Origin of the sequence: Chitinophaga sp., from assembly GCF_035761305.1 — a bacterium.
Classification (GTDB): domain Bacteria; phylum Bacteroidota; class Bacteroidia; order Chitinophagales; family Chitinophagaceae; genus Chitinophaga.
The window spans coordinates 1-57,671 of record NZ_DASTRI010000006.1 but is presented as its reverse complement, the minus strand read 5'-3'; the positions used below and the strand labels follow the sequence as shown (position 1 = coordinate 57,671).

General features: G+C 50.0%; 42 protein-coding genes (1 of these 42 running past the window's edge). 15 read left to right on the top strand and 27 right to left on the bottom strand.

Going from position 1 to position 57,671, the window contains the following annotated elements; all coding sequences use genetic code 11:
- From alaS to VFS25_RS01290, 4 genes are all read left to right on the top strand, one after another.
- Positions 1 to 2,231, top strand: partial view of an alanine--tRNA ligase gene (alaS, locus tag VFS25_RS01305; RefSeq protein WP_326460303.1) — the 3' portion only. Its footprint begins 385 nt before the window's first position; only the last 2,231 of its 2,616 coding nucleotides appear in the window; its start codon lies off the left edge, out of view; its stop codon occupies positions 2,229 to 2,231.
- A 104-nt stretch (positions 2,232 to 2,335) separates the two neighbouring features.
- Complete coding sequence (locus VFS25_RS01300) at positions 2,336 to 2,587, top strand: hypothetical protein (protein ID WP_326460302.1); 252 nt, start codon at positions 2,336 to 2,338, stop codon at positions 2,585 to 2,587.
- On the top strand, positions 2,584 to 2,814 hold the full coding sequence (locus VFS25_RS01295; RefSeq protein WP_326460301.1) for a type II toxin-antitoxin system RelE/ParE family toxin: 231 nt from the start codon (positions 2,584 to 2,586) through the stop codon (positions 2,812 to 2,814). Before VFS25_RS01300 ends, VFS25_RS01295 begins: the two co-directional genes overlap by 4 nt.
- Before the next feature lie 127 nt (positions 2,815 to 2,941).
- Positions 2,942 to 3,958, top strand: coding sequence for a PDZ domain-containing protein (locus VFS25_RS01290; protein WP_326460300.1), 1,017 nt, complete (start codon positions 2,942 to 2,944; stop codon positions 3,956 to 3,958).
- Between the two features lie 120 nt (positions 3,959 to 4,078).
- Here the strand turns inward: VFS25_RS01290 and VFS25_RS01285 are convergent, their stop codons facing one another.
- On the bottom strand, positions 4,079 to 5,449 hold the full coding sequence (locus tag VFS25_RS01285; RefSeq protein ID WP_326460299.1) for an aldehyde dehydrogenase: 1,371 nt from the start codon (positions 5,447 to 5,449) through the stop codon (positions 4,079 to 4,081).
- Between the two features lie 112 nt (positions 5,450 to 5,561).
- On the opposite strand from VFS25_RS01285, the gene gatB reads away from it, so the two are divergent.
- Entirely contained in the window at positions 5,562 to 7,016 is a 1,455-nt protein-coding gene (gene gatB / locus VFS25_RS01280) for an Asp-tRNA(Asn)/Glu-tRNA(Gln) amidotransferase subunit GatB (RefSeq protein WP_326460298.1), read from the top strand.
- 254 nt (positions 7,017 to 7,270) lie between these two features.
- Positions 7,271 to 8,422: a TlpA disulfide reductase family protein gene (locus VFS25_RS01275; protein ID WP_326460297.1), complete on the top strand. Its 1,152-nt coding sequence runs from the start codon at positions 7,271 to 7,273 to the stop codon at positions 8,420 to 8,422.
- Positions 8,423 to 8,507: 85 nt separating this feature from the next.
- On the opposite strand, the gene VFS25_RS01270 is transcribed toward VFS25_RS01275, so the two are convergent.
- The 7 genes from VFS25_RS01270 to VFS25_RS01240 all read right to left on the bottom strand — a co-directional run bounded on the left by VFS25_RS01270 (position 8,508) and on the right by VFS25_RS01240 (position 23,380).
- Entirely contained in the window at positions 8,508 to 9,365 is an 858-nt protein-coding gene (locus tag VFS25_RS01270; protein ID WP_326460296.1) for a hypothetical protein, read from the bottom strand.
- Positions 9,366 to 9,389: 24 nt separating this feature from the next.
- Complete coding sequence (locus tag VFS25_RS01265; protein ID WP_326460295.1) at positions 9,390 to 11,117, bottom strand: SusD/RagB family nutrient-binding outer membrane lipoprotein; 1,728 nt, start codon at positions 11,115 to 11,117, stop codon at positions 9,390 to 9,392.
- Between the two features lie 30 nt (positions 11,118 to 11,147).
- Positions 11,148 to 14,306 carry a SusC/RagA family TonB-linked outer membrane protein gene (locus VFS25_RS01260; RefSeq protein WP_326460294.1) on the bottom strand — a complete coding sequence of 1,053 codons (3,159 nt, stop codon included), beginning with the start codon at positions 14,304 to 14,306 and terminating at the stop codon, positions 11,148 to 11,150.
- Positions 14,307 to 14,656: 350 nt separating this feature from the next.
- Positions 14,657 to 16,120 carry a SusD/RagB family nutrient-binding outer membrane lipoprotein gene (locus tag VFS25_RS01255; RefSeq protein WP_326460293.1) on the bottom strand — a complete coding sequence of 488 codons (1,464 nt, stop codon included), beginning with the start codon at positions 16,118 to 16,120 and terminating at the stop codon, positions 14,657 to 14,659.
- 23 nt (positions 16,121 to 16,143) lie between these two features.
- On the bottom strand, positions 16,144 to 19,377 hold the full coding sequence (locus VFS25_RS01250; protein ID WP_326460292.1) for a SusC/RagA family TonB-linked outer membrane protein: 3,234 nt from the start codon (positions 19,375 to 19,377) through the stop codon (positions 16,144 to 16,146).
- A 644-nt stretch (positions 19,378 to 20,021) separates the two neighbouring features.
- Complete coding sequence (locus VFS25_RS01245; RefSeq protein WP_326460291.1) at positions 20,022 to 20,705, bottom strand: IS1595 family transposase; 684 nt, start codon at positions 20,703 to 20,705, stop codon at positions 20,022 to 20,024.
- A gap of 269 nt (positions 20,706 to 20,974) precedes the next feature.
- Positions 20,975 to 23,380 carry an efflux RND transporter permease subunit gene (locus VFS25_RS01240; protein WP_326460290.1) on the bottom strand — a complete coding sequence of 802 codons (2,406 nt, stop codon included), beginning with the start codon at positions 23,378 to 23,380 and terminating at the stop codon, positions 20,975 to 20,977.
- A gap of 120 nt (positions 23,381 to 23,500) precedes the next feature.
- Between VFS25_RS01240 and VFS25_RS01235 the strand changes: the two genes are divergently transcribed.
- Together VFS25_RS01235 and recO are read left to right on the top strand one after the other, a co-directional pair.
- Positions 23,501 to 25,780: a ligand-binding sensor domain-containing protein gene (locus VFS25_RS01235; protein ID WP_326460289.1), complete on the top strand. Its 2,280-nt coding sequence runs from the start codon at positions 23,501 to 23,503 to the stop codon at positions 25,778 to 25,780.
- Between the two features lie 150 nt (positions 25,781 to 25,930).
- Positions 25,931 to 26,668, top strand: coding sequence for a DNA repair protein RecO (gene recO, locus VFS25_RS01230; RefSeq protein WP_326460288.1), 738 nt, complete (start codon positions 25,931 to 25,933; stop codon positions 26,666 to 26,668).
- An 8-nt stretch (positions 26,669 to 26,676) separates the two neighbouring features.
- Here the strand turns inward: recO and VFS25_RS01225 are convergent, their stop codons facing one another.
- The 5 genes from VFS25_RS01225 to rsfS all read right to left on the bottom strand — a co-directional run bounded on the left by VFS25_RS01225 (position 26,677) and on the right by rsfS (position 31,404).
- On the bottom strand, positions 26,677 to 27,444 hold the full coding sequence (locus VFS25_RS01225; RefSeq protein ID WP_326460287.1) for a UDP-2,3-diacylglucosamine diphosphatase: 768 nt from the start codon (positions 27,442 to 27,444) through the stop codon (positions 26,677 to 26,679).
- A 282-nt stretch (positions 27,445 to 27,726) separates the two neighbouring features.
- Positions 27,727 to 28,173, bottom strand: a complete 447-nt coding sequence (locus VFS25_RS01220) for a hypothetical protein (RefSeq protein ID WP_326460286.1) — start codon at positions 28,171 to 28,173, stop codon at positions 27,727 to 27,729.
- Between the two features lie 82 nt (positions 28,174 to 28,255).
- Positions 28,256 to 28,891 (bottom strand): lactate utilization protein, encoded by a 636-nt coding sequence (locus VFS25_RS01215; protein WP_326460285.1) that lies wholly within the window; start codon positions 28,889 to 28,891, stop codon positions 28,256 to 28,258.
- Between the two features lie 6 nt (positions 28,892 to 28,897).
- Positions 28,898 to 30,901 (bottom strand): ATP-dependent zinc metalloprotease FtsH, encoded by a 2,004-nt coding sequence (gene ftsH, locus VFS25_RS01210; RefSeq protein ID WP_326460284.1) that lies wholly within the window; start codon positions 30,899 to 30,901, stop codon positions 28,898 to 28,900.
- A gap of 149 nt (positions 30,902 to 31,050) precedes the next feature.
- Entirely contained in the window at positions 31,051 to 31,404 is a 354-nt protein-coding gene (rsfS, locus tag VFS25_RS01205) for a ribosome silencing factor (protein ID WP_326460283.1), read from the bottom strand.
- 288 nt (positions 31,405 to 31,692) lie between these two features.
- On the opposite strand from rsfS, the gene VFS25_RS01200 reads away from it, so the two are divergent.
- Positions 31,693 to 32,460 carry a biotin--[acetyl-CoA-carboxylase] ligase gene (locus VFS25_RS01200; RefSeq protein WP_326460282.1) on the top strand — a complete coding sequence of 256 codons (768 nt, stop codon included), beginning with the start codon at positions 31,693 to 31,695 and terminating at the stop codon, positions 32,458 to 32,460.
- A 282-nt stretch (positions 32,461 to 32,742) separates the two neighbouring features.
- On the opposite strand, the gene VFS25_RS01195 is transcribed toward VFS25_RS01200, so the two are convergent.
- Positions 32,743 to 34,290 (bottom strand): glycosyltransferase family 39 protein, encoded by a 1,548-nt coding sequence (locus VFS25_RS01195; protein ID WP_326460281.1) that lies wholly within the window; start codon positions 34,288 to 34,290, stop codon positions 32,743 to 32,745.
- 682 nt (positions 34,291 to 34,972) lie between these two features.
- On the opposite strand from VFS25_RS01195, the gene VFS25_RS01190 reads away from it, so the two are divergent.
- Positions 34,973 to 35,962, top strand: a complete 990-nt coding sequence (locus VFS25_RS01190; protein WP_326460280.1) for an aldo/keto reductase — start codon at positions 34,973 to 34,975, stop codon at positions 35,960 to 35,962.
- A 17-nt stretch (positions 35,963 to 35,979) separates the two neighbouring features.
- Here the strand turns inward: VFS25_RS01190 and VFS25_RS01185 are convergent, their stop codons facing one another.
- The 4 genes from VFS25_RS01185 to VFS25_RS01170 form a co-directional block, all read right to left on the bottom strand.
- Positions 35,980 to 36,312 (bottom strand): translation initiation factor, encoded by a 333-nt coding sequence (locus VFS25_RS01185; RefSeq protein WP_326460279.1) that lies wholly within the window; start codon positions 36,310 to 36,312, stop codon positions 35,980 to 35,982.
- Positions 36,313 to 36,322: 10 nt separating this feature from the next.
- Complete coding sequence (locus VFS25_RS01180; protein ID WP_326460278.1) at positions 36,323 to 37,204, bottom strand: diacylglycerol kinase family protein; 882 nt, start codon at positions 37,202 to 37,204, stop codon at positions 36,323 to 36,325.
- Positions 37,205 to 37,277: 73 nt separating this feature from the next.
- The gene (nadC, locus tag VFS25_RS01175) at positions 37,278 to 38,126 is read right to left on the bottom strand and encodes a carboxylating nicotinate-nucleotide diphosphorylase (RefSeq protein ID WP_326460277.1); all 849 of its coding nucleotides are present in this window, start codon (positions 38,124 to 38,126) and stop codon (positions 37,278 to 37,280) included.
- 141 nt (positions 38,127 to 38,267) lie between these two features.
- Entirely contained in the window at positions 38,268 to 38,801 is a 534-nt protein-coding gene (locus tag VFS25_RS01170; RefSeq protein ID WP_326460276.1) for a DUF4783 domain-containing protein, read from the bottom strand.
- Between the two features lie 328 nt (positions 38,802 to 39,129).
- On the opposite strand from VFS25_RS01170, the gene gpmI reads away from it, so the two are divergent.
- From gpmI to uvrC, 4 genes are all read left to right on the top strand, one after another.
- Positions 39,130 to 40,653 carry a 2,3-bisphosphoglycerate-independent phosphoglycerate mutase gene (gpmI, locus tag VFS25_RS01165; protein ID WP_326460275.1) on the top strand — a complete coding sequence of 508 codons (1,524 nt, stop codon included), beginning with the start codon at positions 39,130 to 39,132 and terminating at the stop codon, positions 40,651 to 40,653.
- Positions 40,654 to 40,864: 211 nt separating this feature from the next.
- Positions 40,865 to 42,151, top strand: coding sequence for a hypothetical protein (locus tag VFS25_RS01160; RefSeq protein WP_326460274.1), 1,287 nt, complete (start codon positions 40,865 to 40,867; stop codon positions 42,149 to 42,151).
- A 241-nt stretch (positions 42,152 to 42,392) separates the two neighbouring features.
- Positions 42,393 to 42,968 (top strand): hypothetical protein, encoded by a 576-nt coding sequence (locus VFS25_RS01155; RefSeq protein WP_326460273.1) that lies wholly within the window; start codon positions 42,393 to 42,395, stop codon positions 42,966 to 42,968.
- An 8-nt stretch (positions 42,969 to 42,976) separates the two neighbouring features.
- The gene (uvrC, locus tag VFS25_RS01150; RefSeq protein ID WP_326460272.1) at positions 42,977 to 44,791 is read left to right on the top strand and encodes an excinuclease ABC subunit UvrC; all 1,815 of its coding nucleotides are present in this window, start codon (positions 42,977 to 42,979) and stop codon (positions 44,789 to 44,791) included.
- A gap of 76 nt (positions 44,792 to 44,867) precedes the next feature.
- Here the strand turns inward: uvrC and VFS25_RS01145 are convergent, their stop codons facing one another.
- The 8 genes from VFS25_RS01145 to VFS25_RS01110 form a co-directional block, all read right to left on the bottom strand.
- Positions 44,868 to 45,455 carry a DinB family protein gene (locus tag VFS25_RS01145; RefSeq protein ID WP_326460271.1) on the bottom strand — a complete coding sequence of 196 codons (588 nt, stop codon included), beginning with the start codon at positions 45,453 to 45,455 and terminating at the stop codon, positions 44,868 to 44,870.
- Positions 45,456 to 45,579: 124 nt separating this feature from the next.
- Positions 45,580 to 46,626, bottom strand: coding sequence for a gliding motility protein GldN (gene gldN, locus VFS25_RS01140; RefSeq protein WP_326460270.1), 1,047 nt, complete (start codon positions 46,624 to 46,626; stop codon positions 45,580 to 45,582).
- A 112-nt stretch (positions 46,627 to 46,738) separates the two neighbouring features.
- On the bottom strand, positions 46,739 to 48,277 hold the full coding sequence (gldM, locus tag VFS25_RS01135; RefSeq protein ID WP_326460269.1) for a gliding motility protein GldM: 1,539 nt from the start codon (positions 48,275 to 48,277) through the stop codon (positions 46,739 to 46,741).
- Positions 48,278 to 48,341: 64 nt separating this feature from the next.
- Positions 48,342 to 49,079: a gliding motility protein GldL gene (gene gldL / locus VFS25_RS01130; protein ID WP_326460268.1), complete on the bottom strand. Its 738-nt coding sequence runs from the start codon at positions 49,077 to 49,079 to the stop codon at positions 48,342 to 48,344.
- Positions 49,080 to 49,217: 138 nt separating this feature from the next.
- Positions 49,218 to 50,453 carry an SUMF1/EgtB/PvdO family nonheme iron enzyme gene (locus tag VFS25_RS01125; RefSeq protein WP_326460307.1) on the bottom strand — a complete coding sequence of 412 codons (1,236 nt, stop codon included), beginning with the start codon at positions 50,451 to 50,453 and terminating at the stop codon, positions 49,218 to 49,220.
- 431 nt (positions 50,454 to 50,884) lie between these two features.
- Complete coding sequence (locus VFS25_RS01120; RefSeq protein ID WP_326460267.1) at positions 50,885 to 52,954, bottom strand: thioredoxin domain-containing protein; 2,070 nt, start codon at positions 52,952 to 52,954, stop codon at positions 50,885 to 50,887.
- Between the two features lie 189 nt (positions 52,955 to 53,143).
- The gene (locus VFS25_RS01115) at positions 53,144 to 53,911 is read right to left on the bottom strand and encodes a uroporphyrinogen-III synthase (protein ID WP_326460266.1); all 768 of its coding nucleotides are present in this window, start codon (positions 53,909 to 53,911) and stop codon (positions 53,144 to 53,146) included.
- 74 nt (positions 53,912 to 53,985) lie between these two features.
- Positions 53,986 to 55,209, bottom strand: a complete 1,224-nt coding sequence (locus tag VFS25_RS01110) for a DUF4271 domain-containing protein (protein ID WP_326460265.1) — start codon at positions 55,207 to 55,209, stop codon at positions 53,986 to 53,988.
- Between the two features lie 76 nt (positions 55,210 to 55,285).
- On the opposite strand from VFS25_RS01110, the gene hemW reads away from it, so the two are divergent.
- On the top strand, positions 55,286 to 56,410 hold the full coding sequence (hemW, locus tag VFS25_RS01105; RefSeq protein ID WP_326460264.1) for a radical SAM family heme chaperone HemW: 1,125 nt from the start codon (positions 55,286 to 55,288) through the stop codon (positions 56,408 to 56,410).
- A gap of 247 nt (positions 56,411 to 56,657) precedes the next feature.
- Here the strand turns inward: hemW and VFS25_RS01100 are convergent, their stop codons facing one another.
- The gene (locus tag VFS25_RS01100; RefSeq protein ID WP_326460263.1) at positions 56,658 to 57,545 is read right to left on the bottom strand and encodes an oxidoreductase; all 888 of its coding nucleotides are present in this window, start codon (positions 57,543 to 57,545) and stop codon (positions 56,658 to 56,660) included.
- Positions 57,546 to 57,671: the final 126 nt, after the last annotated feature.

Sequence of the window (57,671 nt, the reverse complement as noted above, 5' to 3'; positions counted from 1 at the left end):
TTGAAGGCGACAGCAAAGAGCATTTGCCTAAAGACGAAGAAGCCTATAGTTGCTGGAAAAGGCATATTGCCGAAGACCGCATACTGCTGGGTAATAAAAAAGATAATTTCTGGGAGATGGGCGATACCGGCCCTTGCGGCCCCTGCTCCGAAATTCATGTGGACTGCCGCCCCGATGCCGAAAGGCAGCAGGTAGATGGTAAAACCCTGGTAAATGCCGACCATCCGCAGGTAATAGAGATCTGGAACAACGTGTTCATGCAGTTCAACCGCCTGAAAAACGGTACCCTGGAACCCCTGCCCGCGAAACATGTAGATACCGGCATGGGCCTGGAGCGCCTGGTACGCGTGCTGCAGGGCAAAACCTCCAACTATGATACAGACCTGTTCATGGGTACCATACATGCCACCGAAAAGCTCACCGGGCATACCTATGGCGGTACCGATACAAAACGCGATGTGGCTTTCCGCGTAATAGCCGACCACCTGCGCGCCATTTCCTTTACCATTGCCGACGGGCAGCTGCCCTCCAATACCGGCGCGGGATATGTGATACGCCGCATTCTGCGCAGGGCTGTACGTTACTACTACTCTTTCCTGGATGCCAAAAAGCCGCTGCTGCACGAGCTGGTGCCTGTGCTGGCGCAGCAGTTTGCCCACGTATTCCCCGAGCTGCAGCAGCAACAGGAATTTGTGAAAAAGGTGGTGTTTGAGGAAGAAAACAACTTTTTACGCACGCTGGAAAGTGGCATCCGCCGTATGGAGGATGTAATGACCACAGCTGCTGAAAAAGTTATTGGCGGCAAAGCAGCCTTTGAGCTGTACGATACCTACGGCTTTCCCTTTGACCTTACCAGCCTTATTGCCACGGAAAACGGGCTGAAGGTAGATGAAGCCGGCTTTGAAACCGCCATGCAGGAGCAGAAAAACCGCTCCCGTGCCGCTACCGAGCTGGATATGGGCGACTGGGTAGTGCTGGATGAAGTGCCTGCCACCACCTTCGTAGGGTACGAGCTGCTGGAAAATACCACCCGCGTTACCAAATACCGTAAAATAAAAGCCAAAGGCAAAGAACAATACCAGCTGGTGCTGGAGCAAACACCTTTTTATGCCGAAAGCGGCGGCCAGGTAGGCGATACCGGCCTGCTGTATTTTGATGGCGAAACCATTGCCGTAACAGATACCAAAAAGGAGAATGACCTCATTGTTCATTTTACCGATAACCTGCCCACTAATATAGCCGTTGCCGTTAAAGCAACAGTGGCTAAAGACAAACGCCTGGCTACTGCCCGCCACCACTCGGCTACCCACCTGCTGCATGCCGCGCTGCGCCAGGTGCTGGGCACACATGTGGCCCAAAAGGGATCGCTGGTGAATGCCGATAACCTGCGTTTTGACTTTTCCCACTTTGCCAAAGTAACAGATGAGGAGCTGGCCCGGATAGAAGATATTGTAAATGAAAAGATACGCAGGAACATACCGGTAATCATCCGGGAAATGGCCAGGGAAGAAGCTATGCAATCCGGCGCCATGGCCCTGTTTGGAGAAAAGTACGGCGATGTGGTGCGTGTAGTGATCATGGACCCTTCCTTTTCTGTAGAGCTGTGCGGCGGCACCCACGTAGGCGCTACCGGTGAGCTGGGCCTGTTCAAGTTTGTGTCGGAAAGCGCCGTAGCAGCCGGCGTACGCCGTGTAGAAGCCGTAACCGGCGCCAAAGCGCTGGCCTTTGTAAATGAGCAGCTGCAGCAGCTGAAAGATATTAAAGGCGCCCTCAAAAACCCTAAGGATGTGCTGAAGGCCGTTGAAACCCTGGTACAGGATAAAGCCGGGCTGGAAAAGCAGCTGTCGCAGCTGGAGCTGGAAAAAGTAAATGCCCTGGCGGCACAGCTGAAACAGCAGGTAACAACCGTAAACGGCGTTAACTTTATTGGCCAGGTGGTAAGCCTGGGCAATGCAGAGGGCCTCAAACAATTAGGCACCGCGCTTAAGTCTGTCGAAAACCATGTAATAGTGCTGGCAGCCAATATTGGCGGCAAGGCCAGCGTTGCCCTGCTGGTAGCCGACAGCCTCGTAGCTGCCAAAGGATGGGATGCCACCAAGATCATTAAAGAGCACATTGCCCCCCTGATCAAAGGCGGCGGCGGCGGGCAAAAATCCTTTGCCACAGCCGGCGGCCAGGACACCGGAAAACTGCAGGAGGTGATCGAAAAAGTGAAGGGGCTGTTAGTGTAGCAGGTTTAGTTGATTAATATTTGATTAATATAGGCGGCCCGCATGGAACAGTGTTCTGTGCGGGCTTTGAACATTTTTCTTATTTTCGTGTAAAGCAAAACGCTATGAACACCGCAGCAATCAGGCAGAAATTATATGAATATATCCGCGTGGCCGATGATAAAAAAGTGAAAGCTATTTTTACCATGGTAGAAGATGAGGTAAATGAAATCAGTAACTGGCAGGAGGATAAGGCCGTGGTTGATGATCTGAACAGGCGTTCAGCCGCATTGAAAAACGGTACAGATAAAGGTACTTCCTGGGAAGACGCCAAAAAGCGCATCCTGGGTAAAAGAGCTAAAGCCGGTAACAAATGAGTTATACTATTGTTTTGTCTGCCCCGGCAGAGAAAGAAATAGACGACTCTTTTAACTGGTATGAAGACCGCCTGCAGGGTTTAGGCATACGGTTTATAGAAAACATTGAGAAAACACTCCTCCAGGTTTCACGGCACCCCGAGTCCTACCCCGTTAAGAAGGAAAAATTCCGTGAAATTGTAATTGAAAAATTTCCCTACCAGCAGAAATCCCAAATTGAAATATAAAAAGTAGCATTCTGTTCACTTACATTTTAACATTCCCTTAAACCTGTCCCTCCGCTTTTAACTTTTCCTTGCTATGCAAGCCCTTTAACTTTGCCACAGTTACTTTGAATTTAAAAATGTAGTTACTATGGGCAAGTTACTCCAAACACTAACCCTGGCAGGGTTTACCTGCTGCGCTTTTTTAACAGCTCCTGCCGTACATGCGCAGGATAGCAGCTCCGCCAAAAAAGGTGATAAGCTGGGCGAGTATGACGAGATCATTATCAAACGTAAGAACAACAAAGATGGTAAGGTAACTGTTGAAATCAAAAACGGCGAAGTGCTGGTAGACGGCAAGCCGATAGCAGATTATGACGGCGATATTGCCGTGTATAAACGCAAGATCACCCCGGTAGACGGGAACGCTTTTTCCTTTGACGGTCCGCACCGCAGCCTCCAGTTCTTTAATGACGACAATGATGGCGATATGCGCCTCCGCGGTGGTAAAGCGCTGCTGGGCGTAATCACAGAGAAAAAAGAGGCAGCCGGCGCAACCGTACGCCAGGTATCTAAAGGCAGCGCTGCCGCCAAAGCAGGCCTTCAGCCCGGTGATGTAATCACCGCGGTGGATGCCGATAAAATACTGGAACCGCAGGACCTGTTTGAAAAAATCGGTGAGCACGATCCCGGCGATAAAGTAACCATTACCTACCTGCGTAACAAAAAGGAAAACAAGGTAACCGTTACGCTGGATGAACGTAAAGGCCCTGCCTTCTTCAACTTTGCGCCGCCCGGTCCCGGCGCTGGCGGTAACGATGATAATTATTTCCGGTTCCAGCCCCGCCATCCCTTTGGCAATAACTTTGGCTGGTTTGATGAGGATAACAGCACCCGCCTGGGGCTTTCGGTACAAGATACAGAGGATGGAACAGGCGCGCGCGTGCTGGATGTAAATGAAGGCTCTGCCGCCGCCAAAGCCGGCTTTAAGCAGGATGATATTATTACAGAACTGGCAGGCGAAAGCGTTAGTTCAGCCAGGGATGTGGTAAATACCTACCGGGAGCATAAAGACAACGGTACTATAACAGCAAAGGTTAAACGTAATAATAAAGAACAAACACTCACTATCAGTGTTCCGAAAAAACTGAATAAAGCAGACCTTTAGTATGAGCAGATCAAGAGGAGAGATGTAATGATCAGCATTTCATCCACCTATCTATAACCTTTAGTTTGATATGGTTTTAAGTGTATAAAGCGGCCCGTTTGCCAATGGTAAGCGGGCCCTTTATTTTATCAGCATCTTTACATACTTCAGCTTGTTCTTAAAAGGCGGGTATTTCATCCGCATATCCAGCCAGGTAGCGGTACGCATCATCCCTTTGGGATGGGTAAACGTATCAAAGCTGTAACGGCCGTGGTAACGCCCGCTGCCGCTAAATCCCACGCCGCCAAAAGGCAGCTCGGGATTGGTAAGGTGTACCAGCGTATTATTAATGCAGCCGCCTCCGAAACGCACCTGCTCTTCCAGCAGCCGGCGGGTAGCCGCCCGCCTGGTAAATACATACAACGATAAAGGATAAGGATGCCGCCGGATCATTTGCACGGCCTGCGGTAATTCGTCAAATGTTATTACCGGCAGTATGGGACCAAAAATCTCTTCCTGCATCAGCGCAGCCTCCCACGCTACATCTTCTACCAGGGTAGGGGCTATATACAGGTTATCGCGGTTGGTGTGGCCGCCGTAAATAATACGTCCCTGCTGCAGGTAAGCGGCCAGCACATCAAACCGTTTGGTGTTGATAATGCGGGCGTAATCCGGGCTGGCGGCGGCATCTGCGCCGTAAAAGTCAGTAATGGCCTGCTGCATGGCGGCTATCAGCCTGTCTTTCACGCGGCGGTGCACCAATACATAATCCGGCGCCACACACGTTTGGCCGGCATTCCAGTATTTGCCCCAAACAATACGGCGGGCCGCTACTTTTATATTCACCCGGTCATCTACCACGCAGGGCGACTTACCGCCCAGCTCCAGTGTAACCGGCGTCAGGTGCGGAACGGCCATCTCCATAATCTTTTTACCTACAGGTATGCTGCCGGTAAAAAATATGTGGTCAAACCGGTGCTGCATGGCTGCCGGTATTACCTGGCTGCCATCGCCCAATAACACGGCTATATAAGCGGGATCAAACGTGGCAGCCACCAGCTGCGCTATTACCGCGGCAGTATGCGGCGCCAGCTCCGAAGGCTTCAGCACGGCGCAGTTGCCGCCTGCAATGGCCCCGGCCAGCGGCGCCATTAGCAGCTGAAAAGGATAGTTCCAGGGAGCTATGATGAGCGTTAACCCCAACGGGGAGCGGAGTATTTTACTGTGGCTGGGGTAATGCTCAAACGGGCTGCTAACCTCCTGCGGCCGCATCCAGCTGCGCAGGTTACCCAGTATATGATCTATTTCTGCATATAAAAAACCCACCTCACTGCCATAGGCTTCTACAGGGTGCTTGCGCATATCGGCATACAGGGCATCCAGTATAGCGCTTTCATATTGTTTAATGGCCTGCTTTAGCTTTTTCAGCTGGGTTTTACGGAAGGATAGCGGTAATGTGTTGCCCGATTCAAAAAATGCCTGCTGTGCCGCGTGTATTTCACCTGTAGTCATAATGTTCATATGCTGGTTACTAATTTACTAAAAATGAAGGGGAGTGCGGGCCCGTGTGGCAGATGTGGGAATAAAAATATATCTTCGCCCCTATCCATTTGCAGGATAAATTATGAGCGCAACGATTGATTATAACAAGTATGAGGCGGTAATAGGACTGGAAGTGCATGCCCAGCTGTTAACGGAAAGCAAGCTGTTTTGTAACGACAGCGCAGCGTTTGGCGGCGCTCCCAATACCCATATCAGCCCTATTACATTGGGGCATCCCGGCACCCTGCCCCGCATGAACAAAAAGGCGGTAGAATATGCCGTAAGGCTGGGATTGGCCTGCCACTGCGAAATTGCACAGGAAAACTATTTTGCCCGCAAGAACTACTTTTACCCGGACCTTCCCAAAGGCTACCAGGTATCTCAACATACTGCTCCCATTTGCAATGGTGGTTACGTAACCATTCCTGCCGCGCAGGGAGAACGGAAAATACAGCTGAACCGCATTCACCTGGAGGAAGATGCCGGCAAATCGCTGCACGACCAGGACCCCGCCAATACCTGGGTGGATTATAACCGCGCCGGCGTACCGCTGGTTGAAATTGTAACAGAACCCGACCTGCACAGCGCCGATGAAGCCTATGCCTACCTTACCGCGTTAAGAAGGCTGGTGCGCTATCTCGAAGTGTGCGACGGTAACATGGAAGAAGGCAGCATGCGCTGCGACGCCAATATATCCATTCGCCTGAAAGGCGCTACCACCCTGGGCACCAAGGTAGAGGTAAAGAACATGAACTCTATCCGCAATGTAAAAAGGGCTATTGAGAACGAGATCAAACGGCAGATTGAGCTGGTAGAAACCGGCGGCACTATTGTGCAGGAAACCCGCAGCTTTGATGCCGCCAACGGCAGCTCTTTTCCGCTGCGCTCCAAGGAAGAGGCCAATGATTACCGCTACTTTCCCGAGCCCGACCTGGCCCCCTTCCGCATCACCGCAGATTACCTGGCCGGCATACAGGCTACCCTGCCTGCCCTGCCCGACGAGCTGGTGCAGAAATACCTTACACAATACGGCCTGCCGGAATATGATGCGCGCGTGCTATGTGACGATAAGGCTACCGCCGATTATTTTGAGCAGGTAGTAGCCCTGGCCCCGCAGCATAAAGCAGCCGCCAACTGGCTGTTAGGGCCCGTTAAACAGTACTTGAATGAGCATTCCTGCCCGCAGGAGCGGTTTCCCCTGCCGCCTGCCGCGCTGGCAGCCTTAATACAGCTGGTAGAAGCAGGCCAGGTAAGCTTTTCCATTGCCTCTTCCCGTATTTTCCCTGAGCTGATACAGCAGCCCGGCAAAACGCCGCTGGCTATTGCCACGGAGCTGAACCTGCTGCAAGACACCAATGTGGACAATATCTCCCCAATCATTGATGAGGTACTGGCACAATATTCCGCAAAGGTAGCAGAGTATAAAGCCGGTAAAAAAGGGCTTATAGGTTTATTTGTGGGCGAAGTAATGAAACGCTCACAGGGCAAGGCCGATCCCAAGCTAACCAACAAGCTGCTGGCCGAAAAGCTGAAATAATAACAACCCCGTTGTTACAGGCAATGAAGCCCAGCCTTTTACACAGTACAGTAAGTGCTATTGCACAACAGGTTCACGCCCCTGCTTTTAGGCAAATCCGGGCCTTATAAGCCGTACTATGGGCGGTTGGGGCTGATTATTACCGCATTGTTTCTTACTTTTGGCAGATCAATCGTCATCAACACCGCTTCTTTTTTCCGGGGACCGGGTAATGATGGAATGCACATTGTATATAGAAGCGTAAAATATTTCTCATGAAAAAAATAACATTTTGGCTGGCGCTGGGCTTATTGCTGGCAGGTTGCGGGCAACAGGCAGAGAAAGGGAGTTTTAAAATAGCGGTGCACTTAACCAATGCGCCTTTGGGTCCTATTTTCCTGGAGGAGCTTACCTTAAAGGAAGTAAAGGTAGCAGATACCACCTCTCTCAAAGATGCCAGCGGCCGGTTCACCCTGGAAGGCACCGTGCCGGAGCAGGGCCTGTACCGCATTCGATTTGGTAACAACAAATACATTATCCTGGCGCTGGATGCCGGCGATATGAAAATAGAAGGGGATTATGATAACCTGGAGCATATTAAGATAGAAGGTTCTGAAGCCTCTGAAGCATTACAGCAGCTGCTGGCCGATGCCAATGAAAAAGGCCAGGCCCTTACCGGCGAAATGCGCATGCTAGACAGCCTGCAAAACAGCCATGTGCCGGACAGCATATTCCAGGAAAAAGTAAAAGCGCTGCAGCAGAAAGAGGCAGACCTGCAGCAGTCTTTCCTGAGCTATGCTGAAAAAACGCCTTACCCCGCAAACGCGGTTTTTGCCCTGAGCATGATCAATAACCCCCAGATCCTGATACGGGAAAAGCAGGCTATCAGCAATATAGAAAAACGTTTTCCTGAAAACAGCCTGGTGCAAAGCCTGGCAGCCCGCATGGCCGAAATAGAGCAGCAGGCCGGCGCCGGCGGCGCGGCCGATGAGGCGAACATGACCGCCGTTAAGGTAGGTGACACCGCGCCGGATTTTACGCTGCCCGATCCCAGCGGTAAAATGATAAGCCTGCACTCTTTCCGCGGCAAATACGTGCTGGTTGATTTCTGGGCCAGCTGGTGCAAACCCTGCCGCATGGAAAACCCCAACGTGGTAAAAGCTTATCAGCAATACAAGAACAGGAACTTTACGGTATTAGGCGTTTCGCTGGACCAGAAAAAGGACGCATGGTTAAAAGCCATACAGGCTGACGGCCTGGCCTGGAACCATGTGAGCGATCTTAAATTCTGGGACTCCGCAGTAGTGCCTTTATTTGGAATAAACGCCATCCCCACCAACTTCCTGCTGGACCCCCAGGGTAAGATCATTGCTGCCAATTTACGCGGCGATGCGCTGGAGCAAAAGCTGCAGGAAGTAATAAAATAGTGGCTTGCAATAACTGTTCTTTTAAAGATAAAAGCGGGGCGTCTTAATAAAGGCGCCCCGCTTAATTATTGGAAACCCGTGTTTATTATTTGTGCATGGTCATGGTAGCTGTACCAAACGACCCTTCATCTACCGTGTTGGTGAGCTTCAGGGTAATGGAGTTGCTACAGGCATCAATATCCCCGCTGCCCACGGTTGTCCAGTTGTGATAACCGTAGCCGTCTGCAAGGGTTAATTGTTTGGCCACTGTAACGGTTTGTGTTTTTTCATCTATCGTCATCTTCAGCGTAGCAGTGGGCACCTCTATCCAGTTGTGCAGGGTAAGCTCGTTGCCGCTAAGCGTAGTGGTTACAGGGTAGGCACCGCCCCAGAACTGGGGATCATCCATGGTAAAGGAGCCTACAAGACCGTTTACATCCAGCGGGCATACTTTTTTATACTGTATGGTAAGGCTGGCCCCGTCATAGTTCTGCGCATCCCCGCCATAGGATTCTGCCTCCGCAGAGTCATTCCTGAATGCGGGCACCACAAATCCATCATTGGTAGTAACGTCGGCGCCTACGGTAAAAGCATCGCCGGTTTGTATATCTGCCGCTGTTTTACCAAACAACCCTGCCAGGTCATTGGCTGTTACATCTATCGCAGTGGGAAAAGCGGTAACATCGGCCTTCAGGGTTTTTATATTTGTAACGTCGCCGTTAAGGATCACCACCACATCCATTTTCTTAGGCTTCGCATCGCTCTTAAAAAACACGTCTACATTAAACTTTCCCTTAAAGGTGGCCGGGTCCTGTATCAGCACATCCGCGCTGGTATCTTTTGTGAGGTACGGAAGCGGCACGCGCTCCAGCGCCGGTATTCTCGGGTTCTCGTCTTTTTTACATGCATTAAAAAGCAGCATGCCGGCAAAAACCAATATCGTTAAACTGAGTATTCTCTTCATACATTTTTTTTTACAGCTTAATAATTAATTCTTGTCCCAGAACACAGGTGAAGATGCCGGTTGCTTCTGCGCCGGCGCGTTGGGATTTACGTTCAGATCATCATTCGCATAAGGCAGCGATAACGGGTAAGACCGGCTTAGCTGTACCTGCACGGCGGCCTGTGCGCCCGGGTTCGCAGGATCGCCGTTTACCGGCGGCTGGAACTTACCGCCCGGCGCCTGGGTAGCATCTTTAGGATTAAACAGCACGGGATAACCGGTGCGCCTGTAATCCGTATACTGGTCTACGCTGCTGCCAAAGCTGTTGATCCATTTTTCGGTCATAATAATCTCCAGCTTACCTGCGGCCGGCTTGGCGTCATATTCTGTCAAAACCTTATCGCGGTAAGTAGTAGCTGCGGGATCGCTGCTTAACGGAGGCACTGACTGGCTGGGACCTACCAGGCCTACTACGTAATCTACCTGTTTAAAAGATTCATCCATAGCGTCACTCAGCTTGGCTTTGGCATCGCCGGAAATTACGCCTGCCTGCATCAGCTCTGCTTCTATATACAGCACATCTGCATAGGTGAGCATTTTATAGGGCGCAGCACCGGTACCGCTGCTGGCATCTACCTTTTCAGCGCCGCCGTCATCATAACGGCCGCCTACAGGGTATATACCAAAAACAGTCATGCTTTTATCCTGTGACCAATCGCGGTTAGGGCCAACTGAACCAAATACGATAGATACAAAACCGCCATCCCTGTATTCCGTTTTATTTTCAGCGCTTTCTGTTGGCTTCAGCTGACGATAGAAATAATAAGGCACACGCGGATCAGGATTACCGGTAAATATTTTGGGGTTATAGCCCTTTAATATTTCATAGAACCAGGGGCTTTGGTAATGTGTTTTCTGACCGGCATAGTACTCGGAAAAACCGGGGTTGCGGTCGTCCGGGGTGCTGCCTTTGCCATAAGGCATCATAAAACCTTCGTTAGTGGCGCTGATCAGGTTTCCGCCGGCTATTAATGCATTTACTTCGGCAGATACATTCTGCACCAGCCTTACCTGGTTATACAGCTTAAGCTTTATACTGTTAGCGGCTTTTACCCAATTTTCCGTGCTTCCTTTATAAATAATATCATCATCTTCCGGCACAGCCGTGTTAGGCGCTGAGGCATCTGTGAGGTCGGCAATGGCTTCATCCAGCAAAGTAAACAGCTGCGGATAAATTTCACTGTCCTTGTCGTACTTGGGATAGCGGATATCTTCTGAGGCCAGTTTATTGGCTTCAGAGAACGGTACACTCCCGAAGGCATCTACCAGCTGGCTAATAGCATATGCCTTCATTACTTTGGCAATGCCCGTATATATTTTGTTGCCTTCTTCGGTTCCCTGGGTAATAATCACATCTATATTTTGTAAACAACCCAGGTAATCCGTTACTGCTCCTCCTACTGCGCTGCTGTATATACCGTTCCAGGCGCCGTTAATGTTAGTGTTGCTACCGGTCACTCCATACTGGTCCTGGTCTTCGCGTACCGTTACCTGGTGCATGTATACGGATAGTACCTCCGTTAACCCCCGGGCGCCGCGGTTATCATTGGTAAAGCCCAATGCATAAGCCATACCCTGTTCAGCCGCAGGTAACAAGCGGTTCAGCGACGTTTTGGTCGGATGGTTCGGGTCGGTATTTATATCCAGGAAGCTTTTAGTACAGCCGGTCATTATTACCAGCATTACCAAAGAACTATAGACTAATTTTCTCATTTTTTCCGTTTTTGATAGTTTCATGAAATCTTAGAACGTAACCTTCAGGTTTACACCAAAGCGGCGGGTGGTAGGCGCTGCTGATAATTCAATACCCTGTACATTGGTATTACCAAAGCTGTTAGCTTCGGGGTTAAAGTTGGTGTACTTGGGAAAGTTAGGTGCCAGGTACCACAGGTTACGGCCAGAGAGCGTGAGCGTTAAACCGCCGATGGGCGTATTCTTGAAAAAGCTCTTCGGAAAATCGTACCCGATAGTTACTTCACGCAGCGTATACAGCGTTGCATCATACACATTCCATTCCGTTGCAGAGTTAATGGCAAAGGTTTCGCCAAAATACAGCTCATTCAGGCTAAGCGGCGTTGTGTTCCGGATCTTCTGGCCTTTATCATCCAGTATGGGTTTGCCGGTATTGGCATCTCCGTAATAACCGGGTATAACCACGGCGGTTTCACGGTCTTCGGTATCCCGGGTTACGCCGCGGCCTAACAGTGAGCTAACGGTTACGGAATACATATCGCCATGTTGTGTCCAGTCAAACAACGCATTCAGGAAAAAGCCCCTGTAGTTGAATGAGGTGCTGAAACCGGCCTTGAAATCAGGATTGGGATCGCCTATCATGGCCTGCTCTGTAGAGCGGATCAGCTGGCCGGTGGTTGGATTGATGAGCAGGTTGCCCTGTTCATCGCGGTAATCAACAGAACCACGCAGGTAGCCATAGGGCTTGCCCGGCTCCAGGTAGGGAGAAATATCAGACAGCACCCCGTTCAGGAGTAGCCTGTCCACGCCGGGCTTCAGCTCTTTTACAATACTCCTGTTCTTTGTAAAAATACCGTGCAGCGACCAGGTGATATCCTGTGTTCTTACGGGTATTACATTCAGGTCCAGCTCTATGCCTTTATTGGTAAGCTTACCAAAGTTATCTATCACCTGCACAAAGCCGGAAGATGCAGGTAAGGTTATCGGTGCAATCATGTTGGTTGAAACGCGTGAATACCAGGCGGCATCCAGCGCTATTCTCCTGTCAAGGAATTCCAGGGTAGCTCCTATTTCAAAGTCCTTGGTGAACTCAGGCTTCAGGTTAGGATTACCTGCTGAAGGGTCCTGTATTAAACCGGCCTGGCCCTGGAAGGCAGCATTGGCGCGGAACACGTTCTGCAGCTCGTAAGGGTCTGCATCGCGGCCCACCTTGGCCCAGCTGGCGCGCAGCTTACCGTAGTTCAGCACATTGCTGTTCATCTTAAACGCATCTGTAAACACAAATGAACCGGCTACGCTGGGATAAAAATAGCTCCGGTTGCTCTTAGGCAGGGTAGATGACCAGTCGTTACGGCCGGTTACCGTCAGAAAGGCAAATCCCTTGTAGCCAAATTCCACATCACCAAAAACACCCCACAGGCGGCGGCGTATAAAATCGCCTTCATTCACCAACACATTCTTTGTGTTGCTGATGGTGTAAATACCGGGGGAAACCATTTCCTTACCCGTTACCATCTGTGACCGGGTGGTACGCTGGTTTACGTTGTGCCCTACAATTACTTTCAGGTCAAAATCCTCATTCCTCAGTTTAGGCGTGAACGTTGACAGGAAGTTGGATTCTATTTCCTGGAACTGGTAGTTGTGCTCTACGATCAAACCTTTTCCTTCTGCGGTGGCAGCACGGGAACCAATATCCGTAATTTCACGGCGGAAAAAGGTATTGGTATTGGTACCGATCTGGTAGCTTACATTCCACCAGGGCAATATATCATAAGCCAGTTTTAAACCGGCTACATAGCGGTCGGTGGTGGTGGTAATAGTGTTATGCTTCCATGCCCAGCGCGGGTTATCATATTGCGCAGGAATAGTGGAAACCGGTAAACCATTGGCATCTTCATACGGCAGGTTCAGGTCCCAGTTACGTCCCAGGAACAGGTTACGTGCAAAGGAAGATGCCGCGCCTTCTACCTGGTTTTCACCAAAGGCAGCGCCTACCTGTTTGCTGCGTGCGTAGCTGAAGTTACCACTTACGGTTAAGCCCATATTCAGCCGGGTAGTGCCGCCTATGCTCATGTTGCCGCGGTCAAAGCTGGAGTTGGGTACATAACCGTCCTGCTTCAGGTAAGAGCCGGTAGCGCTCATGGATGTTTTTTCATCACCGGCATTTACGCTGATGGAGTTTTCATAAACAGTACCTGTTTTAAACAGGTCTTTTACGTTGTTAGGGTATGCCTTGTAAGCCACTTTCCCTGAAGGGAAAAGGTCGGGAAACGCTGCAGCGTAGGCAGGCCATACATCAATAGAGTCTATGGTGCCAAAAGCAGGGCCCCATGAACCATTGGCATTGGCATAGTTGAACAGGGTACCTGTACCGTATTTGTTCTGGTAATCCGGCAGGTTGGCTACGTTCTCAAATGCAATACCGGTCATGTAGGTGAGCTCCATTCCTTTTTTAGAGCGGCTGGGGCTACCGGATTTGGTGGTAATTACCAACGCGCCGTTAGATGCGCGGGAACCGTACAATGCGGCGGCGGCAGCGCCTTTGAGCACTGTCATGCTCGCAATGTCGTTGGGATCCAGGGATGAAAGGCCGCTGGAATATGCGCCACCACCGGAGGTTTGGCTGGAGGTGGTTACCTGGTCGTTATTATACGGAATACCATCTACTATTATCAACGGCTGGTTGTTGCCGAAGAAGGAGGTATTACCACGTATGTTAATCCTGGTGGCTGCGCCGGGCGTACCCTGGGAGGTGCGTATATCCACCCCCGCTACCTTGCCCTGCAGGCCTTTCAGCATATCAGGCTCCGACTTCTGCACCAGCACATCGGGCTTTACGGTGGTGGCCGAGTAGCCGATTGATTTTTCTGTGCGCCGGATGCCCACAGCTGTTACTACAATTTCACCCAGCTGCTTATTGTCTGCCGACAAAGCAACGCTAATAGCGGCCTGGTTGTCTACGGCCACCTCTTTTGTAACATATCCGATAAAAGAAAATACCAGGGTGGCGCCCTGGTCAACAGAAATTTTAAAAGTACCTTCCCCACTTGTGTAAACCCCTCTATCTGTACCCTTTACCTGTACTGTTACGCCAGGAAGGGGGGATCCGTCTTTTACATCTGTAACCTTACCTGTGACCGTTCGTGATTGGGCTGAAACGTGCAGAGCGGTAATGACTGTGAGAAGCCATACGAGTAGCTCTTTTTTCATAAGTGATTTGATTTTGGTTGAATTAAAAGCGATTAACAAGAATAATTTACGTAAAAAAACAACATCCGGCTTTTAAAAAGTGAAGCGGAGTCAGCTATAATTGCATGTATTCTATAATATTATAAATAATTATAACGTATTTATGGGGCCGTTATTTGCTGTAGCAACTATGTAAATCATTAACATATGATTAACGACCTGGATAAGAATATGAGCCCGTTTTGCCGGAAGAATTGTATAAAAAATTTAACATATAAAATAGCGTTTTCTTATCATGACCGTCTTTTTATGACAAAAAAAGAGGATGTATCAAAACAGATACATCCTCTTTTCATTTCAGCTTTATTTTTTTAGTGCAGCTTATCCCACCATACAGGGGTAGTAATGGTTTTCAACCCCGGGAAATTACTGTTCTGCGTAACTTCTGTATTCGGGTACAACAACCGTAACGGCCGCTGGTCGTTCCCCAGCGCAGACGCCAGCGATACAACCAGGAAGTCGGGATAGTTGGTACGCCGCCATTCTGTCCATGCCTCAAAGCTCTGGTTACCGCACATTGCAAAATACTTCTGCGTAATAATTGCTTTTATCTGGGCAGGCAGGCCGGCAGGCCACTGGGCTGCAGGCGCGTTAGTAATATAGGCGCTTGCTTCACCTGCCAGGCCGTAATCTGCGAAGCTGGCGCTAATACCGCTGCGGAACAGCTGCGCCGCATCAGCACCTGTCCACCAGCCACGGGCCGCTGCCTCAGACTGCAGGAAATAGCTTTCTGAAGCGGAAATCAGCTTTACAGGCGCCAGCGCCGACTGGTCGTCCAGCCCTTTGGCGCCTACGGCCGGTGTTGGAATAGAGTACGGTATTGTAGTGGTAATAGTGTCAAACGCGCCCTGCGTAATACCTACTACGGTGTCCAGCGCTTCTACCTTTTCATAAAACACATTCACCCGCGGATCGTGGTTTTGGTTCATCTGGTCTACCGCAGTGCTGCTGGCTACCAGGTTCTGTGTTCTGCCCAGGCCCAGTATTTCTGCAAACAGCGGGTTCTGGTTACCACCGGTAGTACTGTACTGTATGGCGGCATCTTCCGTAAGGAAAGTAACGCCTGCTGCCTGCAGGGCCTTTATGGTATCTTCTGCAGCCTGCGGCGCTACCTGCGATAAGCGGAGCGCTGCGCGCAGTTTTAAGGTATTGCCAAACTGCTGCCATTTACCCATGTCGCCTGCAAATAACAGGTCTTCGCTGCCGGGCACCGCTTCGGTGTTCAGGTCTATCATAGACAGGCCTTTGTTTATAAAGTAGAACACGCTGTCGTACACTACTTCCTGCGGATCGTAATGCGGGTTGGTAATATTCACATTATTGGCTTCCTTCACCGGCACATCGCCAAATGCATCTGTCAGCATCTGGTAGGTATAACCCTTCAGGATATATGAAATGGCTGCATACTGTTGGTACTGCGGTGCAGCAGCTGCCTTTGTGATCACCACCTGCAGGTCCTGCAGGGCATTGGTGTACAGTATACGCCATGACCGGTCAAAGGAAGATGCATTGATGGAATACTGATCAATGGTCTTATACTGGGAGGCGCTGGGCGACTGTGTCCAGTACTGCCCCCAGATACCGCCATATACCTGGAACTGGTTGCCTAACACATGCGCAATAGATGCCTGCGCAGAGGGCAGCAGCAATGTTACATTCGCATCTGACGGCGCGTTGGGGTTTTCGTTTATATCCAGGAACTTTTTACATCCCGTTACACTAACCACTCCAAACGCCAGGGCCAGTGCAGCTATCTTTATTTTGAATTTTTTCATAATTGTCATCATTTAAGCAAACATTAAAAAGTGGCCCGTACGTTAAAACCAAAGTTCCGTAAAGAGGGTTGCGCGGTGAAGTCAAAACCCTGCAGGTTGCCCGCACCGGCGGAGTTCACCTCAGGATCTGCATACCGGTTCTCTTTCGGCGTCCACAGGAACAGGTTGTTACCGAATACGCCAACAGTAATATCACCAAAAGGTGTTTTGTTCAGCGTTCCACGGGATATGCGATAGCTCAGGCTGGCCTGGCGCAGCTTTATATAAGAAGCGTCTATCACATCCTGGCCGGCGGGTAATATGCTGGTGTAGTAGGTTTGCGGGTTGAATTTAACATCCGTATTAGGCACCAGTTTGCCGGTACCATCGTCATACACGCTGTTTTCCCATACGCGCGGGTCGCGGCCGCCTTCGGCGGTTTCTGCTGCCGTACCCACAAAGGTGGTGATGTCTTTTGTACGGGAGTAGAACTTGCCGCCTTGCTTGGTATCAAACAGCACATTCAGCGAAAAGCCTTTGTAGCTGATATTAGTGCCCCAGGAGGCCTGGTACTTGGGATTGTAAGAGCCCAGGTACACACTGCCCGGTGTTAACAGCGGCTGGCCGTTTGTTTTGCTAACGATCACATGGCCCTGGGCATCGCGCTGCAGGTCCTGTGCATAAAAAGTGCCGTAGGGCAGGCCTTCAGCCGCTACCACCGCCATACCGCTTAAACCGCCCAGCGATACCTGCGATACACCTTCCAGCTCCAGGTCAACCACCTTATTACGGTTACGGGTGTACGTACCGTACAGCTCCACGGTAAAGCCGCTGGAGGTACGGATGGGCGTGCCGCGCAGGCTCAGCTCCACGCCTTTGTTCTCTACCACGCCGGCGTTAATTACCTTGCTTCTGAAACCGGTAACTTCCGAAATGGGAATGCTTAATATCTGGTTCTTGGATTTGTTCTGATAGTAAGAGAAATCTACAGAAAGGCGGTTATCCAGGAAGTTCAGCTCTGTACCTATTTCTGAAGCGGTGGTAATTTCCGGTTTAAGATCCGGGTTACCGATACGTATATCCTGCGTTAAGCCGGGTACGCCGTTAAAGGGAAAGGTAGTATTACCAAAGCCGCTGAAAATATCCGTTTTAATAAAATAGGTATTCAACAGGTAAGGGTTGGCATCGTTACCTACCTTGGCCCAGCTGGCGCGCAGCTTACCGTAGTTGAGTATTTTTTCAGTGAACGCAGATCCCTGCAGCAGCTCCGTAAATACAAACGAACCGCTTACGCTGGGATAGAAGAAGGAGTTGTTCTTTTTGGGCAGGGTAGATGACCAGTCGTTACGCGCCGTTACATCCAGGAACAGCATGTTGCGGTATGCCAGGTTTAACTGGGAATACACGCCTACCAGGCGGCGGCTGCTGTATTCGTTAAACGTGTATACAGGGCCGTTACTGTTATCCAGGTTATACCATCCCGGCACTATTAAACCGGCGGAGCGGTTGGTGCTTACTTCGGAAGTGGTTAAGGTACGCTGGCGTATGTTATGGCCTACCATTAAAGAGGCGCTGAAATCCTTGCTGAAATCTTTCTTGGCAGTGATCATCAGATCATGCGTGATCTCGCTCAGGTTGTATGCATCTTCCTCATACTTGCCTACATCGGATTGGGTATTGTCCCTTGCCGTGTAAAAGCCCGATTCATCGGCCGGTACAAAGCTGTAGTTCGGGTATTTCAGCCTTCTGCGGTCAGCGTAAACGTCTGCGCCTACCCTTTCCATTACATCTAACCACGGCAGTGGTTTATAGCCTACGGTGAAGTTACCGGTCACACGGTCCACATCGTTCTCGTTCCGGTAGTTCTGCAGTATAAAGTACGGGCTTACGGTATAAGCGCCGTAGTAACCGTACACTTCCTGCTGGGCTGCGTTACGCAGGCCGCCATAGCTGTAGTAAGGGTTGCTCAGGTCGCCCATTTTGTCCAACGGAATATCGCGCGGCGTTTGCAGCACGTTGTTGAACACAGAGCCGGCGCCCTGGCCGCCTTCTATCATGTTACTCTTAACTTTGGAGTAGTTGATGGATATGCTGGTGTAAAACTTGTTGCTCAGGTCAGCGCTGCCGTTAAAGCGTACGCTGTAACGGTTATACTTATCCGTATTACCGGGCATTACCCCGTCGGAGTTCAGGCTGTTGAGCGACAGGTAGTAGGCTGTTTTTTCACCGCCCCCGGAAAGGGCAATATTATTATCAGCTGTTTTACCCAGCTCAAAAAAGTTCTTTACGTTATCTTCCTGCGCAACGTAAGGCTTCATTAAGCGTTTGCCGTTGATCATTTGTCCCCACTCTTTATTGGTGCCGTCAAACTTGGGGCCCCAGCTGAAGTTCTCACGGAAATCGCCTTTGCCGTTACCGCCCTGGCCGTACTCGTTCTGGAAATCGGGCAGCTTCAGTATGTTGGAGAAGGTGATGTTGGAGTTGAAGGTTACCTCATTTTTCTGCTGGCCTTTTCTACCTTTTTTGGTAGTAATGATCAGCGCGCCATTGGATGCGCGGGAGCCGTACAAAGCTGCGGCGGCAGGGCCTTTCAGCACGGTAACAGAAGCAATGTCGTCCGGGTTTATATCGTTGCCGCGGTTGCCAAAGTCAACAGAGCTGCGGGCATCGGTGCCGCCGGTGCGTGCATCGCTGTTACCGGTAATGCTGGTGTTGTCAATAGGTACACCATCAATTACTATCAGCGCCTGGTTGTTGCCTGCAATAGAGGAACCGCCCCTTAACACGATCCTGGAGGAGCTGCCGGGTGCATTGGCAGTGCTGGTAATGTTTACGCCTGCTACTTTGCCTGACAGGGCGTTTAATGCGCTGGGCGTGTGCGCCTGCGCAATTTCCTCAGCATTTACTGTTGGCGCGGCATAACCCAGGGAGCGCTTGTCGCGGCGGATAGCGTTGGCGGTAACCACGGTTTCCGTAAGCCGCGTTACATCCGGCTGCAATACTACATTCACGGTATTGGAACCTGACAGCGTTACTTCCTGGTCTTTCATTCCCACAGAGCGGAAAACAAGCGTGGCGCCTGCGGGCGCCTGGATAGTGTACGTACCTTCGGGGCTGGTTACTACACCTGTGGTAGTGCCTTTTACAATTACGGCGGCGCCAATTACCGGTTGACCATCATCTGCGGAGGTGACCTTACCCGTTATGGTGCGGCTTTGCGCGAAAGCCTGCACAGCAAGGAACACCGCTGCCAGCAGAAGAACTAGACTTTTCCTCATAAGCTTTGTTTAGTTTGTTGTTGATATTTGGTTCAAGCAAAAAAATTTATCCCCAGGCTTTTTGCGGCGCCTGAAGTGTTGTAATAACCTTCCTTAACAGTATGCTTTTGGTTGCTTGTGGGTTGATATGTATGATAACAGCTATAGTACTACCGGTTCTGCATAACAGAACAACGGTTTAGTTTCCGTTCCATAAGCAAAGTTTCCTGTTTCCGTTTATTAATATTTCTTTAACAAAATTACTGTTTTAACAAATTCAAAGGTATGCTCTTGGTTTAGATGGTGTAACTTTTAAATAATGGAACGGTTGCTTTTTTTAACAAAAACCCAACTTATATTTTTTCTTCTACTTGATAAGCTATTGATATTAATGAATATATGAAAATTTGGTGGCTAGATAAGAAAATGATCATATTCTTATCTAGTTGTTAAAAAAATAAGCAAGCGATAGGAATACCGCCTGCGCTCATCAACCAAAATCTAAATCTAGATAATCCAGATTTATTAAAAATTTCAAAAATATGTTTACCAGGAGCGTACTACTCCCTCCTGGTCTGTTACTGTTTTTCAGGCACAGCGTTAGCAGTGCAGTACAAGACCGCCGGTACATTCCCATAACGCCCCATCTTAATATGCTTGCCTTATCAGGAGAGATTTAGCGTATGCGTTTTCAACAGGTTCAGCAAAACCTCATACAGGTCCTCATTCCGGCTGTTATACCGGAACTCGCACTCTTTCAGGTGCAGGTATACTGTATTACGGTTCAGCCCCTTGAATTTGGCTAAACGATGCTTGGTGAGGCCCCAGAAAGCATCAATGTCCTCCGCAGCAACACCGTTGCTGCTATCCCCAATAGTGTTATGTTCCAACCGGTAAAGCCGGTAATGTCCCAAATCCACCACGTTATTGAAATGGCGCAAACGCTCCGCAGGACCAAAGGTTTCCAGCACAGAGCGGCCTCTTACAATAGCATGGATCATAGCCCGGCTTACATCCGGCAATATCTCGGTATGCAAACGGTCTGCATGCCGGTAAATGCCGAATACAATAGGCTTAATAGCACGGCTTACTTCCGGTTTTACTGACACGGCAGTATCGCCCCCGTCGCGGTAATCGTAGTGGGCATGACGCTCCGGCGGACTTACAACCGGCTTCACTACATGCGTAGCAGGCTGCAGCTCCTCGCAATACCTGGCTATTTGCTGACGGATTTTTTTCAGGTAACTGTTTACTGTTACCCTGCTTACCCCGCTGATGTTGGCGATTTGGGTAGCGGTGAGATCTTCAGAGAAAAGCTTTAGGATCTCCTTAAATTTTCGCTCAGACAAGTGAGCGCCCTTTAAGTACCTGTTTTTCATTGAACAAGAAGGTTAGAATGGCACGTTAAACCTCCTACTTTTTAATAAGTATATAGCTGTATTTTATACAAGTGGTTAAATGGGGGTGATGAATGTGGGCTACTAGATTATTTTAGGCAAAAAAGTTATCCTGAATGGCTTTATTCGTTGCAACAAGTGCTAAAACAAACGCATCCCGGATGGCTAAATCCGGGATGCACTTGTTTTAGCAAATGATGTTCGTTTAGCTGTTTGCTAAATTATTTTTTAGCATCATCTAATCCCAACCTGGCAAGGGCAATATCTTCTTCCTCTTTTAATGGATCGCCGTTCTCTTTTTTTGCCGCCTGCTTTCTCAGCGCTTTTTCCATCCACAACAACAGCGCAGGCAAAATGGTAAGGTTGGTGATCATGGCCATTATCAGCGTAAGGGAGGTAAGCCAGCCCAGGGATTTGGTGCCGCCAAACTCGCTGAAGCTGAATATCATAAACCCGGCAAACAGGATCAGGGAGGTATAAATAATGCTTAACCCTGTTTCATTAATGGTTTGCTTTACCGTAGCGGAAATATCCAGGTTCAGGTGCGGCAGCTCCTGCTTAAAGTTCACCAGGAAACGGATGGTTACATCTATGGCAATCCCCAGCGCTATGCTAAACACCAGCACTGTGCTGGGTTTCAGGGCAATACCCATCCAGCCCATTACACCGGCTGTTACGGCCAGCGGTATAATATTGGGTATAAGCGATATTAACAGCATACGCCAGCTGCGGAACAGGTACAGCATACAGCCTATGATCAGCACAAAGGCCAGCAGTATGCTTTCTGTAAGCCCGTTAATAATAAAGCGGCTGCCTTCAAGAAATATTACACTGGTGCCTGTAAAGGACACGTTATAATGCGCGGTGTCAAATATTGCGTTCACCTTTGGCCACAGCGAGTCCAGCAAAATGGGCAGCCTGCGGCTGCCTACATCGGCCATGTTCACGCTCAGGCGGGCTACCTGCCGGGTACTGTCCATAAACGATGCCACCAGCTTGGTAAAGTTGCTGTTACTGCCGCCGGCGCCTTTCATGCGCAGGTAAGGCGCCAGAAAGCCAATGTCAAACTGGTTAGGCACGCTGTAGTTGGTGCTGTCGCCGTTATAATAGGCCTGCCGCGCAAACTTAATGCCTTCCGCCACGCTCAGGGGGCGTGCAAAATCCGGCTGGGCGGCTATCAGCTTCGTCATTTCATCCAGCTTGTTCAGCGTTTGCAGCCCTATTACCCCGTTCTTTCTTTTGGTATCTACCGTAATTTCCAGCGGCATTACCCCGCGGAAATTGTGCTCAAAGAATTTCAGGTCGGTATATAAACGGTCGCTCTTGGGAATATCATCCAGCATATATGCCTCAGGGCGCAGGCGCAGCATGCCCAGTACCGCCATCACCACCAGCGCCACCGTTACCACGTACACCCAGGGGCGGTATTTGAACACCAGGTTATTCAGCAGGCTCAGTACTGCCCTGAAGGAGCGGTTCTCCAGGTAGCTGGTATGTTTGGTTTTAGGCGGCGGTAAATAGCTGAGCACCGCCGGCAGAAAAATAAAAGAGATCAGGAAAATGAACATGATGTTGGAACCTGCCACCACCCCAAACTCTTTCAGCAGCGGGCTTTTGGTAAAGTAAAACACGCCAAACCCTATAGCAGCCGTAATGTTGGTGAACAGCGTTACAATACCCATGCGCTGTATCATGCGCACCAGGGCCTCTGTTTTATTATTGCTTTTTGCATACTCCGTGTGGTACTTGTTTAAAAAGTACACGCAGTTGGGAATGCCTATTACTACAATCAATGGCGGTATTAACCCGGTGAGCAGCGTAATTTTATAACCGCACAGCACAATGGTGGCTACCGACCATATTACCCCAATAGCCACTACTATCATTGACATTACCACCGCGCTGAACGAGCGGAAGAACAACAGCAGTATAAGCGCGGTAAGTATAAAGGAGAGTTTCAGGAACAGGCGCATTTCATCGGCCACCTTGGTAGCCATAATGGTGCGTATAAGCGGCAGGCCGCTCAGGCGAACCTGCGTATGGTGCTGCTTTCCAAAACTATCCGCCACATCCATGATCTGCTTTACCACACCTACCCGCTTGGCCGAGTTCATTACATCTTTGTTAATGCGGATGGCCATCAGGTAAGCATGCGTACCGGGATTGTACAACAGCCCCTTATAAAAAGGCAGGGATTGGAACACAGCGGAAAGGCTGTCCAGCTGCGCCTTTTGCAGCGCTCCATCCGGAAATAGCTGCACCACGGTAAGCCGGTGCGTGCTATCGTTTTTTACCAGGTTAACGGCTACGGGTATACTCAATATGTTTTCTACCGACGGTACTTTCTTAATGTCTTTGTTCAGCTGCACATAATCATTAAAGAACTGCGGCGTGAAAAAATCATCGGTTTGTACGCCCAGGGCTATCATATTCCCGTCTTCTCCAAACTGGCTGCGGAAATGCTGGTACTCGATAAAGGCAGGATTATCTCTCGGTATGGCGCTGCCGTATTCATAGGATAGCTCTACTTTGCTGGCATAATACGCCATTACGGCGGTGCCGGCCAGTAATAATAACAATAAAGGTAATCGGAACTTTAACACCCAACCTGCTAAGCGTTGCCACATAAGGAATTTTTCATTTTTGTAAATGGCGTAAAGGTAAATAAATAAATTTGCTAATTTGCTGGCATGCCGCATGCCAGCATTCAACCTGCACACGCACATCCGTTATGTAAGCACCTTGCTATGCGCCCTGTTGTTTTGCTTTTTATTTTATGTTTTCAGCTGCACCTTTGCCAGGCACAACCCGTACCTATCGGGCACTGGCGCGAGCATTTGCCCTACATGCAGGCACAGATGGTGGTAAGCGGCAACGACCGTATTTTTTGCGCCACCGCCTACAACCTGTTTGCCGTAACCGCTGAAGATCATGACATTACCCGCTATTCAAAGCTAAATGGCCTGCACGATGCGGGCATCAGCGCTATAGGCGCCGATAACGGGTTGGCAGTAATTGCTTACAGCAATGGTAATATAGACCTGCTGCAGCATGAGCAGCTTTACAACCTGCCGGATATATTGCGCAAAAACATACAGGGCGATAAAACCATTCACCGCGTTTTCTTTAACAAAGAACTGGCCTGGCTATGTACCGGCTTTGGCCTGGTGCTGGTAAATACAGAACGCCGGGAAATTGACGATACCTACATTATTGGCGACAATGGCGCCTATACGGCTACCTACGCCGTGGCTACAGACGGCAGCTACTTTTACGCCGCTACGGCCGGCGGCATAAAACGCGCCCCTGTAAGCGGCAGCAACCTGGCCAGCTATCAAAACTGGGAGCCGCTGTCGCAGGGCCTGCAGCCGGCCGCTGTGCAGGATGTAACCTACCTGCAGCAGCACCTTATTTGCCGGCAGGGCAACAGCCTTTATATACTGCAAAACAATACCTGGCAGCCCTGGTACACCGATGGCTGGCAGGTGAACAGCATGAGCGCCGGCGGCAACCAGCTGCTGTTATGCGAGCAGCAACCCGTTACCGGCGCTGCACGGGTCATTAGCCTGGATGCAAACGCCGGCATTACCGCTACACTGCAGCATGCGCTCATTAAGGCGCCGGCACAGGCCACGGCGCTGAACGGCAGCATATGGGTGGCCGATGCGCAAAACGGCCTGCTGCTGTACAACGGCAACGATGTTACCTCACTTACGCCCAATGCCCCGGCCGATGTAGCAGGCGGCAGCCTGCTGTTCATCAACAACAGCCTGTGGGCAACCGCAGGCGGCGTAACAAATGCCTGGGCCGCAACCGGCAACCGCAACGGCTACTTTGTATTTGATAACGGGGAGTGGCACAACTATAACTACAGCACACAGCCCTACCTGGATAGCATTACCGACCTGCTGCCCCTGGCAGCCGATGCTGCGGGCAACCGGTATATAGGCTCCTTTGGCAAAGGGCTGCTGGTGCTGGATGCGGCGGGCAACCATACCCTTATACGGCAGCCCACGCTGCCCGGCGCGGCAGATGATCCCAATGCCTGCCGCGTAAGCGGGCTTGCCGTAGATGTAAACAACAATCTATGGCTAACCGTATATGGCGCATATAACAATGTGCTGGTAAAAAAGCCGGATAACACCTGGCTCGCCTTCCGCATACCTTTTGCCCATACCTACAATGCGGTAAGCGATATACTGGTAGATGATTATGACCAGGAATGGATTATTTCGCCGCGGGAGAACGGCCTGTTTGTATTTAACCATGGCAGCAGCCTGGAAAACACGGCAGATGATCACTGGATGCTGTACCGCAGCGGCGCAAACCAGGGCAACCTGCCGGCTAACGATGTACGCTGCCTGGCAAAAGATAAGGATGGCTGGATATGGGTAGGCACCACACAGGGCATTGCCATATTCCCCTGCGCGCAAAGCGTGTTTACGGAAGGCTGCAGCGCTTACCTGCCCGTTGTACAGCAGGATAATTTTGCCGGCTACCTGTTCCGCGATGAGCAGGTGAATGCCATTGCCGTAGATGGCGCCAACCAGAAATGGGTAGCCACACAAAACGGGGTATGGCTTATTAACCCAACCGGCGAAAAAATACTGCTGCATTTTAATACCGGTAACAGCCCGCTGCCGGATAATGCGGTGAGCAAAATTGCCATTGATCCTAATACAGGCGAAGTCTACTTTGCTACCCGCCTGGGCCTGGTTGCATACCGGGCCGCTGCCACAGAAGGCAGCGCGGGTATGGAAAAAGACAGCGTGCTGGTATTTCCCAACCCGGTGCCCAGCCGTTACAGCGGCGCCATTGCCATACGCGGGCTGGTGCAGAATGCCCGGGTAAAGATAACCGAGATCAGCGGCCGGCTGGTGTTTGAAACCCGTGCCCAGGGCGGGCAGGCAATATGGAACGGTCAAGACTATACGGGCCGTCGCCCGCAAAGCGGCATATACCTGGTATTTGCCACTGACGATACCGGCGCCGAGCACCTGGTTACAAAAATTGCGTTTATCAATTAGCTGTTAGCGCGTGCGTAGCTTGTTTACCTAACTGCTCCGCGGCATGGGACAAGCCTGGCAGCTAAAAACTAATAGCTAACTGCTATACATTATCTTCGCATAAAATCATCTGCACATCTGCATATTTGCACATCTGCACATTTATCTCCCATGTTACACAAAACACGCGGCATAGTATTAAGAGTAGTGAAGTATGGTGATACCAGCGTGATCGCAAGTATTTTCACAGAGCTGTTCGGCATTCAGTCGTACATGGTGAACGGGGTGCGCAGCAACAAGCCCAAAGCCGCCAAAGGCAACCTGGTACAACCCGGCAACATACTGGATATGGTGGTGTACCATCATGAGCAAAAGAACCTGCAGCGCATTTCAGAATTTAAGTCGGGGTACATTTATACGGCCCTGCATTTTAACGTGGTTAAGAATACAGTAGCGCTGTACATTATTGAGCTGTTGCAGCGCTGCCTGAAACAGCCGGAGCAGCAACCGGAGCTGTATTATATGGCAGAGCATACCCTGCAGCTGCTGGATGTAAGCGAGCCTGCCGTGGCTGCCAACCTGCCTTTATACTTTACACTAAAGCTGGCCGAAATGCTGGGGTTCCGGCTCAACGGCCGCTGCACGGAATATACCCCTTACCTGGATTTGCAGGAAGGTACGTTTGTAGACCTGCCCCCGCACCACATTAATCACCTGGACCATACCAACAGTGAGCTTACGGATATGCTGTTCCAATGCCATGAGCTGGCGGCCCTGGGCGCCATTACCATGAGCAAAGACCGCAGGCGCAAGCTGCTGTATGCCTATCTTGATTTTCTGAAGCTGCACATGCCCGATTTTACAGAGCTGCACTCGCCTTCCATTTTACATGAAATTTTAGATGCATGATGCCAGGGCTATTGGCGGTATTTCTTTAGTATGGTGGTGTCACCGTCAAACACGGCATAGGTAAAGTAATTGATCCAGTCGCCCAGGTTAATATAGCGGCTGTTAGCGCCTATGGGCAGATCCAGCGGCAGGTGCCGGTGCCCGTAAATAAAGTAGTCGAAATGCTCCTTTTGTAAGATCTCTTTGCTGTAAATGGCCAGCCATTCATTTTCCTCTCCCAGGAACTTTTCCAGCTCTCCACCAGTAGCAGCGCGGCTTTTACGGCTAAAGTAATTGGCCAGTCCAATGCCCCAGGAAGGGTGCAGTATAGAAAACAGCCAGCGGCAAACAGGGTTGCGGAATACTTTTTTCAGGAATTTATAACCATGGTCGCCGGGACCTAATCCGTCGCCATGGCCTATATAAAAGTGTTTATTGCCTAAAGTGTAGGTTTGGGGTTCGTAGTAAACCGGTATGTTCAGCTCTTCTTCAAAATAGCCGTCCATCCACATATCATGGTTGCCTATGAATACAGAAATGCCAATGCCTTTATCGGAAAGCTCCGCCAGTTTGCCCAGCAGGCGAACATAACCTTTGGGAATTACCTGCCGGTACTCAAACCAGAAATCAAACAGGTCGCCCACCAGGAAAATATGCTGCGCATCTGCTGCTATTTCATCCAGCCATTGTACAATCAGGCGCTCCCGCTCCCGGCTGGCCGCCATATCGGGCGCGCCCAGGTGAAAATCAGAAGCAAAGTAAATACGTTTGTTAACCGGTAGCAGTATATGGTGCACCCCTTTATAATTAATAATGAATAATGAATAATTAATACCGGTGGCGTAATAAATCCCGGCACAGCAACTAACACTACTTACATGTACATGTACACTATAAACGATAAATAACGAAATGTACAGGTTATACTCTCAAACTCCCAATGCCGGCAATTGTTAAAATACCTGCATAACAATAAATGCCTTTACACAAAACAACAACAAACAATGAACAATGAAGCCCCTAAATTACATATCCTCAAACACACACTGCCAATATTATTAATGCTTCATTATTAATTATTAATTCCCCGGGCGCGGCTCCATATTGGCATTACGGTACTCCTCCTCAATATTTGTTATATCAATCTTCGCAGGATCGTCGAACCCATTGAATAAAAATATTTCCCAGGCATATTTAGAGCGGTTCAGATCAATGGAAAACACTTCTCCGTTGTGCTTTACAAAGTTCAGCTTGTACTGGCTGGTGCGTATTATCTTCACTTTCTTTTGCGCCAGGAACTGCTCTGCTTCGTGCATGTATTGCAGGTTGGCGGCAGCAATGCCGTCATAGTCTTTAGCGCCAAAGTCGTTCTTTAGCTGGCGCTGCTTACCCGGGCCGGGTGTATAAAAAACCGCGCAACGCCCATTAACCTGCAGGGCGCCAGTTTCACCGGGGCCGGCGCCTCCGGTGTAATTACAGGAAAACAGGAAAACGATAACCGATACAGCGGCGAGTAACCTTCTCATGATTCAATAATAGCTTAACAGAAACAGCGTCCGGTTAGCTACCAGGACGCTGTTATATGATTACTTACAATATGATCTTACTTTATTCATCCACCAGGAACACATATACCTCCCTGGGACCATGTACCCCCACCACCAGTGTTTTTTCAATATCTGCCGTACGGCTGGGGCCTGTTGCAAAAGAAACGGCCGAAGGCAGCTCCCCGTTGTAACGGTCCTTTAAGCGGCTAATAGCGTCTTTCAGGTCAAACACCAGCTGGTGCGTATAGGCTATTACCAGGTGTACCGGCGTATATACCGGCAATGCGCGGCCCGAAGGCTGCGCGGCGCTCAGCACCATAGTGCCGGTGCGCGCTACCAGGTATTCACAGTCTGTAATGGCGGCATCTGCGCTGTGCATATCGCCCTTGTTAATAAAGGGCAGCCCGGCCAGCTTGAATGCTTTTATTAAGTCCGGTGTTTGGCAATATACGTGCTGCCATTCTTTATGCGCTGCCAGCGCCTGCAGGTTCTCTATGAGCTCCTGCTTGCTGGTGCAGTAAATGAACTTACCCTGCAAACGGGCAAACTCTTCTGCAAACTTCAGCTCCAGCCCTTCATTCTCTGTTTTGAAAACGGAATTGTTGCCTTCCGAATTGGGAAAGGGCAGCTGTACCGACTGGCTCAACGCATTCCGTACGCGCTTAAGAATATTTTCCTTTGCAGGAGAGATCTTCATATCCCTTTACGCATTAACAGGGGTGGGAGAAGGATTGATGATGTCTGAAGGGTGTACACCGTCTGTAGTCATACCTTCTTTATTGATGATATGCTCTTTGTGCGTATCAAAGGGGCGCTTGCCTATCAGCCTTTCAAGGTCGGCCTGGTACAGCACCTCTTTCTTCAGCAGCTCCTGGGCCAGTATCTTCACATTATCCAGTTTCTCTGTCAGCAGCGCTTTGGTTCTTTGATATGCTTTTTCTATCAGGTTGCGTACTTCTTCGTCAATCATTTTGGCGGTTTCCTCCGAGTAGGGCTTGGTAAAAGCCTGATCGCTGTTGGGATCGTAGAAGGAAACATTACCCACCTTATCGTTCATACCGTATACGGTAACCATGGCATAGGCCATGCGGGTTATTACCTGCAGGTCGTTCTGCGCGCCGGTAGATACTTTGCCGAAGATGATGTCTTCTACCGCACGGCCGCCCAGGGTCATGCAAATATCATCCATCAGCTGCTCGGTATTGTACAGGTATTGTTCTTTGGGCAGGTATTGCGCATATCCCAGCGCAGCTACGCCGCGCGGTACAATAGTTACTTTTACCAGCGGGTTGGCGTGCTCCAGGTACCAGCCGCAAATAGCGTGGCCGGCTTCGTGGTAGGCTATCACCTCTTTCTCTTCAGGAGAAATGATCTTGTTCTTCTTTTCCAGGCCGCCTATCACACGGTCTACCGCATCGTTAAAGTCTTCCATTTCCACCTCATTCTTGCCTTTACGGGCGGCTATCAGGGCAGCTTCGTTACATACGTTGGCAATATCGGCGCCGGCAAAACCGGGCGTCATAGCGGCCAGCTTGCGTATATCCAGGTTAGGTGATTTTTTGATGGGTTTCAGGTGTACTTCAAAAATGGCTTCGCGGCCCACCAGGTCCGGCTTGTCGATAGAGATCTGACGGTCAAACCGGCCGGGGCGCAGCAGGGCGCTGTCCAGCACATCCGGGCGGTTGGTGGCAGCCAGGATAATAATACCGCTGTCTGTACCAAAACCATCCATTTCCACCAGCAGCTGGTTCAGGGTGTTCTCCCGCTCATCATTGCTCATCATCACATTCTTACCCCTGGCGCGGCCAATAGCATCTATTTCATCAATGAAAATGATACACGGGGCTTTTTCACGGGCCTGTTTAAACAGGTCGCGCACACGGCTGGCGCCCACCCCTACAAACAGCTCCACGAAATCGGAGCCCGACATAGAGAAAAAGGGTACCTGCGCTTCACCTGCCATGGCTTTAGCCAGCAGGGTTTTACCGGTGCCCGGGGGGCCTACCAGCAATGCGCCCTTGGGTATTTTACCACCCAGGGATGTATATTTTTTAGGCTGCTTCAGAAAGTCCACTATTTCCATTACCTCTACCTTGGCTTCATCCAGGCCGGCTACATCGTTGAAGGTGATGTTTACACGGGTGCCTTTGTCAAACAGGGTAGCTTTGGATTTGCCGATGTTGAAGATGCCGCCGGGTCCGCCGCTGCTGCCTGCAGGGCCGCCCATTTTGCGCATCAGCAATATCCACAAACCAATAATGAGTATAATGGGTAGCAGTAGCTGAAACACCGGCTCAAACCAGCTTTGCCGGTCTACATAATACACATTCACCCGGTCTTCCGCCTTTACGGATTGCTGGGCTTTATCCAGGTCGGCCTTAAAGCTTTCTTCGCTGCCAATGCTGAACTGGAAATGCGGTCCGGGGTTAGCGGCGCCAAAACGGCCTTTTGCTACTTTTTCGTATTTGGGTTCGTTCAGCTTTTCCTTTTTGATGTACACCTCAACGTACTTCTTGTTCACTACTACCAGCTTGTCTACATCCCCCGGCTGTAAGTAATCCAGCTGAAATTGCTGGAAGCTGATTTCTTGCGGCTGTGAACGAAAATCGAGGAAGTTCATAGCCAGCAGGGCTATGCCAATAAAGGCATACACCCAGTATATATTGAACTTGGGTCCTTTCTTAGGCGATTTGTCCGAACCTTTCATAAAATTGTTGCCTCTTTCCATAATAATCTAGTCGCTCCTTAACGGATGTTTATTGCAATGTATTTCGTATTTTTTTTATCATCAACTATTATTTTCCAATAGTTAACTTTTTTGCAGGACGCGGCCTAATACATTCAAGAATTGTTTGCTTAGTCGTTGTGTTCCAGCCTCTCCGCGTCGCTCCACATCTCTTCCAGGTTGTAAAACTTGCGGGTTTCAGGCTGAAAAACATGCACCACCACATTCACATAGTCTACCAGTATCCATTGCTGTGCGGTAAAACCTTCGTGCTTATATGGTTGTTCGCCTGTTAGCTGCTGCACCTGGTCTTCCACAAAATCTGCAATGGCCCTTACCTGTGTGTTGGAATTTGCTTCGCATATGATAAAGAAATCGGCCACAGCTTCCGGGATCTGGCGCAGGTCCAGGGATACTACATTCTCTCCCTTCTTTTCCTGGATGGCCTTTATGATGGTGGTAAAAATCTCACTTTCTCTGCTCAAGCGCGTTTGCGCTTTTTTTCTCGTACTCAGAACGGTTAAGGGTGCCAATAAATCTTGTTTTTGTTAAAAATAAAGTTTAATTATCAAAATTACTAAAGAAGCGGGAAATTCACGCGTATTAAAAACCCGCCGGTTACGCCCAAAATGTTAAGAAAACAATAAAATGCACTACTTTTCTGCCGCAAATGATTTATTCCCGCTACATCAGGCGAAACCCTGCATTTGCGCCTTGTTTTGCTGAAAAATATTCAAATTAGGATTGCCGTGATTGGACAGCCATTTTACGTTTTGGACAAAATAGACAGCACCAATAACTATGCCATGGAGCAGGTAAATACAGGCCAGGTAACGCCCGGTACTGCCTGGTTTGCCATGGAGCAAACCGCCGGAAAAGGACAGCGCGGCCGGCAATGGCACTCCCCCCCGGGAGAAAATATTATGCTTACCCTGGCCCTGCAACCCAATGGGCTGCCGCTTTCCAGGCAGTTTATGCTAAGCGTGGCCGTGGCCCTGGGAGCCGCTGATTTTTTTGGCAAATACGCCGGGGATGAAACCTGCATCAAGTGGAGCAATGATATTTACTGGCGTGACAGAAAGGCAGGCGGCATTCTTATCGAGAATGTGCTAAGGGGCAACACATGGCAATATGCCATAACCGGCATGGGCATTAACATTAACCAAACCAGCTTTCCCGGGCACCTGCCCAACCCTGTTTCCCTGCGGCAAATAACCGGCAAAAGCTGGGATGCCGTAGCAATGGCCAAAGAACTGTGCGCCTGCCTGGAGCCGCGGCTGCAACAGCTGCACCCTGCACATTACAACGAGCTGCTGGCCGAGTATAAAAGCCGCCTTTTCCGCCTGAATGAGCCGGCCCTTTACCGTTTGAAAGAGCCTTATTTGCAGGAGCAAACCGGGGCGGGCCTGCCGCCTGTAAAGGATGCGTATTTCCAGGGCATCATCCGCGATGTGCTGCCCGACGGCCGGCTATGCCTGGAGAAAGACGGCGCGCTGCTGCAGCTGGATTTTGGACAGGTGGAGTTTGTGATCACCAGGTAAGGCGGCTCCATAAGTTATGCTATTGCCCTGCAACTGGTATGCGCCTCTCCTGGAACAGCTGTTTTTCCCCTCCGCTACTGCGGTGCAACTGCGGAAAAACAGGGTTTTCCCGAGGGAGCTATTGCTGCGCCATTGCTGCGCAACTACTCCCCCCTACATCAACCCCCACATCTTTTTTTGAAGCAGTTATTCCGCTTTTATTGCTTACGCTTACTTCAGTGTAACTACTTCCATTCGCACCCGCTGCGCAGTTTTTTACTGCTTACTGCATCCTGGTGCCTGTTAATACCTCCTGAACGCCTGTATACGCTCTTTCCGCCACTCCTTAAGCCGGGCCGGCAGCTCAGGGGAAAGCTGCTGCAGCAAATACACGGCGGTACCGTATTCCCGGGCCAGGGGGTTTTGCACCCGCCCCACTTCGGTAATACGGCCGGAATAGCGGTGGGCGCGCTCATCCGGCTCATCATCCAGCAGTATAACACAGCGCAGGGTATCCATGCGCGGGAACCAGAAAACATAGTCCGCATTGAAGGACGATGCAAGCGGAATACGCCCGTGATTGTAATAATTCAGCGCGCCGGCCTGCCCGTAATTACCGCACATAATGAGGGTATAGGGCTTATCGCTGTCCGGCACCTGCGCATACGCCCCGCGCGACAGCGCCGCCATTTCCCGCCAGCCCAGCATATCGGCAAAGTCCTGGGGCAGGGCATGGTTTTTCCCGTCTTCCCACCGGAGCAGGCCTGCTGCTTTAAACTTGGCTGCTTTTTGCTGTATAGCTGCGGGTTTCAGCACCGGGAATACAATGTTAAAAAGGTAAAGGAAAGGCACTATTACCAGCAGCAGCCATATAACCCGCATATACCGCAGCCAGGCGGCGCGGAACAGGGTTTCCCAGTACACCGCGCCAAAGGCCAGCAGCACAGGGTACAGCCCCAGGGCATAGTAATCCTTTGCACGCAGGTAAGTAAACAGCAGCATCACAAACAGGTAGGTGAGCACCAGGAAGCGGTAAGGCCCGAAAGGCCGGTAGCACAACAAACCGATTAACCCCGCAACAAACAGGAAACCGCCCGTAAAAAAGAAAATGAACTGCGCCTTTATAAAATCCATCCGCTGCACATGCACCAGCTGCGTTTGCGTAAGCTCCTGCATGTGATGCAGCACCGGCATACCGTTGCGCAGCTGCCAGATAATGTTGGGCAGCGCCAGCAGCAGCGCAATCCCCGCGCCCAGGTACAGGTACCTGTTCAGGAATATTTTGCGCTGTGGCGAAATCAGCACGGCAGGCACCAGCCCCGCTACCAGGAACAGGATGTTGTATTTGTTCAGGAAACCCAGGCCCACCGCCACTCCCAGCCACAACAGGTAACTATGCTTTTCTGTATTCACGTAGCATACCAGCAGGTAAAATGTCCAGGTCCAGCATAGCACGTCAAAGGAGTTGGGCTGGTATAGCATGTTCAGCCGCAGAAAACCGGAGAAGATGAACACCGTGGCTGCTAATACCTGCGCGTACCAGCGGCCCTGCAGCAGGGCCACCAACCGCCATATAAGCACCAGCGTAATAGCGCCGGACATGGCAGGAAAAAACCTTATCCAGAAAAGGCCATTGCCCAGCGCCTTTACCAGCAGCGATACAAAGGCTATAAAAGGCGGTACGGATAAATAACCGCCTGCCAGGTGGTTGGCCATGTCAAGATACAGGTATTCATCGCGGTGCAGCTCATACACCGGGTTAATGATGCAGTAGTGCAGCACCATTTTCAGCACTATAAGGCCGGCTAATAAGTAAAAAGGGCTTTTGCGCTGGTTGGCGGCTGTGTTCATATGTTGGGAATAAGGGTAGCGCCAATATAATCACTATCAGGCGCATTATGCTGTTACCAGGTAAATTTCTGCGGGGATAATCAGCAGGTTAAGGTGCCAGCCCATGCCGAAGGGGCAATGCGCGTTCCCGCAGGGGTGTAGCCGGTTTAAGCCGGGCAACGCCGCATGCTTACAGCAAGGCTCCCTGCCGGAAATGTTGGCCTGGTATGCCTGCAGCAATGTATAGTAACGTTATTTCCATAGCCAGGTGCGGTACAATGTTGGCTTCCTATGTATGCAGCTTCCTGTATGCAGCACGGTAGCCATCCTGCCATGGAAAAGCAAGGCAGCAGCCGCGCCGGCGTTTACCTGCTTTGATCACCGGAGCTTGTTTGCACAAAAAAAACGTCCCGGCGGAGTAAGCCCGGGACGCTTTTGCAGGTAAGATGAACCTTGTCTGAAACAAGATTTTGGTTGATAACGGTAAATCAATTTGTGAATTCTTTGTTAAATAATCAAAAATAAAATTGCAACTCTATTTCAATTTATAAGTCTTAACATAGGTTAGAAAACACAATATGTGATATAAATATCCTATCTAAAAATATAGTAACCATTTTGCACCCAAAACAGTTTTTACATTTTCCCTATGCTTAACTTTGATACATTCCTGCACAAAATTTAACCTTAAAATTTTAACATTATGCAGTATAGAATATTAGGAAAAACAGGAGCACAGGTTGCTGCTATCGGACTGGGTTGCATGGGCATGTCGCATGCATACGGTTCCACTGAAGAGCGTAATGAGCAGGAATCTATTGCCACGCTGGAGTATGCGCTGGAGCTGGGTGTTAACTTCTGGGACACGGCCGATTTTTACGGGCAGGGTGAAAATGAAAAGCTGCTGTCAAAAGTGCTGGCCACTAAACGGCAGCAGGTGTTCCTGGCCACTAAATTCGGCTTTAAGCTGGATAAAGACGGCAATACTATTTTTGACGGCTCCCCTGCATATGTTAAACAAGCCTGCGAAGCCAGCCTGCAACGCCTTAAAACAGATGTGATAGACCTGTATTATGCGCACCGTGTAGATCCGAAAGTACCGGTAGAGGAAACCGTAGGCGCTATGGCGGAGCTGGTAAAAGAAGGCAAAGTACGTTACCTGGGCTTGTCTGAGGCTTCCGTTGCCTCTATCCGCAAAGCGCATAGTGTGCATCCCATTGCCGCCTTACAAAATGAATACTCCATCTGGACCCGTGAAGTGGAACAGGATATATTGGGCACCACCCGTGAGCTGGGCATATCATTGATTGCCTTTAGCCCGCTGGGCAGGGGGCTGAGCGCGGGCACCGCCGACCTTTCCCATTTGCCGGAAGGCGATTTCCGCCGTTCATTGCCCCGCTTCCAGGAAAAGGAGCTGCAGCAGAACATGCAGCTGGTGCAAAAGCTGGAAACGCTGGCAAAGGAAAAACAGTGCACTACCGCCCAGCTGTCGCTGGCCTGGCTGCTGGCCCAGGGACAGGATATTATTCCCATTCCGGGCACTAAGCGCCGTAAATACTTGCAGGAAAATGCCGCTGCAGCCGATATTACGCTGAGCGAAGCCGAGCTGCAGGAGATCCGCAGCATACTGCAATCCACTGCAGTAGCGGGGGCCCGCTACCCGGAATATATGATGAAAATGGTAAACCATTAGGCGATAACGCGCGCACTTCAGCGCGCGTTGTACCCCCAGTCCTGCAGCCACTTCAGTACTTTATCTTTATAGTCGCCCTGTATCAGTACCTGTCCGTCTTTAACGCTGCCGCCGGTGCCGCATTTGGTTTTAAGCGCTTTGCCCAGCTGCTCCAGGTCGGCTGCGGCGCCTGTAAAACCATCTACCAGCGTTACTACCTTACCGGCGCGCTGCCTGGTGTCAAGCTTCACTTTCAGGTGTTGCTGCGCAGGCGGCAGGGTAGGCGTTTCCTCGGGAACATCCGGCTCCGGGGAAAAGTCGGGGTTAGTGGAATATACGATCCCTCCGGGGTTATGTTTCTTTTTCGACATAGCGTTGGTATTAATTGTTCAGTACAACCTGCAGGGCTTCCCTTACAATCCTGAACTGCACGGTTCCCTGCCGGCTCAAAGGTACGGCATCCCCGTCTACCTGCAGGTAGGCCAGCTGCGGGCTGCTTACGGTAATACACTCCCCGGTATAGTGCTGCATGTATTTTGTTTTGTGCACGGTGCCCAGCAGGGAATAAATGCTTAGCGGCAGCAATCCCAGGAAGCTTACCGGCGGCACAATACATACATCCAGCAGGCCGTCGAACACGCTTGCCTGCGGCGCCAGCTTAAACTCGTAGCCAAACTGGTTGCCGTTGGCCACGCTCAGTAAAAAGGCCTGCTGTTCCAGGGTTTTACCGTCTATGTTTATCGTGTAATGATCGCCTTTATACTCGCGGAAGCTTTTTATCACCAGCCTGGCGTAGCCCTGCAGTCCGCGTTTTTGCGTGTTGCGGAACCGGTCGGCCACCAGCGCATCAAACCCAACACCGGCATTGCTCAGGAACAGGTGCTCGTTGGCATAGCCGGCATCAATAGGGCCGCGTTTGTTTTGCACAATCAGCTGCAGCGCCTTATGCACGTTCAGGGGTATTTTTAAAGCCCGGGCCAGCCCGTTGCCGCTGCCCAGCGGTATTACCGCCAGCGCGGTTTTGCTGCCCAGCAGGCCTTGCGCAATTTCGTTAATGGAGCCATCGCCGCCCACGGCCACTACCGTGTCAACGCCCTGCTGTACCGCCTCCTGCGCCAGGTGGGTACCATGGCCCAGGTAAGCCAGGTGGGTGATCTGCACAGAAAAATCAGGCGCCGGCAGGTGCTGATGTATCACGTCTTCCAGGCGCTTCTCGCGGTCAGTGCCTGCTTTACGGTTAATAATAAAAAGGATCTTTCTCAACTGTTATTTTTTACCAGAACATAAACGTGGATGGCGCTGCCACCATTCACTTTTTCTCCACTTTCCGTCTTTGCTATTCCACGGCCTTCAGGCTCAGGTCCAGGCTAACGGCGTGGTGAATCACGGCTCCTATGGAAACAAAGTCAACGCCGGTTTTCGCATAGGCTTCTACGTTATCCAGGGTAATACCGCCGGAAGCTTCTGTTTCATAGCGGCCCTGTATCAGGTCCAGCGCAGGCGGTATCTGCTCGGGGCGGAAATTGTCGAGCATAATACGGTGTATGCCGCCTACGGCCAGCACTTCGCGCACATCGTCCAGGCTGCGCGTTTCCACCTCTATTTGCAAATCCAGCTTCCGCGCCTGCAGGTAGGCAATCGTTTTATTTACAGCAGCGGTAATGCCGCCGGCAAAGTCAATGTGGTTATCTTTCAGCATCACCATATCGTATAGGCCCATGCGGTGGTTTACCCCGCCGCCGATGCGTACAGCCTCTTTTTCCAGCAGGCGGAAGTTGGGAGTGGTTTTACGGGTGTCCAGCAGGCGGGTGTGGTAGCCCTGCAGCTTATTTACATACTGCCGGGTAAGGGTGGCTATGCCGCTCATGCGCTGCATGCAGTTCAGCACCAGCCGTTCCGCCATCAGCAGGGTATGTACGGCGGCTTCTACCTCAAAAGCGGTTTCGCCCGGCTGCATAGGATCTCCATCTTTTTTAAAGGGAGTAAAAACGGTGAACATATCCAGCTGCCGGAAAATGGCTTCCGCCACCTCCATGCCGGCCAGCAGGCCCTGCTCCTTTATTTTCAGTTTTGCCTTTCCCTTGGCGGTAGGCGGTATGCAGGCCAGGGTACTGTGATCCCCGTTGCCAATATCTTCGGCTAAAGCATTTCTTATCAGGTCAGCCAGCGCTGTTGTTTGTATCATACCCATCAGTGTTTCCAGGTCTTTTGCGGCCCAAAAATAAAGAGTGCCCCCGTAATTTGAACGGGGGCACCATTGGTTTTTCAAATTATATTAAGATGAATGGGTCCGGGAAGCAGTTTATGCCGGCATACCGGCGCTTCGTTATTTACTTTCAAAACGCAGTTCATTTAACACTAACGAGCTGCCCTTCTTCTGCAGGAAAAAGGAGGTACGGAAACTACCGCCGCCGGTTACCATATTGCCAATACCATAGCGGGAGCCGCCGCCGGCTTCGCCCTGGTGTAGTAGTTCAAAAGACTTTACCTGGTTTTTGGAAAAGAAATCTTTTAAGATAATTTCTGCCTGGGCTTTGCTGTAAGAGGTAGAGCGACCGCCCATATTAATTTCAACCGTATTATCCAGGTACCGGGAAAGGTTACCTGCATCTCCCTGTTTTATTGCGCTCACTACATCCTCAAAAGGGCCCTGCACCATGCTTTTCAACGGACGTGCCGATAAGGAAACCATTGTCACAATGCCACCCAACACCAATATGCTCAATACGTACATGAACCTGGTCCAGTACTGCTTGGCTTTTTCAACGGGCGCCTGCCCGGTAGTAGTGGCGGCAGCCGCCGCCTGTGAAATGGAACCTCGCTGTATCTCTCGCGCTGTCTTTATCATGCTCGGTTTCATAAGAAAAAATTTCTGTTTATTTGCCATGCCGGTTCATGGTTATTTCAATAAGATTTTATCGCCAACCCCTGCTGTTGCCAAAACTATGCCAGATTGCTAAAGGCTTGTTAAAATCCCATTATCGTTGTAGCATACAAACACTAACCATTGCAAATATATTAATATATAACGTTTTAATAAGATTTAACTGCAATTTTAATATATCCGTTTTAACAGCAGCGATCTGTTTACGGTAAGCGTTAATTTTGCATAAAAATTGAAAGTATTCAAGCCTTTATGAGTATTTTCACCGCCTGTTTGGATGTAAAAAACTTAATTCAAAAGACTCATGGAAAATAAGAAAGCCATTCTGGTTATTATGGATGGATGGGGCCTTGGACAGGTACCTGCAGCAGACGCCATATCGCATGCGAAAACACCTTTTGTAAGCAGCTTATATAAAAAATACCCGAACAGCAGGCTGGTAACCTGCGGTGAAGCCGTAGGCCTGCCCGAGGGGCAAATGGGCAACTCCGAAGTAGGACACCTGAACCTGGGCGCCGGCCGTATCGTATACCAGGAGCTGCAGCGTATTAACGTTGCCATCCGCGACGGGGAGCTGGCTAAAAACAAAGTGCTGCTGGACACCATTAACTACGCCAAGTCCAATAACAAGGCATTGCACCTGATTGGCCTGGTGAGCGATGGCGGCGTACACTCGCACATTAACCACATAAAAGCATTAACACAAATAGCCAAGGAACAGGACTTCAGCAATGTATTCATACATGCCTTTACCGACGGGCGCGACACAGATCCCAAAAGCGGGCTGGGTTTCCTGGAAGACCTGATGATGCACCTTATTAACACCACCGGGAAGCTGGCTACCATTACCGGCCGCTATTATGCGATGGACCGCGATAAGCGGTGGGAGCGCGTAAAGCTGGCCTACGACGCGCTGGTGCATGGCACCGGCACTCCCACACAGGACCCGCTGACCGCCGTAAAAGCCTCTTATGCGGAAGGGGTAACCGATGAATTTATTAAACCCATTGTTATTACAAATACGCAGGGTGCCCCGGTGGCCACCATACAGGAAGGCGATGCAGTGCTGTGCTTTAACTTCCGCACCGACCGTTGCCGCGAAATTACCCAGGCCCTTAGCCAGCAGGCCTTCCCCGAGCAGGATATGCACCCGCTGCACCTGCACTACACCACCATGACGGAGTACGACAAAACCTATAAAGGGGTGTACGTAATATTTGAAAACGATAACCTGAATATGACCCTGGGCGAAGTGCTGGAGCAAAACAACCGTACCCAGATACGCATAGCGGAAACAGAAAAATACCCGCACGTAACCTTCTTCTTCTCCGGCGGCCGGGAAAAAGAATTTAAAGGCGAGCGCCGCCTGATCATCCCTTCACCTAAAGTAGCTACCTACGACCTGCAGCCTGAAATGAGCGCCTTTGAGGTAGCTGATACGATTGTAAAGGAGATCAACCAGCAGTCGGCCGACTTCATTTGCCTCAACTTTGCCAATGCCGACATGGTAGGGCATACCGGTATATGGGAAGCCGCCGTTAAAGCGGTAGAAACCGTAGATACCTGCGTGGAGCGCGTGGTAACCGCCGCCCTTAACAACGGCTATACCGTGTTTCTTACCGCCGACCATGGCAACGCAGATTTTATGGTAAACCCCGACGGTACGCCCAATACGGCCCATACCCTGAACCTGGTGCCTTTTTTCATCATCAGTAACACCTTTAAAGGTGAGGTAAAAGATGGTAAGCTGGGCGATATTGCCCCCACCATCCTGCATTTTATGGACCTGCCGGTACCCAAGGAAATGACCGGCAACCCGTTGGCGTAGACAATATACAAATGTGCAGATAGATATGCAGATGTGCAGATGATTGGCGCCTTTAACAGGCAGCCCTTCATCTGCACATTCATTTTTGCATCCAGGCACTACCCTGTTAACTCATTTCCTTCATCTGCATATTTGCACATTTGCACATCTGCACATCCGCCTGTAACATTCCTCCTTCCTACCCGTTCTACTACTACAAATATTTACCCCCATGAGATCTGTACTATACAAACTGCTTATTTCAGCTTGCCTGGTTGCAGCGTTGCTCATTGTTTCCAGTTGTGAAAAAGATCATTGTAACACTACTTACCGCTATACCATTTACACCCCGGTGTATGAATCCCTGAAAAAGGTGCGAACATCCTTTAAAAGCGAAGGCCCCCAGCCCATTGGAACCGCCGGCAAAATATACCTGTACGGCAAGTACATTTTCCTGAATGAGCTGAACAAAGGCATTCACATTATTGACAACAGCAACCCCGCTGCGCCCGATAATATTGCATTTATTAACATACCGGGTAATGTGGATATGGCCGTGAAAGGCAATATCCTGTATGCGGACAGCTATATGGACCTGCTGACCATAGACATCAGCAACCCGCTGGCCGCAAAGGAAAATAACCGCCTGCAGGATGTATTCCCCTACCGCGTATATAACTACTATAGCATTCAGGCAGATAGCACCCACCACCAGGACAGTATTATAGTAGACTTCTTAACCCGCGATACGGTAGTGTATATGCCCTGCACCACCAATAACAACGGGCCTATTGTGCTGAATGATGCTATGTCCTTTGCCCTGCAGGCCAGCTCCGCCGGAAAATCGGCCGTGGTAGCCCTGGGCAAGGGTGGCTCCACGGCCCGCTTTGCATTAAAGGATAACTACCTGTATACGGTAGACAGCTGGAGTTTGCAGGTATATAACCTGCAGGAGCCGGCAAAGCCGGTAAAACAGGGAATAGTGCCCCTTGCCGGGGGCCTGGAAACCATTTTCCCCTTTAACAACTCCCTGCTCATCGGCTCTACAGGCGGCATGCTTATTATGGATGCCAGTGACCCCGCAAACCCTAAGCCGGAAGGCGCTTTCGGGCATATGACCATGTGCGATCCCGTAGTAGCGGAAAATACCACGGCATATGTAACGCTGCGGGGCGGTAACTCCTGCGGCGCTTTCTCCAACCAGCTGGATGTGCTGAACATCCAGGACATGACAAACCCCACGCTTATAAAAAGCTACCCCATGAGCAGCCCTTACGGGCTGGGAATTGATGGACCCAAGCTGTTTATTTGTGAAGGACCCAACGGGCTCCGCTTCCTGGACGCCAGTGACCCGCTGCACATCCAAACTGTAAAACAGGTGAATATAGAGGCTTATGATGTAATACTGCAACGGCCCTTGCTGTTGGTAACCGCAAAAGACGGCCTGTATCAATATGACTATAGCAGCCTGAGAGCACCTAAATTCTTAAGCAAGCTAACCATGCACACCCAATATTAATATGGATGCTAGATAAGAATAAAGCAGGTGCGGCTGTTGCAACGTATATAAATGAAAATTATTTATAAAAAATAGTAACTCTTTTAGCGGATCATCCGTTCTACATTTTTTAGTGCTCTCGACAGATTTGCTCATGCATCAGATGCGCCGTTTTTACGGCGCATTATTTTTTTGCCCTGCATCACCTGCGCCATACCACGTTAAAAGCTTATCATACGGTGTTTCTTAGTAATTTTGCGGCATGAGAATAAACCCGTACAGGCACCTGTACATAGCCCTGGCGGCTATTACCCTGCTGGCCTGTAACACCGGCGCTCCGCAGCCGGCCACAAACAGCGCGCACAGCAATCTTAAAACATATTTTGAAACGGAAGCCGGCCTGCTGCTGCAAAACGGGCTGCAGCTGCATAAAAGCGTAGTGCTTAACGGGCAGCGCGACAGTATTACCCTTTCGCCGGACAGCGCCGAACTGCAGCACCTGCTGAAACCTTTTACAGACGCGGATATTAACAAACCATCCCTGCGGGATGCTTACCGTGCAGACACCATTCCCGACCTGATAAGCGGCAACAGCACTGTTATGTATACTGCGCGCAAAGCGGCCACCAGCCCGCAACAGGTAATATTAAACCTGGACAGGCAGGGGCATATTACCGCTGTAAACATCCATAAAAGCACCCGTAACCTGGTATACGAGTACCAGCAGCACCTGTTTTACCAGCACCTGAAAACCATCCGTATCACCACCTTTCAGAAAATTGCCTTTCTGAAGCCGCGTGAGCTGGATGTTAAGGTATGGCTGGCACCTAAAAACTGAACCGGAAAATGACAGCAGCGGAGTTTTCGCAAATATCACATACCATCCCCCTGCAGGCAGGCATTTATAAATACTACGATAAAGATGGGGAGCTCCTGTACGTGGGTAAGGCCAAAAGCCTGCGCAAACGTGTAAGCTCCTATTTCGTAAAGAACCACGACAGCTTTAAAACACACAAGCTGGTACAAAGCATACATCACATCGAGTTTACCATTGTAAACTCCGAGCAGGATGCTTTTTTGCTGGAAAACTCGCTCATTAAGCAGTTCCAGCCCAAGTTCAATATTAACCTGAAGGATGATAAAACCTATCCTTACATTGTTATAAAGCACGAGCCGTTTCCCCGGGTATTCCTAACCCGTAACATTATCCGCGACGGCTCCGAGTACCTGGGGCCCTTTACCTCTGTAGGGCGGGTAAGAGAGCTGCTGGAAGTAATACGCTACAACATTCCCCTGCGCACCTGCAGCCTTAACCTGTCCGAACAGAATATACGGAAAGGCAAGTTCAAGGTATGCCTGGAGTATCACCTGGGCAACTGCAAAGGCCCCTGCGAAGGGCTGCAAACCGAAGAGGATTACCGCGCCGGCCTGCAGCAGGTAAGGGACATCCTGAAGGGCAACCTGGCCCCGGTGCTGAACATGTTCCGCACGCAAATGCAGCAATGCGCCGGCAATATGGAGTTTGAGCAGGCCGAGATACTGCGCAAGAAAATAGCCAGCCTGCAGGCTTACCAGGCCCGCTCCGCCATCGTGAACGACCGTATGGGCAACGTGGATGTTTTTTCCATACTGAGCGATGGTAACCACGCTTACGTAAACTACCTGCGCGTGCTTAACGGCAGTATTGCCGACACCAAAACCGTTACCCTGGAAAAGAAGCTGGAGGAAACAGATGAGGAAGCGCTGGCATATGCCATGGCCTACCTGCGCGATGCGTTCAAAAGCCAGACCGCCGAGATTATTGTGCCCTTTGCCATTGACTTCCCCGAAGAGAAAGTAACGCTTACCGTGCCCAAAGGCGGGGATAAAAAGAAGCTGCTGGATCTTTCCGAAAAGAATGTGAACTACTTTAAGGACGAGTTGCATAAGAAAAAGATCCTGCACCTGGAAGGTAAAACCGATGAGGAAAAAAAGAAGGTGTTATACCAGCTGCAGGCCGACCTGGAGCTGCCTGTGCTGCCCACGCATATTGAGTGCTTTGATAACTCCAACTTCCAGGGCAGCTACCCTGTAAGCGCCTGCGTGGTGTTTAAAGACGGCGTAGCAGCAAAAAAAGATTACCGGCACTTTAATATAAAAACCGTGGAAGGCATTAACGACTTTGCCTCCATGAAAGAAGTGGTTTTCCGCCGCTATAAACGCATGCTTGCCGAACAGCAGCCATTACCCCAGCTGGTGATTATAGACGGTGGTAAAGGGCAGCTGGGAGCGGCCATGGAAAGCATCCGCGAGCTGGATCTTATTGGCTCTATGACGGTGGTGGGCCTTGCCAAGAATGAGGAAGAAATATTTTTCCCCGGCGATAAGGAAAGCATAAAGCTGCCTTTTAACAGTGAAAGCCTGAAGCTGATACGCCGCGTACGCGATGAGGTGCACCGTTTTGGCATTACCTTTCACCGCCAGAAACGGAGCAAAGGCACCTTTAAGAATGAGCTGGAAACCATTAAAGGCATTGGTGAAAATACCGCTACACAGCTGTTGCAAACCTTCCGTTCCGTAAACCGCATTAAACAGCTTGCCCTGGAAGACCTGGTAAAAGAAATAGGCGCAGCCAAGGCCCGCCTGGTTTGGGACCACTTTCATCCCGCCCTTAACAATTAATAATTAAGAATTAATAATGAATAATAATGGGGCGGTGTGCGTCAGGTATTCATTATTAATTATTAATTATTAATTATTAATTATTCATTATCGGGTGCCCTACTGCGCGCAACGCCTGCAGTACATGCCGCTCCTCATGCGCAATAAAAAAACGGAAAGTATCTCCTAAAGAAAGCTTTACCCATGTGGCCAGGGTGGTAGGCACCCTTTGCCTGGCCAGGTTTACAGTGCGGGCCTGCTGCAATAGCAGCACCAGCTGCTGCTGGTCGGTAATAAATGTGCTCATTACCATGGTTACATCCGGCGCAGGCCGGGGCCGGGCGCTTTTGGGAGATTGCATGCGCATGGGCAGGCTGCCATCAGGCTTGGGCTGCATAATACCGGTAAACCAGTTGCCCAGCCACCCGCTTTTAAAAGTAGCTGCGGGCGCCTGCTGCAGCTGTTGCCCTTTTTGAATGGCTTTGGCCAGCTGCGGCATGTAATGCCGGCTGTAGGTGTTCAGGTGCTCAAGGCATTGAATGGCGCTCCATTTGTGCTGGGCAGGCGGCAGCTGTAATACCGGCGCCGGCAAATGCGCCAGGTTTTCCGTTACCTGCTCCAACAGGCGGCTTACCTGCTGCTGCAGCTGTTCCAGTAGTGTTGTGCTGTTAAATGTGGCGGGCATATACGGGAATTTTGGGGTTTGTATAGCAAATATATATAGTATACCGGCTTAAAAAGCAGAAAGGCCACAAGCTTGTGATGCAAACCTGTGGCCTTCCGGCTTTATAGTGATGTAGGCTATGTGATTAATACTGCCAGAGGTCCTGCTCTTTGTTAAAGATCTTGTCTTTAATAGCCTGGCCTTCCAGCAGGCGCATTACACCGTCTTTGATATAATCTTTGATTTCGCGGTTGTATGCGTTGTTTTCTTTTACAACAAAGCTGGAGAAAAAGCGCATTTCAAAAAGGTCTTCCCAGCTCATGGATGCGGCATCGTTATTCTGGTTATACACATCATACTTTGCCAGCACAGGGCGCAGGTCGGGGTAGTACACCCAGAACAGCGGTATGGAAGCGCGCAGGGAGCCATCCTCATTAATACGCGACACCATGGGCGCAATACCCAGTATGCGTACTTTCAGGGCAGCGGCTTCCTTGTCAAATACCCATACTTCCTTGATCTTGTACTGTACAATGGTACGCGGATCAAATTCATCGCGGGTAGTTACCATTTTTTCTTCGCCTGTAACCGGGTCAATGCTGCGCACCGTTCTTTCCTCACCGCTGGTTTTGGTTTGTATTTCAGCGTAGGTCATCGGCGTGCTAAAGCGGTCATCAATCGGGTTAAAGGCCTCCACTTCGCCGGTTTTGATAGCGTTCAGCAGTATATTTATGAATAACTGGTTAACACCGTTTTCATCCTCCACGTTGTACTGGAAAGGCAGGTTCATCTTTTCACGGATGTCAATCACTTCCCAGATGCGTTTTTCCCAGAACTTATCATCCTCACGGATGTTGTCGTAGGGAAGCGGCGTACGGTCCCGTACGGAGTTTTTGGCGGTTATACCGTCTACACGCAGTGATTTACGCGGTGTGTCTACCACCGGGGTTCCCACACCATCGGGGCGCAAAGGGGTTGCATCCGGGGCGCCGGCCGGCGGGGGTGCAACAGCATTGCCGGTAGCGGGGTTCACTACGGTATTGTCGGGCGTGGCGGACGGCTGTGTAGTGGTATCAGCAGCAGCAGCAGTGCGGCGGCGGGTGCTACCCCTGCGCTGCGCCTGCGCCTCTGTACCGACTATTATCAGCAACAAGGCACACCAGGTAATTCTTTTAAATATTACTGCACGCATAGCAATTACGGTTTACGATCTTGATTTACGATTTTAGATCCGGACAAAGCCGGCTGGCTGGCAGCCCCTTTTATCCAATCTAAAATCGTAACTCGTAAATCTAAAATTATATTTAGTTCAATTTAAACGAAGTGTTACCCATGTTTCGTACAATACCATCCGGACCTTTTACTTTTACGTTATCAAAGTACACCTGGTCGCCGGCGCGTAAAGAACGTATGGCACTTACCACGTTGCTGGGGAAGTAAGCGGAGTTGGCTTCACCTTCCACGTAATCGCGGCCACGGGCTTCGATACCTACACGGTAGCTCACCACATCATACTTCACACCTTCAAATTCAAAGTTTTCCAGGTCAGCTCTTAAACCGCCCTGTACTTTAAAGTCGGCAGCTTTCATTACACCGCTTTTGTTCACCCCTACCTTCAGTACCGGGTCGGGGATCATTTTTACACGGAATTCTTTGCTGCCCAGGCTTTTGGTTTTACCATCCACGCTGGCAACCACATTGATAATGGCGCGGCCCGGGTTGGTAACCGTTACGATATAATTACCGGCTCCCTGTTTGCGGATGCTGCCTACATTGATGGAAGCATTTACGCTTTCAGCAGGTACCCCGGCGGCGGAGATGGATATAGGATTAGGCAACCCTATATACAGCACGTTCATTTTATCGGCAGAAATAGAAGTAGTAGAAGCGCCTACATTATAGTTCTCGCTAAAGCTATAAGATTCCATTTCACCATTGGGCTTAGGCAGGGTAACCGTACCGGAGATGGTTTTTTCACCAATACCCGATACCGGCATTGTAAACGTGCCAAGGCCTTCCTGGGCCTGAATGGTTTGACCATTTACCACGATGGTAGGATTAACGGTGGTGCTGTAGGCACCTACTGCGATCTGCGCAGTCAGCGTTTGACCTTCCATCAGGTTCTTGGAGTTCAGGGAAACGAACGGACGGATCCGGTCGAACTTGAACTGCGTAGCGTCTATCTGATCCAGCAGGTCGTCCAGCACCAGGGATTCAGAGTTCTTAATATCGTTCTGGAACTTACCCAGGATGGTTACTGCCGCAATGGTGGGCACCATGTTAAAGTGGTAGGTAGTCCAGGTTTTAGGTACGCCGCTGTCATGGCCGCCGGTTGATTTACCGATCTCCACCCGCAGCGGAAGCGTTTTTTCAAACTGCGTTTTTTTATCCGGACGTACAAACGTCAGCAGCCTGTTGCGCAGGTCTTTCAGCTTGTTTTCCAGCTCGGGACCTTTTTTCTGGTTCTCCATTACGCGGGTAGGCGCATCCAGGTTGTCTTTTGACTTAATATCCCCGTGCTCGTCACGGCCACCGCTTTCGCGGATGATGCTTTCTTTCAGCCCTTCGATATAAGTAAACATATCGCTGGAGAGCTTTTTCACTTCCTGTGCTTTTGCACGCAGGGGAGCTACCCTTGTCGGGTCTTCTTTCATTTTTTCATCAAACTGCTGATAACCGATGTCATTCTTGGCAGTGATGGAAGCATTGGAGGTATTGATAGAATTGTTTACAATATTGAATGCGTTTAATATTTCGGCAGAAACGTTCAATGCCAGCATGGCCGTTAAGACCAGGTACATGAAGTTGATCATCTTCTGCCTAGGATCTTTAGGTAGTGCCATAGTTTGTTTTCGATTTAATGATTTGTCGTCTTTTTTAGTTCTGAAAACTTATTATAGCCTTACCTTATCTTCCGTGCATTGCGCTCAGCATGTTACCATAGATCGTATTGAGGTTGCTCAGGTTCTTAGCCAGCAGGGTGATCTGTTCCTGCGTTCTCTTAGCATCATCAACACTGGCGCTCATAGCCTGGGAAGTGTTCAACAGGTTCCTGTAGAAGTTGTTCATGGCTTTGAGGTGGTTGTTGGTATCTTGCAGCTCCAGCTCGTAGATTGCATTCAGGGAAGCCAGGTTTTTGGTCATACCCTGCATTTGCTCATGGAACTGACGGGTTGATTCTGATGCGCTGTTAAAGGAAGATACTGCAGATGCGGCAGTGGTGTAAGCCATTGCCACGCTACCAATGGCGCTGGCAGCTTCCCTTGTTTTCTGCGTGTAATCGCCGGTGGCGGCTACCACATCGCTGATGTCCCTCATTTTATCTACTGTAGTACCCAGTTTCTGAAAGTTTTCGCTCAGGCGTTGCAGGTTAGCAGGCGTAATGTCTGCCTCCTGTAACATCTTGTCTAAACCCGATACCGCAGGGTGGCCACCGTATGCTACGGCTACCTCAGGTGCGTGGGATGCAGAGCTGTCCGGAACAAAAGCGTACACAAAGAAGATCAACGCTTCCACGCTCAATCCCATGATCAGGGCAATATCAGCGCCCCGCCAGTGCTGCAGCTTAAATAAAGCTCCAATGATTACTACGGAAGCTGCAATACATACAAAAAAGTTCAACCATTTCGCCTTGTTAGGATTCATAGCCATAGGTTAAAATTTAATCTGGTTAAAGTTAATTACGGTTAAAGTTGTTGTTAAGGAATAGTTATAGCTCAAAGATTTGCTTTTGTTATACAACCTCACGGTGCTGTTTCTCCGGTTATACATGGCTAATAAATTTTACTTCTTTTTATTGAAGTCGTTCTTAGAGCGGCTCAGGAACGCAATCGTACACCTGAAACCAATATAAGACTTAGCACTATCCTGGTATTCAAAAGAACGGGTACCTGTTTGCAGGAAGTAACCTATATCTTTCCAGGAACCACCTCTTACTGATTTACGCTTCATCTTCGGGGGCGCATCATCCGGAACGTCCATTCTCAGATAAGGGTTCATATCAGAGGTGAATGAGTATGCATTTTCATAATAAATATCCTGTGTCCATTCTGCTACGTTACCGGCCATGTTGTACAGGCCAAAGTCGTTAGGCCAGTAAGCATCTGCACGTACGGTGTAGAAGCCGCCATCTTCCGGGTAGTTACCGCGGCCGGGCTTAAAGTTGGCCAGCAAACAGCCTTTTTTGTTGCGGATGTAATAACCGCCCCAGGGATAAGGTGTTTGCTCCCTGCCGCCGCGCGCAGCATATTCCCACTGTGCTTCAGAAGGCAGCTGGAACTTATCTTCGGTAAACAGGTTCTTGGAGTTGCGGTAGTCTTCCCAGAACTTACTGCGCCATTCGCAGAAAGCAGTGGCCTGGTGCCAGGTTACGCCTACTACCGGGTAGTTATCAAAAGCCGGGTGCCAGAAGTACATGCGCGTCATGGGCTCATTGTAAGCGTAAGAGAAGTCCCTGATCCAGCACAGCGTGTCCGGATAAATGGCTACATCTTTCTTTACAATGAAGGAAGAACGCGGCTTGCCCTTGTTCTCACGCAGCTTGGCCTGATCCCAGTTAAAGGTTTCCTGGTGGTACAGGAGCTTGTACACGTCAATCTCCTTTTTATTATACAGGCGATCTTCCGGGGCATAGATCATGGCATCTATTTTTTCATAGGTTGCCTTGTCTTTCCAGTTGATCTTCTGTTTCCAGTCGATAATATCCTGGTCGCCATCCTTTTTCACATGACCCAGCAAAATATGGGCTATAGAGTCACGCACCCAGTACACAAACTGGCGGTATTCGTTATTCGTGATTTCGGTGGCGTCCATGTAGAACCCTGAAATGGATATAGACTTGTTACGGGCGGTGAACGCGTAGTTCACATCCTCATCGCTCGGCCCCATGTGAAAGGTTCCGGAAGGCACGTACACCATTCCATACGGTACAGGAGGAAAATACCTCGGTCTGGGGCTCACTCCAATAAGTTGCCCTTGTGCATTCTTGGGGGTTTTACTACCACCACAGCCGGCCGCCATCAGGCTTACCAGCAATACAGCGAACAGACCACTTGAATAATTAAGCTTCATAAGGGTAGCTTTCATCTGAAACATTTAGGTCTTTTTCAAAGGACAGACGAAACTCACAGCCTCCTCCTCTTTTAGTAATAAGTGCAACAAAATATGCTCGTTTCATCTGATAATTAGTTCTTTTCCAGGGCCAGACGGTTCACCCATATATCATTTAAAAAGTTATTGACATATAGTTTTCCACATCTGAATCGGTGCAAGATAGCAAATGTAATAATTATTTTTAATCCGTAGTTAGTTTTCACCCAACTTTTTCACAGCTACATACATCTCTACGGTACTTACATTAAACGCGCTTTTTAACATTTTATTATATAAGCCCGCTACCATTTCTTCGATTGTCCACCCTTATGTTTTGGAATGTTATGCAAGTTAATAATTTATTTTATTAAATTAATGATTTCTTTTATATAAAACACAGGTTTAATGCAATGATAATTTTCGCACATATATACCAGTGTTTTACCCGGCTGCTCCCGCTGCTCCAGCAGGGGCATGCCCGGCTGATTGCTTTCCGCGCCCAGCAGCACTTTGAAAGGAATATAGTATGCGTGCGCCTCCTGCATACGCGCCCTGAAATCCTTGCCTACCACGGCCAGCTCTTTTGTGCCTTTTACCCACTGTAACAGCTCCGCTGCCCAAATGCCGAAAGAAGTGGGGTACCGCACTACCGTTTGCGCCAGCCGGGCCATCATGTTCACTGGCCGGGTGCCCCAGGTGCGTTCATCAAACACCAGTGACAGGTAGCGCAGGTTAGCGGCCATGAGCGCATTGCCGCTGGGCACTGCGCCATCGTACACCTCTTTCTTGCGTACAATCACATCCTGCTGACCTTCAATGGTATAGTAAAAATAAGTGCCGGTTTCGTCTGAAAAATGGGTAATAACAAAGGCGGCCAGCTCCCGGGCGCGCATGAGCCACTCCAGGTTGCCGCTTACCTCCTGCAGGGCTATCAGCGCCCGTATAAGGCAGGCGTAATCGTCCAGGAAAGCCGGGTACCTGGCGCTTCCTGCTTTATAGGTGTGGTAAAAGGCCGGCCCCTTGCCGGGCTGCTGCATGTTTAACCAGCAAAAGTTCATGGCGCGGGTGGCCATTTCCAGGTAATGCACATTTCCCAGGGCTGCATAGGCCTGGCAGCAGGCATGTATCATCAGCGCATTCCAGCCTAACAGTATCTTATCATCCAGCCCCGGGCGCACACGAAGGTTGCGCACAGCCATCAGCTGCTGCCTGCATGTTGCCAGCAACGCTTCCAGTGCAGCGGGGTCCATACCTTTGGCTGCCGCAAAACCAGCCAGCGGCTGGCGGACCCACAGTATATTCTGCTCTTCCCAGTTGCCTTCTTCAGTTATATCGTAAAATTCGCAGAACAAAGGCGCTTTTTCACCCAGCACTGCTGCTACTTCGGCCTTGCTCCATACATAAAACTTACCTTCCACGCCTTCCGAGTCGGCATCCAGCGCTGCATAAAAGCCGCCCTGGGAGTCTGTCATTTCCCTGGCTATAAAATCAAGTGTATGGGTAATGGCAGCTGCATAGGTTTCATTGCGGGTTAGCTGGTAGGCTTCGCAAAGGGTATCTACCAGCAATGCATTATCGTACAGCATTTTTTCAAAATGCGGCACCAGCCACTTTTCATCGGTGCTGTACCGTGCAAAGCCGCCTCCGAGCTGGTCGTAAATACCGCCCTGCAGCATTTTATCCAGTGAAAGGAGGGCCTGCTCCAGGGCTGCCGGCGTATTAAAGCTGTAATGGTAACGTAACAGGTATTGTATGGTAAAGGTGCCGGGGAACTTGGGCGCCCGGCCAAAGCCGCCCCAGGTTTTATCGGCCTGCGACAATATATTGCTGAAAATGGTATCGCACTGTTCCCGGGTAAACAGCTCTTCTTTTGGAATGCCGGGCAGCGGGGGCGCCTGGGTGCCAAACTGGTTCGACTGGGCCAGGTGATCTGTAAGGGTATTGGCCTGCTGCTCAATATCTGACCGCCGTTCTTTAAATGCCTGGGATAATGCCAGCAGCACCTCTTTCCACGAAGGGCGGTTAAAGGCTTTTACAGGTGGAAAATAAGTGCCGCCATAAAAGGGTTTTCTATCCGGCGTCAGAAAAACATTCAGGGGCCAGCCGCCGGCGCCGGTCATCGCCTGCACGGCGTCCATGTAAATATGATCCAGGTCCGGGCGCTCTTCCCGGTCAATCTTAATATTTATAAAATGCTGGTTCATGATGCCGGCCGTGGCTGCATCCTCAAAACTTTCCCGCTCCATTACATGGCACCAGTGACAGGCGGCATAGCCAATGCTAACGAGAATAGGCTTATTCTCCTGCATGGCGCGTTGCAACGCTTCCTCTCCCCAGGGGTACCACTCCACCGGGTTGTTGGCATGCTGTAACAAATATGGGCTTGTTTCCCCCGCTAGTTTATTCACTTCACAACTTATTTCCAGCATTGTGGCATGAAAGCATGGCTATATTCATGTTCACAGGCTATGGTTTGCTAAATGGATTGTTGGCTGCTACAATTTAGCTAAAATAGTGAATTATTGCAATGTCCATATCCCACAAAAGATTAATTTTCAGGCAAAAAAAAGGACGGTTTTCACCGTCCTCTGCAAATAAATTATGGCTGCTGCTTACAATTACTTTTTGTTCATTTGAGAAAGATACCGCTCCAGGGCTGCTACCATTGACGGCGCTTCGGGAGCGGGGGCTTTTACATCCAGCCGCAGGCCTGCTTCTTCCACTGCTGCGGAAGTAGTAGGACCAAATGCGCCGATGCGCGTGCCGTTCTGCTGGAACTCGGGCAGGTTCTCGAACAGTGACCTTACGCCGGAGGGGCTGAAGAACACAATCATATCATATTCTTTGGATGACAGGATCTCCTTTACATCGTTTGACACTGTTTTGTAAAGGGTAGCAGTGGCATATTCGCACTTATTGGTTTTCAGCCATTCCTCTATATCCTTTTTCTGACTGTCGGAGCTGGGGAACAGGAACTTTTCATTGTCCCGGTGCTTGTTCATTACTTCCAGCAGGCTTCTGGTAGATCCGTCTGCACCATAAAACACCTTCCGTTTACGGTACAGGATGAATTTCTGCAGGTAAAGCGCCACAGCTTCTGTAATACAAAAGTATTTGCAGTCCTGCGACACCTTGATCTTCATCTCTTCACAGACCCTGAAAAAGTGATCCACTGAGTTGCGGCTGGTGAAGATCACAGCTGTAAAGTTGAGAATATCAATCTTCTGCTTCCTGAATTCCTTTGCAGATAAGCCCTCAACCCGTATGAACGGATAAAAATCCAACTTTACGTTGAACTTTTTAGCCAGATCATAATAAGGGGATTTCTCAGTTTCAGGCTTTGGCTGGGAAATGAGGATCGACTGTACGTGATGTTTTACTTGCAAATCTGTTTTTTGCCCGCCTTTAATCATACTTAAATTTGCTCTTGTGTTAACAATTGCAGTAAAGTAATTTTAATTTAATTACCCGTTAACCAAATCAGCAACACCTTTGTTAAAAGCAACACTGGCGCTACTTCGAATGCGCAAAGGTAAAGAAAAAAATGCAATCTACTGAAAGATAGGTACTGTTTTACAACAGAATACGCCCTAACATACCTGTAGCCAACCATTAAAACGATAAAAAATAATGATATATATAGGAAGGCGCGGGCTATTTCAGGCTGGCAAAAGGCTAATATTACCAGGAAAGGCACCAGCAGTATGCCCAGCACTTTATTAATCAGGTTCAGGATAAAAATATAAGCATCGGCCAGGTCGTTATTGCCAAACAGCCAACCGCAGAAGCGCAGCACTATATGTTTTACTCCATAAATCAGGGCTACTAGCAACACCAGGCCGGGTATAAGCAGCCAGGCATCGGCATTAAAAATATATTGCTGCCGGTACATAAGCAGGTACAGGTACACGCCCAGGCTGATGGAAAAAAAAGCATTGAGTAAAAAGTTGGGAAAGGGCGATTGCGACAGCTGATCTTTTAACTGGCGCTGGCTGAGCGTTGGATTCAGGAAAGCACGGAACAGGTCTGAAAAATATTTGAGGTAGGCCAGGCGTATGATCCCCAGCAGCGCTACCACTCCGCCAACCAGGTACACCAGCCAGTCATAGTTTTTATAGGGCCGAACTACATTCAGATCAAAATAATGTGGCTTGTTGGGCCGCAGGTACATGTTGGTGGTAGCCAGCTTGCGCATAAAAACATCAAAGGCCGTTTCCTGGTGCAAAGGTATTTTTGGCCGCTGCAACAACGTATCAGTGCCGGCTGCCTTAGAAGTATCTGCTATTCGGGGAGCAGCAGCCATTTGTTTGGAAGCAGTAACTGGCTGCGTGGCGGCAGGCGCCGGTTTAGGTGCTGCCACAGCGGGTTTGGGTACAACAGTAGTTGAAACAGCATGGCTGTCTGTACGCGGTTTTACAGCTGCCCGGCCGGTATCTGCCGCCGGTCTTTTTTTAGGCGGCGCCGAACGGCGTATGGCCGTGTCGTGCTGCAGTACACTCTTACTGATTTTTGGTGCGCTGTTATTTGTACTGTCCTGCGCATGTAAACCCAAACTACTGAATATGAATAAGCAAAAGAAGAATAACCCGTTTCGCACCAGCATATTTTTATATTTGCAAATATAATATAATTGTCCGGAGTCCATGGTGGGCAGTGCGCTGCCTGTACCGTGATAATTTCTCATTAGCAGCCTGTTACCTGCTGTTCCGCCATCCCATACAGGCCGTTGACTACCGACAGTGGATGATGGATTACAACATATGGCCGGCATTTATTTACATATTCCCTTTTGCAGGCGCGCCTGCTACTACTGCAACTTTCATTTTTCAACCACCCTGCGGCAAAAAGATGCAATGGTGAAAAGTCTTTTACAGGAAATGCAGCTGCAGCAGCCTTACCTGCAGGGCCAGCCGGTACATACCATTTATTTTGGCGGCGGCACCCCCAGCCTGCTGCCGGACGCCGACCTGCAACAGCTGCTGGAAAAACTGCACCAGCTTTTTCCGGTGTCAGACCAGGCAGAAATTACGCTGGAAGCCAACCCCGACGATCTGCAGCCCGAAAAGCTGCAGGCGCTGAAAGCCATGGGCATTAACCGCCTGAGCATAGGCGTGCAATCCTTTCATGAAACTGACCTGCGCTGGATGAACCGCGCCCATAATCATCAACAGGCATTGCAATGTATACTGGACGCGCAGGCAGCCGGCTTTCATAACCTGAGCATTGACCTTATTTACGGCGGCCCTACCCTTAGCGACGAGGGCTGGGCGCAGAACGTGCGGCAGGCTATTGACCTGCAGGTACCGCACCTTTCCTGTTACGCGCTTACCGTGGAACCAGGTACCGCCCTGGACCACTTCATACGCCAGCATAAGGTAGCGCCGGTAAACCCCGACAAGGCCGCCCGGCATTTTGAAATGCTTACGGGCTGGCTGGCCGCCGCAGGGTATGAGCATTATGAGATCAGCAACTTTGCGCTGCCAGGCTACCGCTCACGGCATAACAGCAGCTATTGGCAGGGACAACCCTACCTGGGCCTGGGCCCATCGGCACACTCCTTTAACGGACACTCCCGGCAGTGGAATGTGGCCAATAACAGCAGCTATATAAACGCTATTCAGCAGGGAAAAGTGCCTTTTGAGCTGGAAAACCTTACCCCGGACATGATGCTGAATGAATATATTATGACCGCTCTGCGTACATCAGAAGGCTGCCACCTGTACCTGGTGGAAGAACGTTTTGGGGCCGATAAACGCCGGCGCCTGGAAACAGCCAGCCGGGAATATATACTGGCTGGTAAAATGGTGAACCGGAACAATACGCTGGTGCTTACGCCTGAAGGAAAGCTGTTTGCGGACGGCATAGCCGCAGCATTGTTTGTTTAAGACCGTTGGGGACTTATAAGGAGTTGATCAAAAAGAAGGTAAAAGTTATGCAGCGAAACGGGGTACAGATTGTGATTTTACATTCTTCTTGTCAACTGCATACTCTTTTTACAGCATGCAGGCATTATAACGCGAGGTCCCAATGCACTGCAATGCAGGACCTCGCGTTATAAATGCGCCTTTGCTGTTATAACCATGGTTTGATTTGCATTGTGACTGCCGTTACAATTGCATATGCCCGTTACCGTTATACTTTTGTGCTACCGGTAATAAGCCGGCCCAGGTCCGACTGCAAAAAGTCAGGCACATCATCATGATCTGTAGAAAGGCTTACAGGCAGCCACTTTTCCATTTCTGCCTGCCGGGCAGCTTCCACCTTTTTTAAAATGCCTACTGCATCGCTGCCCAGCAGCAGGTGCAAAGGCGGTTCAGGGTGCGCTACCACATCTATCATTGCTTTGGCGGCTTTATCCGGATCGCCTGCCATTTGCTGCGCAGGATCTTTAAACCATTTAACGCGCACACCTACCGTTTGATCATAATCGGGGATCTCTTTTGCAAATGACATAGAGTCGCCGGCCCAATCGGTACGGAACCCGCCTGGTTCTATAATGGTAAGTTTAATGCCCAGCGGTGCAATTTCTTTAGACAGCGCTTCTGAAAACCCAACGAGCGCAAACTTGGTGGCCTGGTAAATAGAAAGGCCGGCAGTGCCAATACGCCCGCCCAGGGAGCTTATCTGCAAAATATGCCCCGAACGTTGCCTGCGCAGGTAAGGTAATGCCGCGCGGGTTACATAAATCGGGCCGTACAGGTTAGTGTTGACCTGGCTGGTGATTTGCCCGGTGGTAAACGCCTCTGCGGCGCCGGTAATGCCAAAGCCTGCATTGTTTACCACCACATCTATTTTACCAAAATGATCCACCGCATCTTTTACTGCTTTGTTCACCGCTGCTTCATCTGTTACATCCAGCTGCAGGGAATAAAGCTGTTCAGGATATTGTGCAGCCAGCGCTGCCAGCTGCCCGGGCCTGCGGGCAGTGGCGGCCACCTGTTCTCCTTTTGCCAGCAGGGCGGCGGTTAAGCTGCGGCCCAGGCCCCTGCTGCTTCCTGTAATAAACCAAACTTTTGACATAGCTATTAATTTTTAGCAAAGGTGCTGCGATCAGCGGCAGCAAATTGTGTTGTAAAGCTCAAAGGTGGTTTGCTGAAAAGCTCAAGGGAAGAAAGCAATATTAGAGAACGCCTTAACTGCGGATTA

Coding starts and splice junctions, on each gene's coding strand:
- VFS25_RS01300 (WP_326460302.1), top strand. CDS start 2,336: ATGAACACCGCAGCAATCAGGCAGAAATTATATGAATATATCCGCGTG.
- VFS25_RS01295 (WP_326460301.1), top strand. CDS start 2,584: ATGAGTTATACTATTGTTTTGTCTGCCCCGGCAGAGAAAGAAATAGAC.
- VFS25_RS01290 (WP_326460300.1), top strand. CDS start 2,942: ATGGGCAAGTTACTCCAAACACTAACCCTGGCAGGGTTTACCTGCTGC.
- VFS25_RS01285 (WP_326460299.1), bottom strand. CDS start 5,449: ATGACTACAGGTGAAATACACGCGGCACAGCAGGCATTTTTTGAATCG.
- gatB (WP_326460298.1), top strand. CDS start 5,562: ATGAGCGCAACGATTGATTATAACAAGTATGAGGCGGTAATAGGACTG.
- VFS25_RS01275 (WP_326460297.1), top strand. CDS start 7,271: ATGAAAAAAATAACATTTTGGCTGGCGCTGGGCTTATTGCTGGCAGGT.
- VFS25_RS01270 (WP_326460296.1), bottom strand. CDS start 9,365: ATGAAGAGAATACTCAGTTTAACGATATTGGTTTTTGCCGGCATGCTG.
- VFS25_RS01265 (WP_326460295.1), bottom strand. CDS start 11,117: ATGAGAAAATTAGTCTATAGTTCTTTGGTAATGCTGGTAATAATGACC.
- VFS25_RS01260 (WP_326460294.1), bottom strand. CDS start 14,306: ATGAAAAAAGAGCTACTCGTATGGCTTCTCACAGTCATTACCGCTCTG.
- VFS25_RS01255 (WP_326460293.1), bottom strand. CDS start 16,120: ATGAAAAAATTCAAAATAAAGATAGCTGCACTGGCCCTGGCGTTTGGA.
- VFS25_RS01250 (WP_326460292.1), bottom strand. CDS start 19,377: ATGAGGAAAAGTCTAGTTCTTCTGCTGGCAGCGGTGTTCCTTGCTGTG.
- VFS25_RS01240 (WP_326460290.1), bottom strand. CDS start 23,380: ATGTGGCAACGCTTAGCAGGTTGGGTGTTAAAGTTCCGATTACCTTTA.
- VFS25_RS01235 (WP_326460289.1), top strand. CDS start 23,501: ATGCGCCCTGTTGTTTTGCTTTTTATTTTATGTTTTCAGCTGCACCTT.
- recO (WP_326460288.1), top strand. CDS start 25,931: ATGTTACACAAAACACGCGGCATAGTATTAAGAGTAGTGAAGTATGGT.
- VFS25_RS01220 (WP_326460286.1), bottom strand. CDS start 28,173: ATGAGAAGGTTACTCGCCGCTGTATCGGTTATCGTTTTCCTGTTTTCC.
- VFS25_RS01215 (WP_326460285.1), bottom strand. CDS start 28,891: ATGAAGATCTCTCCTGCAAAGGAAAATATTCTTAAGCGCGTACGGAAT.
- ftsH (WP_326460284.1), bottom strand. CDS start 30,901: ATGAAAGGTTCGGACAAATCGCCTAAGAAAGGACCCAAGTTCAATATA.
- VFS25_RS01195 (WP_326460281.1), bottom strand. CDS start 34,290: ATGAACACAGCCGCCAACCAGCGCAAAAGCCCTTTTTACTTATTAGCC.
- VFS25_RS01190 (WP_326460280.1), top strand. CDS start 34,973: ATGCAGTATAGAATATTAGGAAAAACAGGAGCACAGGTTGCTGCTATC.
- VFS25_RS01185 (WP_326460279.1), bottom strand. CDS start 36,312: ATGTCGAAAAAGAAACATAACCCCGGAGGGATCGTATATTCCACTAAC.
- nadC (WP_326460277.1), bottom strand. CDS start 38,126: ATGATACAAACAACAGCGCTGGCTGACCTGATAAGAAATGCTTTAGCC.
- VFS25_RS01170 (WP_326460276.1), bottom strand. CDS start 38,801: ATGAAACCGAGCATGATAAAGACAGCGCGAGAGATACAGCGAGGTTCC.
- gpmI (WP_326460275.1), top strand. CDS start 39,130: ATGGAAAATAAGAAAGCCATTCTGGTTATTATGGATGGATGGGGCCTT.
- VFS25_RS01160 (WP_326460274.1), top strand. CDS start 40,865: ATGAGATCTGTACTATACAAACTGCTTATTTCAGCTTGCCTGGTTGCA.
- VFS25_RS01155 (WP_326460273.1), top strand. CDS start 42,393: ATGAGAATAAACCCGTACAGGCACCTGTACATAGCCCTGGCGGCTATT.
- uvrC (WP_326460272.1), top strand. CDS start 42,977: ATGACAGCAGCGGAGTTTTCGCAAATATCACATACCATCCCCCTGCAG.
- VFS25_RS01145 (WP_326460271.1), bottom strand. CDS start 45,455: ATGCCCGCCACATTTAACAGCACAACACTACTGGAACAGCTGCAGCAG.
- gldN (WP_326460270.1), bottom strand. CDS start 46,626: ATGCGTGCAGTAATATTTAAAAGAATTACCTGGTGTGCCTTGTTGCTG.
- gldM (WP_326460269.1), bottom strand. CDS start 48,277: ATGGCACTACCTAAAGATCCTAGGCAGAAGATGATCAACTTCATGTAC.
- gldL (WP_326460268.1), bottom strand. CDS start 49,079: ATGAATCCTAACAAGGCGAAATGGTTGAACTTTTTTGTATGTATTGCA.
- VFS25_RS01125 (WP_326460307.1), bottom strand. CDS start 50,453: ATGGCGGCCGGCTGTGGTGGTAGTAAAACCCCCAAGAATGCACAAGGG.
- VFS25_RS01120 (WP_326460267.1), bottom strand. CDS start 52,954: ATGCTGGAAATAAGTTGTGAAGTGAATAAACTAGCGGGGGAAACAAGC.
- VFS25_RS01110 (WP_326460265.1), bottom strand. CDS start 55,209: ATGAGAAATTATCACGGTACAGGCAGCGCACTGCCCACCATGGACTCC.
- hemW (WP_326460264.1), top strand. CDS start 55,286: ATGGCCGGCATTTATTTACATATTCCCTTTTGCAGGCGCGCCTGCTAC.
- VFS25_RS01100 (WP_326460263.1), bottom strand. CDS start 57,545: ATGTCAAAAGTTTGGTTTATTACAGGAAGCAGCAGGGGCCTGGGCCGC.